This is a genomic window from Oryzihumus sp. (genome assembly GCF_054325275.1).
Genome location: NZ_JBTCWL010000006.1, coordinates 1 through 57,193, shown reverse-complemented (window position 1 = coordinate 57,193; position 57,193 = coordinate 1). Strand labels below are relative to the sequence as shown.

Genomic DNA, 57,193 nt, shown 5'->3' with positions numbered 1-57,193 from the left:
GACGGCATACCTGCAAGGAGGTGAGTCTGCCGCTGCGGGCCGCTGTGTGGGAGCGCGCCCGGGACGCGTGCCACCATAGGCGGGTCGTCCACGACCTCTTCCCACAAGGAGCCAGACCCGCGATGGATGCTGTGACCCAGACCCCCGCGCCGGTGAACGAGCCGGTCCTCGACTACGCCCCGGGCAGCCCCGAGCGCGCGACCCTCGAGGTGGCGCTCGCCAAGCTGGGCAGCGAGCGGGTCGACCTGCCCCACACCATCGGCGGCGAGCTGGTCATGGGCGCGGGCAAGAAGATCGACGTGCGCCAGCCGCACGCCCACAAGAAGGTCCTGGGCACCATGCGCAACGCGACGGTGGCCGACGCCGAGGCCGCCGTGAAGGCCGCCAAGGACGCGGCCCCCGGCTGGCGCGGCCTGTCCTTCGACGACCGCGCCGCCATCCTGCTCAAGGCCGCCGAGCTGCTCTCCGGCCCGTGGCGGGCCACCCTCAACGCCGCGACGATGCTGGGCCAGTCCAAGACGGCCTACCAGGCCGAGATCGACGCCGCCTGCGAGCTGATCGACTTCTGGCGCTACAACGTCCACTTCGCCCGGCAGATCCTGGCCGAGCAGCCCCCGGCCAACGCCAAGGGCATCTGGAACCGCACCGACCACCGCCCGCTCGAGGGCTTCGTCTACGCGATCACGCCGTTCAACTTCACCGCCATCGCCGGCAACCTGCCGACGGCCCCGGCCCTGATGGGCAACACCGTGGTGTGGAAGCCCTCGCCGACCCAGCAGCTGGCCGCGTCGCTGACGATGGAGCTGCTCGAGGAGGCCGGCATGCCCCCGGGCGTCATCAACATGGTGACCGGTGACGGGCTCAACGTCTCCAAGGTCGCCCTGGCCGACCCCGACCTGGCCGGCATCCACTTCACCGGGTCGACCCCGACGTTCCAGCACCTGTGGCAGGAGGTCGGCGCGAACCTGCCGAGCTACCGGAGCTACCCGCGCATCGTGGGCGAGACCGGCGGCAAGGACTTCATCCTGGCCCACCCCAGCGCCGACCCCGACGTGCTGCGCACCGCCATGATCCGCGGTGCCTTCGAGTTCCAGGGCCAGAAGTGCTCGGCCGCCTCGCGCGCCTACGTCCCGCGCAGCCTGTGGAAGCAGATCAAGGCCGACCTGGTCTCGATCACCGAGGGCCTGACCCAGGGTGACGTCACGGACCTGTCCAACTTCATGGGCGCCGTCATCGACGACCGGGCGTTCGCCAAGCACAAGGACGCCATCGACCGGGCGCACGCCACGTCGGGCATCAACGTCGTCGCCGGCGGCAAGTACGACGACTCCGAGGGCTACTTCGTGCGCCCGACGGTCCTGGAGATCGACGACCCGTCCGACGAGTCGTTCCGCACCGAGTACTTCGGCCCGATCCTGTCGGTGCACGTCTACCCCGACCGCACCTACGACAAGGTGCTGGACCAGATGGAGTCGTTCGCGCCCTACGGCCTGACCGGCTCGATCATCGCCCAGGACCGCGGCGTGATCGCCGACGCTACCGAGCGCCTGCGCTTCGCGGCCGGCAACTTCTACATCAACGACAAGCCGACCGGTGCCGTCGTGGGCCAGCAGCCCTTCGGTGGGGGCCGCGCGTCGGGCACCAACGACAAGGCCGGCGCCGCGCAGAACCTCCTGCGCTGGACCAGCGCGCGCTCCATCAAGGAGACCTTCGTGCCGCCGAAGACCCACGCGTACCCTCACATGGGCTGAGCCCCGGGAACGCACGACGGGAGGGTATGGCGAGTGGTCGCCATACCCTCCCGTCGCGCTGTGGCAGGCGGGTCAGTCGGCGAGCCAGGCCCGCCCGGTGGTGCGCTCGATGTCGATGGCGGCCTCGATGGCCGGCGCGGCGGCCTTCTCGACCTTGCCGCCGATGAGCGGGATGCGGGCCTTGAGCTCTCCGTCCACGGACTGGGTGGTGCCCTCGCCATGGGGGGCGAGGGCGAGCGTGCCCTGGAGCCCGACCGGCAGGTTGCCGACCGCGACGGTGATCTCGCCCCGGCGGGAGCCGTCGGGCGCGGCCGGGCCCCACGTGTGCGTCTCGGTCACCGGGAGCCGGTCGCCCACCATCCCCTTGACGAAGTCGGGGAACTCATCGGTGGGCATGGTGCGCTTGCTGACGATCTCGGTCTGCTCGCCGCGGGTCGTGATGGACACCTCGTGCTCCAGGGCGCCGGTGGCCTTGGCCTTGCGGTCCTGGAAGTCGCGGTCCGCGAGCATGGCGAAGACCTCGTCAGGGGTGGCGTCGTAGTCGATCGTGGCGCGAATCCTCATGCGGCCCACCGTAGTGGCGTAGCGCGGCTCAGGCTCGCGGCGGTGGCGCATCTCGCAGCGCCCGCGACTGGGCGCGCAGCACCTGGGTCAGCTCCTCGCACGTGCGCTGCAGCTTGGCCCGGGACCGGCCCAGCCCGGAGGACAACCGGTCGACCCGGGCCTGGTGCTCGGGCACCAGCGCGCGGCGGCGCTCGGCCTCCTCGGACGTCGCCGGCCCCCAGGCCTCCAGCACCCGGCCGTCGACGACGCGCAGCCCGTCCCGGGCGGCCCGGTCGGCGGCTCGACGCCCCTGCTCGTGGGCCTCGGCCAGCTCGGTGGCGTAGCGCTGCAGGGCCGCGCCGGCCTGGTCCAGTGCCCGTGCCGTGGCGGCCATGCCGGTCAGCGCAACCGTGACCCGGTCACGCGCGGCCGACCCGGCCGGGCCGCGCCACTGGGCCAGTCCGGCGCCGGTGCGGGCCAGCGTGGCCGCCCGGTCGGTCAGGTGGGCGGCCTCGCGCCGCATCGCGCCCCCGAGGCGGGAGCAGCCGGCCGGGTCGCCGAGGACCACCGGGTCGGTCACGGTGCGCCCTCGTCGGGCGTGGCAGAGCGCTCCGCCGCGGTGTAGCGGGCGGCGGCCTCGCGCAGGGCCCGGGTGCTCTCGCCGAAGGAGTCGGTCAACGCCCGCAGCGTGTCGGCCGCCTGCTCGACGAGCTGGTCGACCGCGTGCTGGGTCAGGGTGTCGCCGGTCTCGACGTAGTGGTCCAGCAGCTCGCCGGAGAGGGCGAAGGCCTCCTCCCGCGCGCGGGCCAGCCGCTCCGAGACCGCGAGCAGCGTGGCGGGGTCGACGCTCGGCTGGGCTGCCATGCCGCCGAGCCTACGGTGTCGGGCCCGCACCGCCCGGGTTACCCACAGGCGCCGGGGTGGCGCGGCTAGGGTGCGCGCATGGATGAAGAGTTCGTGGACTTCTCGAGGCCGCAGCCGGTCATCGCCGAGGGCGCCGAGGGCGACCGCCAGTTCGGGGAGGAGGGGGCGCGGCTCACCTACGGCAGCTACCTGCGCGTCGAGCAGCTGTTGTCCCAGCAGGTGCCCGAGACCAGCCCGCCGGCCCACGACGAGCTTCTCTTCATCGTCATCCACCAGGCCTACGAGCTGTGGTTCAAGCAGCTGCTGCACGAGCTCGAGGCCGCGCGCAACGCCATGGAGGAGGGCCGGCTCTGGTGGGCGCGGCACCTGCTGCGCCGGGTGGGCACGATCGAGGACGTCCTGGTCCACCAGATCGACATCCTGGAGACGATGACCCCGCAGGACTTCCTGGAGTTCCGGCACCGGCTGGCACCGGCCAGCGGCTTCCAGTCGGTGCAGTTCCGCGAGCTGGAGTTCCTCTCCGGCCACAAGGACCCCGGCTTCCTCCAGCGGTTCAAGGGCCTGTCCGCACAGGAGCGCGCGCGCCTCGACCGGCGCCTGGCCGAGCCGACCCTGTGGGACGCCTTCGTCGGCGTGCTCGCCCGGGCCGGCCTGCCCACCGGCGACGACACCGAGGTCAGCGCCAGCCTGGTCACCGTGGCCCGGGACCGGGGCACCTACGGCGAGATCTGGGAGCTGGCCGAGGTGCTGCTCGAGCACGACGAGCAGCAGGCGGCGTGGCGGGCGCGCCACGTGACCATGGTCGAGCGCCAGATCGGCACGAAGTCGGGCACCGGTGGCTCCTCCGGCGCGCCCTACCTGCGCAGCCGGCTGCCGATGCGCTTCTACCCGTTGCTGTGGGAGATGCGCGGCGCGCTGTGAGGTGAGCACGCGGCATACCCGGGCCGGTATGCCGTGTGGCCGCGTCCCCGAACCCGGCCACGTGCGCCTAGGTGGCAGCGCTAGGCTCGGGCCGGGCGCACAACGGCGTGCGCCAGGGCTTATCTGGGTGAGGAAATTTCAGCCATGTCGGCGTCGCTTGAGCAGTCCCGGTCGCAGTTGCTCCGCTCCGCAGCGGAGCTCGCAGAACGGGCGGGGGGTGAGGCGCTCGAGCGGTTCCTGCGCCGGTACTACCGGCACGTCGCCACCGAGGACCTGCTCGCCCGCGCGCCGGAGGACCTCCTCGGCGCGGCCCTGTCGCACAAGCAGCTCGCCCAGTCCCGTCCCGTCGGCACCGCCAACGTGCGGGTCTTCACCCCGACGGTGGAGGAGCAGGGGTGGTCCAGCGGCCACACCGTCATCGAGATCGTCACCGACGACATGCCCTTCCTGGTCGACTCGGTCACCGCCGAGCTGTCCCGCCAGGAGCGCTCGGTCTACCTCGTCGTCCACCCGCAGCTGACCGTCCGCCGTGACGCCGCCGGCGAGCTCGAGGAGATCCTCGACGTCGACAGCCTCGACGACGACGGCTTCGGTCAGGGCGTCGAGTCGTGGATGCACGTGGAGGTCGACCGCGAGAGCGACGAGGACGAGCGCGCGGCCATCGCCGCCGGCCTGTCCAAGGTGCTCTCCGACGTGCGCGAGGCCGTCGAGGACTGGCCCAAGATGCGCAGCACCTGCTCGGAGATCGCCGAGTCGCTCACGGCCCACCCGCCGGTCGGTGTGGACCCCGAGGAGGTCGCCGAGACCCGCCGGCTGCTGACCTGGCTGGCCGACAACCACTTCACCTTCCTCGGCTACCGCGAGTACGCCCTGACCAGCGAGGACGGCGACGACGTCCTGCGCGCCGTGCCGAGCACCGGGCTGGGCCTGCTGCGTTACGACCAGCCGCAGTCGGTCAGCTTCAGCCGGCTCACCCCCGAGGCCCGCGCCAAGGCCCGCGACAACCACCTGCTGATCATCACCAAGGCCAACTCCCGCGCCACGGTGCACCGCTCCACCTACCTCGACTACGTCGGGGTCAAGACCTTCGACGACCACGGCAACGTCACCGGCGAGCGCCGGTTCCTGGGCCTGTTCACCTCCAGCGCCTACACCGAGTCGGTGCTGCGGGTGCCGATCATCGACAACAAGGTCCGAAAGGTCCTGCAGGGCACCGGCTTCACCGCCGACAGCCACTCGGGCAAGGACCTGCTCGAGGTGCTCGAGACCTACCCGCGCGACGAGCTGTTCCAGACCGAGACCGAGGCGCTGACCGAGATCGCGACCGCGGTGCTGCACCTGCAGGAGCGCCGGCGGACCCGGCTGTTCCTGCGCCGTGATGAATACGGCCGGTTCATGTCGTGCCTGGTCTACATCCCGCGCGACCGCTACACCACGGCGGTGCGGCTGAAGATGGAGGCGCTGCTGCGCGCGGCGTTCCACGGCGCCAGTGTCGACTACACCACCCGGGTGTCCGAGTCGGTGCTCGCCCGGCTGCACTTCGTCGTGCGCGTGCGCTCCGGCGAGGCCATTCCCGAGGTCGACGAGGCGCTGCTGGAGCAGCAGATCGTCGACGCGACCCGCACCTGGGACGAGGACCTCGGCGAAGTCGCCCGCGCCGAGCACGGCGAGGAGGCAGCCGCCCGCCTGATCGGGTTGTATGGCAAGGCGTTCCCCGAGGCCTACAAGGAGGACTTCACCCCCCGCGTCGGCATCGTCGACCTGCGCCACATCGAGGCCCTGGAGTCCGCGGACTCGGTGCGGCTCAACCTCTACCAGGAGCCGGGCAGCCCGGCCCAGGAGCGCCGCTTCAAGCTCTACCGCCGTGGCCCGCTGTCCCTGACCGCGGTGCTGCCCCTCTTCACCCACCTCGGGGTCGAGGTCGTCGACGAACGGCCCTACGAGATCGACCGCGCCGACGGCGTGACTGTCTACGTCTATGACTTCGGCCTGGTCGCGCCGCGCTCGGACGCCTGGGCCGGCGGTGTGGGCGACGGGGGGGTGCGCGAGCTGTTCCAGGACGCGTTCTCCGCGGTCTGGGACGGGCGCGCCGAGAGCGACGGGTTCAACGCCCTCGTCCTCGAGGCCGGGCTGACCTGGCGCCAGGTGGTCATCCTGCGCGCCGTCGCCAAGTACCTGCGCCAGACCGGGTCCACCTTCAGCCAGGAGTATGTCGAGGCCGCCCTGGTCTCGAACGTCGCCATCGCCGCGCAGCTGGTCTCGCTGTTCGAGGCGCGCTTCGACCCCGCCGCCGGCACGGACCTGCAGGCCCGCGAGGACGCCCAGCAGGCCGTCGGCGAGGCGATCGAGTCGGCGCTGGAGCAGGTCGCCAGCCTCGACCACGACCGGATCATCCGGGCGTTCCTCGGGGTCATCCGGGCGACGCTGCGCACCAACTACTTCCAGCCCGACGCCGACGGGGCACCCAAGAGCTACGTCAGCTTCAAGCTGGACCCCAAGAAGGTCCCCGACCTTCCGGCGCCGCGGCCGATGTTCGAGATCTGGGTCTACAGCCCCCGCGTCGAGGGCGTGCACCTGCGCTTCGGCAAGGTCGCCCGCGGTGGCCTGCGCTGGAGCGACCGGCGTGAGGACTTCCGCACCGAGGTCCTCGGCCTGGTCAAGGCGCAGATGGTCAAGAACGCCGTCATCGTGCCCACCGGGTCCAAGGGCGGGTTCTTCGCCAAGGCCCTGCCCGACCCGACCGTTGACCGCGACGCGTGGCTCGCGGAGGGGGTCGCGTCATACAAGCTGTTCATCTCGGGGATGCTCGACGTGACCGACAACCTCGTCGGCACCGATGCCGTCCCGCCGCAGCACGTGGTCCGCCATGACGAGGACGACACCTATCTGGTCGTCGCCGCCGACAAGGGCACCGCGACCTTCTCCGACATCGCCAACGGGGTGGCGCAGTCCTACGGCTTCTGGCTCGACGACGCGTTCGCCTCCGGTGGCTCGGCCGGCTACGACCACAAGGCCATGGGCATCACGGCCCGCGGCGCGTGGGAGTCGGTCAAGCGGCACTTCCGCGAGATGGGCATCGACACGCAGAAGGAGGACTTCACCGCGGTCGGCGTCGGCGACATGAGCGGCGACGTCTTCGGCAACGGGATGCTGCTCTCCGAGCACATCCGGCTCGTGGCCGCGTTCGACCACCGGCACATCTTCCTCGACCCCGACCCGGTCTCGGCCACGTCCTACGTCGAGCGTCGCCGGCTGTTCGACCTGCCCCGTTCCTCGTGGGCCGACTACGACAGCAGCCTGATCAGCGAGGGCGGCGGGGTGTTCCCGCGCTCGGCCAAGGCGGTGCCGATCAGCGAGCAGGCCGCGGCGGCGCTCGGGCTGCCGCGCGGGGTGAGCACGATGACCCCCGCCGAGCTGATGAAGGCGATCCTGCTGGCGCCGGTCGACCTGCTGTGGAACGGCGGCATCGGCACCTACGTCAAGGCCTCCTCGGAGTCCCACGCCGACATCGGCGACCGGGCCAACGACGCCATCCGCGTCGACGGCAACGCGTTGCGCTGCAAGGTGATCGGCGAGGGTGGCAACCTCGGCCTGAGCCAGCTCGGCCGCATCGAGGCGTCGTTCGCCGGGGTGCGCGTCAACACCGACGCGATCGACAACTCCGCCGGTGTGGACACCTCCGACCACGAGGTCAACATCAAGATCCTCCTGACCGGGCTGATGCGCGACGGCGACCTGACGCTGAAGCAGCGCAACACCGTGCTGGCCTCGATGACCGACGAGGTCGCCCAGCAGGTGCTGCGGGACAACTACGAGCAGAACGTCCTGCTGGGCAACGCCCGGGCGCAGGAGCACGCGATGCTGCCGGTGCACAAGCGCCTCATCCACTGGCTGGAGGAGCGCGGCGACCTCGACCGCGAGCTGGAGTTCCTGCCCTCGGACAGCGAGATCGACCGCCGCCAGGACGCCGGCCTGGGCCTGAAGTCGCCGGAGTTCTCGGTGCTGGTGGCCTACGCCAAGCTGGCCCTCAAGGAGGACCTGCTGCCGACCGGGCTGCCGGACGACCCGTGGTTCCAGGCGACGCTGACCGACTACTTCCCCGAGCCGATCCGCGAGCACTACCAGCAGGAGCTGGCCAGCCACCCGCTGCGCCGCGAGATCGTCACCAACGCCGTGGTCAACTCCATGGTCAACCGGGGCGGCATCACCTTCGCCTTCCGGGCCTCGGAGGAGACCGGGGCCACACCGGAGCAGGTCGCCCGGGCCTACGTCGTGTGCCGCGAGGTGTTCAACCTGCGCGACTACGTCACCGCGGTGGAGGACCTTGACAACGTCGTCTCCACGGCGACCCAGACCGCGCTCTACCTGGAGTTCCGCCGACTCCTGGACCGCGGGGTGCGCTGGTTCCTGCAGAACCGCCCGGCGACGCTGGACGTGGCCGCCGAGGTCGAACGGTTCCGCGGGGTCGTCGAGCACCTCGGTCCGCAGGTGCCCCAGCTGCTGCAGGGCAACGAGCGCAAGCGGCTCGAGCGCCGGGCCCGGGAGCTGGAGCACGTCGGTGCCCCCGGCGCCATGGCGACGGACGCCGCCGGCCTGCTCGACCGGTTCTCGCTGCTGGACGTGGTGGAGATCGCCGCCGACACCGGCCGCGAGGCCGCGGAGGTCGCGCCGCTGTACTTCGCGCTCTCCGAGCGGTTCGGCATCGACGCGATGCTCGGCCAGGTCACGATGCTGCCCCGCGACGACCGGTGGGACGCCCTGGCCCGCGCCGCGCTGCGCGACGACCTGTATGCCGTGCTGGAGGCCCTCACCAAGTCGGTCCTGGAGGGCACCGAGCCGGGTGAGACCCCGCGGGAGCGGATCGACGCGTGGTCGGCGGCCAACGCCGAGCAGCTGTCCCGGGCCCGGGTGGCGCTCTCGGGCATCCAGCGCCTGGAGCACCCCGGCATCTCGGCACTGTCCGTGGCGCTGCGCACGCTGCGTGGCGTCATCCGCAGCGGAGCCGCCACCGTCTGACGTCGCGCGTGACCGCGGATCGGCAGTCGTGCCAACGGCTTCCGATCCGCGGGCACCTGCGTCGTCGGCGGGCCGCTGCCGACTAGGCTCGCTGGTGTGCCGACCCTGACCGACGTGCTGCGGGAGCAGACCGACCTGACGCCCGCGGACGTCGAGTGGCTGCACCTGCTGGTCGGGGACTGGCAGCTGCTCTCGGACCTGTCCTTCGCCGACCTGGTCCTGTGGGCGCGCTCGCGCGACCGCGGCTGGGTCGCGGTGGCGCACGTGCGCCCCACGACCGGCCCCATGGTGTTCTTCGACGACTACGTCGGGCGCCGGGTGGGCTCGGGCCGCCGGCCGCTGCTGGACCAGGCCTTCGACGGGGTCCGGATCATCCGGGAGCGCGACCCGGAGTGGCGTGACGACATGCCGATCCGCGAGGAGGCCATCCCGGTGGTGCGAGAGGGGCGGCCGATCGCGGTGCTGACCCGGCACACCAACCTCGCCACGATGCGCACGCCGAGCCGCCTGGAGCTGACCTACCTTGCGACGGCCGACGCGCTGGCCCGCATGGTGGCCTCGGGGGAGTTCCCCACCCGGGGGGCCGCCCCGACCGGGCAGCGCCGGGGCGCCCCCCGGGTGGGCGACGGGGTGATCCGGCTCGACCCCGACGGCACGGTCAACTACGCCAGCCCCAACGCGGTCTCGGCGATCCACCGTCTCGGGCACGTCGGCGACGTGGTCGGGTCGTCGCTGTCACGGATCATCTCCGAGGTGCTGCACGACGAGTCCCCGGTCGACGAGGGGCTGCCGCTCGTGACCAGCGGCCGGGCGCCGTGGCGCACCGACGTGGAGACCCGTGGGGCCAGCGTCTCGCTGCGGGCGATCCCGCTGATGGAGGCCGGGCACCGGATCGGCGCGATCGTGCTGCTGCGCGACGTCAGCGAGCTGCGCCGGCGCGAGCAGGAGCTGCTCACCAAGGACGCGACGATCCGCGAGATCCACCACCGGGTGAAGAACAACCTGCAGACCGTTGCCGCCCTGCTGCGGCTGCAGGCGCGCCGGCTGCCCGAGAGCGAGGGCAAGGCCGCGCTGGAGGAGGCGGTGCGCCGGGTGGCGGTGATCGCGCTGGTGCACGAGACGCTCAGCCAGGGCTTCGACGAGACGGTCGACTTCGACGAGATCGCCGCGCGCGGGCTCTCCAGCGTCGTCGAGGTGGCCACCCGCGAGGTGCCGGTGCGCACCGTGCGCACGGGGTCGTTCGGCCGGCTCCGGGCCGAGGACGCGACCGCGCTGGCCATGGTGGTCAGCGAGCTGGTGCAGAACGCCGTCGAGCACGGGCTCGCCGCGCAGGGCGGTCAGCTGACGGTGGACGCCCGCCGCAGCACCGAGGGGGAGGAGGAGGTGCTCAGCGTCACCATCACCGACGACGGCGCCGGCCTGCCGGAGGACTTCGACCCCGGCCGCTCAGGGCTGGGGACGCAGATCGTCACCTCGCTGGTGCAGGACATGCGCGGCCGCATCACCTGGGAACGCGCAAAGCCGCGCGGAACCACGGTGCGGTTCGTCGCGCGGCTTCGTCCTCGCGGGGACGGATGACGTCGTGGGACAGGCTCCCGGGGCTCAGCCGGCCCGGCGGGCGCGGGCGTTGCGGCGCTTGAGGGCGCGGCGCTCGTCCTCGGACAGGCCACCCCAGACACCGGCGTCCTGGCCGGTCTCGATGGCCCACTTCAGGCAGGTGTCCACGACCTCGCACCGTCGGCAGACAGCCTTCGCCTCTTCGATCTGGAGAAGTGCCGGACCGGTGTTCCCGATCGGGAAGAACAGCTCGGGGTCCTCTTCCAGGCAGGCAGCGCGGTTGCGCCAGTCCATCAGGATCGTGCTCCTTGAATCGTGGCCGTGGGTCAGCGTCGTAGGCGTCGGGTCAGGCGTTGGGTGAACGGGGGGCCGTGTCGGTCCATGATCGGCCGCAGGCACAAGTGCCCATGCTACCGAGTCGTAACTTCCGTGTCAGGCCCGAGTCCATTCTTGGGCAGGTGGTGCGTTCTGGCCAACGGATTCGGCCGCTGCCGTGTTCCGGGAGACCAGAGTCACAGATCGCGTGCGCCCGCGACAAGAGCCGTGACTGACATTTGTCGTCCGGCATCTCGCATGGTCACACACCACCCTGTCACGCCGGTCACGGGGGTGTCGTGTGGTGGGGCGCCACCGACGCCGCCATCACGGGTGGGAGGCCCCGCCGGATACCCTCGTCCGCGTGACGACCACCCCCGAGCCCACCATCCGCCGGGCCGCCCGCGTCGCCGCCGGCGTCCTCGTCGTGCAGGCCCTCGCCATCCTCGGCTTCACGGTCTTCTACCTGGTGGAGCTGGTCCGGGGCGAGACCAGCAACAGCAGCCGCGCCGTGATGTCGATGGTGCTGTTCGTCATCGCGATCGCGTTCCTCGGCCTGCTGGCCTGGGGGCTGTGGCACGGCCTGCGGTGGGCCCGGACACCGGCGGTCGTCTGGCTCGCGCTGCTGCTGCCCGTGGCGTGGGGGATGTTCCAGTCGGGGGTGGCGTTGATCGGCGCGCTGGTGCTCCTGACCGCCGTCGTCGGCATCGGCGCCACCGTGCTCTCGGGACGCGAGACCGGCTGAGCCGCAGGGCTGCCGCTCAGCCGGACGTCGCCACCTGCACGGGTGTCACGACGCCCTGCTGGACCAGCAGGCCACGCCCGGGTGGGCCCGGTTCTGCCGCCCGGACCCGCACGCCGAGCAGGTCGCCGTCGGCGAGACCGGCCGGTCGCAGCAGCACCCCGGTGCGGTGGCGGCGCGCCTCCGTGGTCAGCCCGCGGAAGGTCGCCGACAGCTCGTCGGTGGCGCCCGCACAGAGCACCACAACCCGTCCGCGACGGCTGCGCAGCACCTCGACCAGCGTCTCCTCCACGGGTGTGTCCAGCAGCAGCTCGGCGTCGTCGACGAGGACCACCAGGTCGTCGTGTCGTTTGACCAGGGAGAGCATCGCCTCCCGGTCATGCGCGTCGACCAGCTCGGCCACACCGTCGGCCGACAGGCCCGTCACCGGTGAGGGCCGCGGTGCGACCACGGCGACCGGCCGGGCGGCCGCGGCGAGGTGGCGGGCCATGGCGCACAGCGCCGTCGACCGTCCGCTGCCGGGAGGCCCGGCGACCAGGACCGCGGGGCTGTGGCGCAGGTCGACGCCGACCGCCTCCGCCGCGTCACCTCCCACGCCGAGTCGTGCCCAGTCGGCGGCGGCGAGGTCGCCGACGGGTGTGGTCGGCAGGGCGCTGTCGACCACGGCGTCGGGTAGCGCCCGGAGGCGCAGCGGCGTGGCGACACCTGTTGCGTCGCCGGCGTGACCGGACCAGCCCTCGGCCACCTCGGCGAGGGCTCGCGTCTGCGCGGCTGCGCCACCGGGGGCCAGCAGGGCCAGCTGCAGCTCGACGTGGTCGTGGGCCCGGACGGCCCGTCCCGGCGGGGGCTCGTGCGGCACGGCGGACGACGGGATCCCGGCCATGACGAGGTCGGTCGGGTCGGTCAGGGGCAGGACGAGCTTGTCCGGCACCAGCGACGACACCTGGGAGAGCAGCAGGTCCCGACCCCCGGCGAGCAGCAGCGAGATCCCTGCGGCCGGGCCGTCGCGCAGGATCCGCAGCAGCTGGTCGGTGGGCCGGCCGTGGTCGACGCCCACGAACGCCTGGGTCAGCCCCTCCCAGCCGTCGACCAGGAGCACCAGCCACGGCAGCGGCGTGCCCTGCGCCTCGCGGCAGGCGTCGCGCTGCTCCTGGACCGAGCCCACACCGAGCTCGCCGAGTAGCTGCTGACGCCGGGTGAGCTCCTGCACCAGGCGGCTGACGAGGCGGGCGGCGCGGGGCACGTCCTGCCGGCCCACGACCGTGCCTGTGTGTGGCAGCGAGGCCAGCGCCTGCAGGCCGCCGGAGCCCCCGTCGAGGGCATGCAGGTGCAGGTCGCCGGGGGAGTGGCGACCGGCCAGGGACCCGGCCATGGTTCGCAGTGCGCTGGTGCGCCCGCTGCGGGCGGCACCGACGAAGGCGAGGTGCCCGTCACGGCCCGGCTGCCAGGTGAGCACCTCCTGGCTCTGCCGGTCGGGGCGGTCCGCCACCGCGTAGGGCACCGCCGGACCGGTGGCCGGCCCGAGGTCGCCGAGCAGCACCTGGCCGGGAAGCGGCGGCAGCCACGGCCGGGTGACCGGGTCGAGCGCGGTCGCCGCCGCGGCGGTCCGGACCGACTCCACGATGCGGACGAGGTCGGTCGGGCCCTGGGCGAGGGCGCCGACCGGGCGGCGAGCGGGTGGGTCACCGAGCTGGTCGCGCACCTGGACCTCAACCTCGACCTCGGGGACCTCGGGGGCGGACTCCCGGCCACCGACGCGTGCCGTCTGGAACGCCACGAGCGGACCGCACCCGCTGCGCAGTACTGCCCGTCCCGGGGTGCGTTCGGAGATCGTGGCCGCGTCGGGGGCGTCGATCACGTCCTCGGAGTCCACCCGGTCACGCACCCGCAGGGCGATCCGCAGCGAGACGTTCGCCTTGATGTCGGCCGTCACGACGCCCGCGGGGCGCTGGGTCGCCAGGACGAGGTGCACGCCGAGGGAGCGACCCACTGCCGCCACCCGCAGCACGCCGTCGAGGAAGGCCGGCAGGTCCTCGGCGAGCACCCGGAACTCGTCCACGACGAGCACCAGCCGCGGCAGGGCCGGCCCGGGACGGATGGCCAGCGCGTGGTAGTCGTCGATGTCCTTGACGCCGGCCTCGCGCAGGATGCGCTCCCGCCGGGTCAGCTCCGCCCGGAGCGAGACCAGCGCCCGCTCGGCGAGCTGGTCGTCGAGGTCGGTGACCAGACCCAGGGTGTGTGGCAGGCGGGCGCAGTCCTTGAACGCCGCACCGCCCTTGTAGTCGACGAGGACGAAGCCGAGCTCGTCCGGCCGGTTGGCCAGCGCCAGCGAGGCGATCACCGTCTGCAGCAGCTCGGACTTGCCCGCGCCGGTCGTGCCCCCGACGAGCAGGTGAGGCCCCTCGCGGCGCAGGTCCACGGCATACGGGCCTTCGGCCGCGACCCCGAGCAGTGCCATCGTCGAGCGGGGCAGGCGCGCCCACTGTCGCGCCACCGCCTCGGCGTCGGTGGCGTCGAAGGGCAGCACGTCGAGCAGCCGGGCCTGATCGGGCACCTCGGCGGTGTCGTCCTCGGGGGTGGCGTCGCGCAGCGGGGCCAGCGCGCGGGCGAAACGCTCGGCCCAGGCGGCCGCGACCTGGTCGGGCACCACGTCGGGCACGGCCGGCGCGCCGGTGACCTGCACCCGCAGGCGGGGGCTGACCTGGCCGACCAGGTGCACCGTGGCCCGGGCCTCCAGCGGCAGCCGGGCCGCCTCGTCGTCCAGACAGAGGAAGTGGACGCCGACGCCCGGCCCCTCCTCCAGCAGCGCCGCGACCCCCGGCACCGTGCGCAGCCGGTGGGCCCCGGCGAGCACGACGACCACCCGGTGGCCCTTCCAGGGGCGCCCGTCGTGGGGCGCCGACGCGCGGCGCTCGGCGACGAGCCCGGTCAGCTCGGCGACCCGGCGGCGCACCTGGTCACCGGTGGGGGAGAGCACCCCCAGGAGCGCGCGGCAGTCCTCGCCGGGACCGGGACGGCAGTGCGGCAGGTATGCCGTCCAGGCCAGGTCCGCAGCACGGCTCGTGTCCGAGGCCAGGACCACGAGGCGCACGTCCCGAGGGGAGTGCCAGCCACAGGCCTGGGCGATGAGGGCGCGCACCAGGCCGGTCGCCGGTCCCCGGGCGCCCGCCACGCCGAGCACCCCGACGTCGGCCAGGGACACCCCGACCGGCACCCGCTGCACCTCCGGCGTGGTGCGCCGGTGGGCCTCGTCGGGCTCCACCACGGTCACCCGCGACGGCAGGTCGGCGGTGCCGACCCGGAGCAGCAGCAGGTCGTCCTCGGTGCGGCGCCGCTCCCACAAGCGGGCGTGCGGGCCCTCGACGGTGGCCAGCAGCTCGGCGAGGTCCGGCAGCTGGGTGTGCCGGCGCGCGGACTCCTCGAGCAGGGCGGCCTCGACCCGCGCCCGGGCGGCGGTGAGCTCGCGTTCGTGGTCGGCGCGGGCGCGGGCATGGGAGCGCCGCCCGGACCGCCGGTCCCCGATGACGTTGCCCAGCATCATCGCCGGCCCCATGAGGGCGAACAGCAGGTAGACCGGCGAGTGGGTCAGCACCGCCATGGGGACCGCCAGGGCCAGGGGCACCACGCTCGCCAGCAGCGGCACCCGCGGGGCCTCCCGCTGCCGCGGGCGGGCCGGCAGGCAGACCTCGACCGGCTCCGGAGGCGGCAGGATCCGCGGGCTGCGGTTGACCAGGAGGTGTCCGAGCCCGTCCTCGTGCACCGCCGCCGGTGCGCTCCCCGGGACACGCAGGACGACCGTGCTCGAGCCCAGTACGACCCGGTTGCCGGTGGTCAGGGGATGGGGCCGCCCGACCAGGGCGTCGCCGTCGACGACGGTGCCGTTGGTCGAGCCGAGGTCCTCGACAGTGACGCCGGCGTGCCGGACGGTGACCCGGGCGTGGCGGCGGGACAGGTCCGGGTCCTCGATGCGGATCGCCGCCTCGGCGCCGCGACCCACGACGTGCTCGCCCGGCGTCAACCGGTGCACCTGCCCGCAGTCAGGACCGCCGACGACGTGCAGCTCGAGCACGCCGGGCACGCCCGAACGGTCGCGCATGCCGGGGTCGTCCAGTGTCACCAGCGCCCCCTCGAGCAGCGGTGGGCTGCCGACGGGGTGGCCGCCGGGGACGGCCATGCCGTCGACGAACAGGGCCGGCGACCGGCCGGCATACCCGCTGGCCTCGGCGAGGGCGGGGCCGAGGTCCGCGGCGGTCGCACCCGGTGGGGTGCGGACCGTGACGTCGACGGGCACGCCGGCACCGGCCGGGGCGACGACGGACAGACGGATCTCCATGGCCGCACCCCCTCGCGGTGGCGCCCGCGGGTTCGGGTCGCTCGTTGGCATTGTGCTGGGAGTCGGGGCCCGGAACGGCTGTGTCCACAGGGTTCCCGGGCCGGCCGCCGCGTTGTCCACAGGCAGGTCCTTCGCCCCGGCGCGGGCTCACGCCGCCGCCCTACCCTCGGTCCGGTCAGCTGCCGGGTCACGCCCGGCGCCGGAGCGACGTTCGGGGGACGCGGCGTGGACGCGGTGAGCACGGTCGAGGGCGAGGTGCGCGAGCTGATCCGGCGCTCAGGGTTGGACCCGGCCCGGGACGCCCGCGAGGTGCGCCAGCTGGTGCGGGACGCGGTGGCCGACTACGACGAGCGGTCGCTGCACGGTGGCCTGCCGGCGCTCGCCGACCTGGACGCGGCAGCGAAGTCGGTGCTCGACGCGGTGGCGGGGCTCGGTCCGCTGCAGGGCTATCTCGAGGACCCCCGGGTCGAGGAGATCTGGATCAACGCGCCGGGCAAGGTGTTCGTGGCGCGGGACGGCGTGGCCGAGCTGACCACGACCATCCTGACCGCGGCGGACGTGCGCGACCTCGTGGAGCGCATGCTGCGCACCTCGGGCCGCCGGGTCGACCTGTCCTCGCCGTTCGTCGACGCGACCCTGGCTGACGGGTCGCGCCTGCACGTGGTCATCCCCGACATCACGCGGGAGCACTGGCTGGTCAACATCCGCAAGTTCGTCGTCAAGGCCGACCACCTCGACGACCTCGTGCGGCTCGGGACCCTGACCCGCCAGGCTGCGCGCTTCCTCGAGGCGGCGGTCGTCAGCGGGCTGAACATCCTGGTGGCCGGCGGCACCCAGGCCGGCAAGACGACGATGCTCAACTGCCTCGCCGCGGCGATCCCTCCCCGGGAGCGGGTGGTGACCTGTGAGGAGGTCTTCGAGCTCAAGATCCCGCTGCGCGACGTGGCCTCGATGCAGTGCCGGCAGCCCAGCCTCGAGGGCACGGGCGAGGTGCCGCTGCGCCGCCTGGTGACCGAGGCGCTGCGGATGCGGCCCTCCCGGATCATCGTCGGCGAGGTGCGCCAGGCCGAGAGCCTGGACCTGCTGATCGCGTTGAACAGCGGCCTGCCAGGCATGTGCAGCCTGCACGCGAACAGCGCCCGCGAGGCCGTCACGAAGATGTGCACCCTGCCGCTGCTGGCCGGTGAGAACGTCGGCAGCCGGTTCGTCGTGCCGACGGTGGCCGGCTCGGTCGACGTGGTCGTGCACCTCGGCCTCGACCGCGACGGCGTGCGCAGGGTCCGCGAGGTCGCAGCGGTCCCCGGACGGGTCGAGGCCGGGGTGGTGGAGATCGCCGACCTGTTCGTCCGCCGGGACGGGCAGCTGCGGCGGGCGGACGGCTTCCCGCCGCACGCGGACCGCTTCGAGCGCGCCGGCTACGACCTGGTCACCCTGCTGGCCCAGGACGCGTCATGACCGGCCTGCTCGTGGGGCTGCTGCTCGGAGCCGGGCTCTTCTGCATCTGGTGGTCCTGCTGGACGCGGCCGCCGGCCCGGGAGCGTGCGCACGCACGACGGCGGGCCCGCCTTGCCGACGAGCTGGTCCAGGCGGGCCTCGACGGCGTGCGCCCGGCGGCGCTGGTGCTGGGCTCGATCGTCGCGGGTGCGGTGGTGCTGGCCGGCTTCTGGGCGACGACCCGAGTGCTGCCGGTGGCCGGGTGCTTCGCGGCCATGACGGCTTGGGCGCCGGTCGGCCTGGTGCGCGCCCGGGCACGCAGCCGCCGGGCGGTGCTGCGTGAGCTGTGGCCGGACGCCGTCGACAACCTCGCCTCGGGGGTCCGCGCCGGCCTGGCCCTGCCGGAGGCGCTGGGACAGCTGCAGGCCCGAGGGCCGGAGGAGCTCCGGCCGGCCTTCGCGGCTTTCGCCGAGGACTACCGCGCCACCGGCCACTTCCAGTCCTGCCTCGACCGGCTCAAGGAGCGGCTCAGCGACCCCGTCGCCGACCGGCTCGTGGAGTCCCTGCGCATCGCGCGCGATGTCGGGGGCAGTGACCTGGGCCGGCTGCTGCGCACCCTGTCGACGTTCCTGCGCGACGACGCGCGGACCCGGGCCGAGCTGGAGACCCGCCAGGGCTGGACAGTCAACGCCGCACGGCTGGCGGTGGCCGCGCCGTGGCTGGTGCTCGCGATGATGTCCACACGCACCGGCGCGCTGGCGGCCTACGGCCGCCCGGCCGGGGTGGCGGTCCTGGTCGGCGGTGGGGTGGTCTGCCTGGTCGCCTACCGCGTCATGCTGCGGATCGGGCGCCTGCCCGAGGACCCCAGGGTGCTGCGATGAGCCTGCACGCGCTGCTGAGCGGTGGCTGGTCCTGGGCCGGCGCGGTCCTGGGCCTGTGCTGGGCTGCCGGCGCCGCGCTGGTCGTCGCCGGGCTGCCGCTGCGACGGCGCCCCGGCCTGGAGCAGCGCCTGGCCCCCTACCTGCGCGACACGCCGCGGCCCTCGCGACTGCTCGGCGCAGGCGGCCACACGCCCGGGCTTCCGGCCCTGCTCGTGCCGCTGGTGGCCCGGCTCGCCGACGGGGTCGACCGCGTCATGGGCGGTCGCACGTCGGTGCGGCGACGGCTCGAGCGGGCCGGTCGCCGCCCGGACGTCGAGGCGTTCCGGGCCGAGCAGGTGCTGTGGGGCGCCGCCGGCGGGCTCGCGGGCATGGCGCTGGCGGCGACGCTGTGGTGGCGCGGCAAGGGCAGCGCCACCGGGCTGGTGCTCCTCGTGGTCCTCGCGGTCGCCGCCGGGGTCGTCGCACGCGACCAGCGGCTGAGCCACCAGGCCAGCAGCCGTGAGGCCCGCATGCTGCGGGAGTTCCCCACCGTCGCCGAGCTGCTCGCCCTGGCCATCGGGGCTGGAGAGGGCACGGTCGGCGCCCTCGAGCGGGTGTGCCGCCTCTCCGGCGGGGAGCTGGCCGCGGAGCTGCGTCACTGCCTCGCCGACGCCCGTGCCGGCGCCACGCTCCCGCACGCGCTGCAGGGGCTGGCCGACCGCACCGGCCTGCCGAGCCTGGCCCGCTTCGTCGACGGGATCGTCATCGCGGTCGAGCGCGGCACCCCGCTGGCGGACGTCATGCGGGCCCAGGCCCAGGACGCACGCGAGGCCGGCCGGCGCGCGGTGCTGGAGCAGGGCGGGCGCAAGGAGATCGCGATGATGATCCCCGTCGTCTTCCTCGTGCTGCCGGTCACCGTGCTCTTCGCGATCTACCCGGGCGTGGCGTTCCTGGAGTTCTCGATCTGACCACCGACCGTTCCACCGAACGAGGGAGAAGACGATGACGGACACACGGTCCATGACGGCGCGGCTGCTCGGCCTGGTGCAGCAGCTGGGCCACCGGGGACGCGCCCGGCTCGGCGCGCCGGACCGGGGCGACGTGCCCGGGTGGGTCCTGATCACGCTGATGACCGCGGGTCTGGTCACGGTGCTCTGGGCCCTGGCCGGGGACCAGCTGCAGACGATGTTCACCCAGGCGATGGCCTCGGTGACCGGGCCGCGGTGAGCCGCCCAGCCCGGACGCTCGGGGACCGCGGCTCGGCCGTCGTCGACTTCGTGATGGTGTCCGTGCTGGTCAGCTCGTTGTTCCTGGCCGTGTTCCAGGTGGGGGTGGCGGTGCACGTGCGCAACACGTTGATCGCCTGCGCCGCCGAGGGGGCCCGATTCGGTGCCCGCGCCGACAGCACGCCGGACGATGGTGCGGCCCGCGCCCGAGCCCTGATCAGCGCCAGCCTCTCCAGCCGCTGGGCGCAGGGCGTCAGCGCCTCGGAGCGCCCGGTCGGCGGGGTTCGGGTGGTGCAGGTGGACGTGTCCGCACCGCTGCCGGTGCTGGGGTGGTTCGGCCCGTCCGGCGCCCTGGCCGTGCGCGGCCGGGCCTTCGCCGAGAGGCAGTGAGGGCGGTGGGCGCGGTGCGGGCCTGGTGCCGACGGCGACTGGTCGCCGACCGCGGCAGCGCGGTGGTCGAGTTCGTCTTCCTGGTCGTGCTGCTCATGGTGCCCATCGCCTACCTGGTCATGGTCATGGCCAGGTTGCAGGCCGGTGCGTATGCCGTGTCCGCCGCGGCGCGCGAGGCCGGCCGTGCCTACGTGACCGCACCGACGGCCCGGCAGGCACCCGCCCGGGCCACCGCGGCGGCCGGGCTGGCCTTCGGGGACCAGGGCTTCACCCACGACACTCGGCTCTCGCTGCGCTGTGACGGTGACCCGTGCCTGCGCCCCGAGGGGCGGGTCGCGGTCACCGCCGGGGTGAGTGTGCCCCTGCCGCTGGTGCCCTCGTTCCTGTCCGGGGTGGTGCCCACGTCCGTGCCGGTCACCGCCACCCACACCGAGACCGTCGAGCGCTTCGGCGGCCGGCGATGATCCGGTGGTGCCGTGCCCGGTTCGCCCGGCTCCGGCGGGACGGCGAGAAGGGGCAGGTGCTCCTGCTGGTGCTGGGGTTCACGGTCGTGGCGCTGCTGTTGGTCGTCGGGGCGGTGGACGTGACGGCGCTGCAGCTGGCCCGGATCCGGCTGACCGACGCGGCCGACGGTGCCGCCCTCGCCTCCGCCGACGAGCTCGACCGCGCCGGCACCTACCGCCACGGGGTGGACCGGTCGCTGCGGGTCGGCGACGGGGACGTGCAGGCCGCGGCCACGGCATACCTGCAGGTGCAGGGCCGACCGCAGGGGGTCACCGACTGGCGGCTGCTGCCCGGCACGGGCAGCCCGGACGGGCAGTCCGCGGTGGTGCGGCTGCAGGGGACTGCGCAGGTCCCGCTGCTGTCCTCGGTGGTGTCCGCGCTCGGTGACAGCATCACCATCACCGTCCAGTCGCGCGCCCGCGCAGAGGTGCGCTGAGCGGGCGCGCGCGGGCGCTGCGAGCGTTGCCAGCACGGCACATCCGGGGTCGTCCCGAACCCCGAGGGCGGGTCCCGCCCCGCGAGGGCGGCCAACTAAGGTTGGCCCACTGAGACCAAGAGAGAGGACCCCATGGAAGGGCAGCGGATCGCCGGCCGCTACCACGTGGTGCGAGCCATTGGTCGTGGCGGCATGGGCACGGTCTGGTTGTGCCGGGACGAGGTCCTCGGCCGCGAGGTCGCGGTCAAGCAGATCGGCGCGCTGCCAGGGGAGTCCGTCGTCGAGAAGAAGCGGGCCATGCGCGAGGCCCGCGCGGCCGCGGCCCTCAACCACCACAACGCCGTCGCCGTCTACGACGTCGTCGACCACGACGACCGCCCCTGGCTGGTCATGGAGTTCGTCGACGGGCACACCCTCGCCGAGGAGATCAGCCGCGAGGGACGTCTCTCGCCCCAGCGCGCCGCCGACATCGGCTCCCAGCTCGCCAGCGCGCTCTCGCGCGCCCACGAGCGGCGCATCGTCCACCGCGACATCAAGCCGGCCAACGTCCTCATCGACCGCTGGGGCCGGCCCAAGATCAGCGACTTCGGTATCGCGCGTGGCCATGGCGACGACCAGCTCACCCAGACCGGGTTCGTCACCGGCACCCCCGGCTACCTCTCGCCCGAGCTAGCCCGCGGCGGCGACCCGGACGCGGCCTCGGACGTGTGGGCGCTCGCGGCCACCATCTACGCCGCCGTGGAGGGCCGCGGTCCCTACGAGTCGCGGCCCAACCCGATCGCCGTGCTGCAGACCATCGCCACGCAGCGCCCGCGTGAGACCGAGCACGCCGGCCCGCTCGAGCCCGCCCTCGCCGCGATGATGCACGAGGACCCGGCCCAGCGCTGGGACATGGCGACCGCAGCCAAGCAGCTCGCCCGGATCGCCCGCGACGGCCAGGCCGCGGTGACCCCGGCGCCCACCCGGGTGCAGCCCGCGGTGCCCTCCGCTCACGTCGACGAGCCGACCCGGCCGTGGAAGGCCCCGGCTGCCGGTGCCGCTGCCGGTGCTGCGGCCGGCGCCGCTGGTGCTGGTCCTGCGAACGCCGCCCCGGCGAAGGCCCAGGGCGCGGCGCCTGCCGCCTCCTCCGGCGCTGCGACGGCTTCCTCCGGCGCTGCGCCGGCCGGCCCGGACACGGCCCGTGCCGGCTCGACGGCCACGCCAGCCGCGCCGACTGCCCGGCAGGACTCGGCACCGACCGCCCGGCAGGCAGCGACGCCGGCAGCCTCCGCCGCCGACGGCTCCGGGGTGTCCGACGACAGCGACGTGATCGACACCCGCCGCCGGGGCAAGGCTCTGCCGGTCGTCGCGCTCGCGCTCGTGCTCCTGCTGCTCCTGGGCGGCTACGCCCTGAGCCACCGCAGCGGCACGTCGTCCGGGACCGGGACGGCGACCCCGCCCAAGCCGTCCTCGACCCCGAAGGTGTCCACGCCCTCGGCCAGTGCCACCACCTCGGACTCGCCCTCGCCGAGCCCGTCCTCGACCACCCCCACCTCGTCGCCGACCACCTCGGCGCCGGCGCCGGCCACCGACGCCAGCCTGTCGCAGTTCGTCCGGTCCTACTTCGCCAACGTCACGGGCAACCGCGACGCCACCTGGCCGGAGCTGACCCCCGGCATGCAGGCGGCCGCCGGTGGGCGTTCGGGCTACGACCAGTTCTGGCGGACCATCTCCGCCGTTCGGGTGGGTGGCGTGCAGGCCGACGCCTCCGGCCGCACGGCCATGGCGCGGCTGACCTATGTGCGCCAGGACGGGTCGACCTCGACCGAGCGGCACGTCTTCACGTTCGTCCGGCAGGGCGACCAGTGGCTGATCAGCAGCGAGCACATGGGCTGAGCGCCCTCACGGCTCCAGGCAGGCCGGGACCGAGTCCCGGTTGCCGGTGGGGGAGAGGGTGTGACCGCTCGGGTCGTAGACCTTCACCCAGTCGACGGTGGAGAGCTGACGCAGCGTCGGCAGGATCTCGCCGGCGATCGTGACCGTGGAGCCGCCGCTGCTGCAGCCACCGGTGAGCTGCACCCGCGCGACCCCGCCGGAGACGCTCAGGGCCCGGAAGCCCGTGGCGCCGGAGGAGAGCTGCCGCAGGCCCGCGGCGCGCTCGGCGGTGGTCGGGCCGGCGAAGATGCGGTCCATCAGCCCGGTCGCCGGCGTCAGCGGTAGCACCGGCCGCAGCCCCGGGGTGAAGAACGGCTCGGTGTTCGCGACGAACCGCGGCTGGTTGAAGAACCACACCTGGCGCAGCACGGTCGGGAACGCCGCGCCGACGTCCACCACGACCCGGCTGGGGCTGGTCAGCGTGGTCACGTGCACGGCCTGCCGGCTGGCCACGCCGATGCCGTAGGTCGTCACCGCCTCGAAGTCCCCGGACTGGACCACCGTCACCACGTTGGGCAGGGCGAACGCGACCCGGGAGGGCGCCGTGGCCCGGCCCGCCGCGTCGTGCGCGTTCGCGGCGGCGAAGCGCACCTGCAGGACCGCGCGGCCGGCCACCGGCACCGGCAGCCCCGAGGCGTCGCCGACCAGCTGGGTGACCCACGTGACCTGTCGGCTGGCGGGCAGGCCGCCGGCGAAGTCGAAGACCACCCGGTCAAAGGTGGGGTGGTGCGCCGCCCGGATGCCGACGAGTGTGGGCACGACCGGGGTGGCTGCCCCGGCGGTGGGGGCCGAGAGCGGCAGGGCCGCCCCGAGGGCGAGGAGGAGGACGAGAAGCCTGCGGACGACCCTCATGGGACACCCCCGAAGACCGGCTGGTTGACGTGGCAACATCGTCGGCCTGCCGCGATCTCCCCGGCAGAGGCTATGGTCCCCTCCACGGCCGTGTCGGAGGCGACGTGGCGCTCGACTACCCTTCAACTCGTGGCGACCACCGACTTTGCATCTGAGCTGAAGGACCTGCGCACGACCATGGAGTCGGTGCGTCAGGTCACCGACCTCGACCGGCTGAAGTCGCAGATCGCCGACCTGTCGGAGAAGTCGGCGGCCCCGGACCTGTGGGACGACCCGGAGAAGGCCCAGGAGGTCACCTCCAGCCTGTCGCGGCTCAACTCCGAGCTCGAGCGCATCACCGGCATGGACCAGCGCATCGACGACCTCGAGGTGCTCGTCGAGATGGCCACCGAGGACGGCGGCGACGCCGAGACCCTGGCCGAGGCCGAGAAGGAGCTCGTCTCGCTGCGCAAGGCCGTCGGCGAGCTCGAGGTCCGCACCCTGCTCGCCGGTGAGTACGACCAGCGCGAGGCGGTCGTGACGATCCGCGCCGGCGCCGGTGGCGTCGACGCCGCCGACTTCGCCGAGATGCTCATGCGGATGTACCTGCGCTGGGCCGAGCGCCACGGCTACCCGACGTCGGTGCTGGACACCTCCTACGCCGAGGAGGCCGGCCTGAAGTCAGCCACCTTCGAGGTCAAGGTGCCCTACGCCTTCGGTCATCTCTCGGTCGAGGCCGGCACCCACCGCCTGGTGCGGATCAGCCCGTTCGACAACCAGGGCCGGCGCCAGACGAGCTTCGCCGCCGTCGAGGTGATCCCGCTGATCGAGTCGACCGACCACATCGAGATCCCCGAGAACGAGATCAAGGTCGACGTCTTCCGCTCCTCGGGCCCGGGCGGCCAGTCGGTCAACACCACCGACTCCGCGGTGCGCATGACGCACATCCCCACCGGCATCGTCGTCTCGATGCAGAACGAGAAGTCCCAGATCCAGAACCGCGCCGCCGCCCTGCGCGTGCTCCAGTCCCGCCTGCTGCTGCAGCGCCAGGCCGAGGAGCAGGCCGCCAAGAAGGCGCTCGCCGGCGACGTCAAGGCGAGCTGGGGCGACCAGATGCGCTCCTACGTGCTGCACCCGTACCAAATGGTCAAGGACCTGCGCACCGAGTACGAGGTCGGCAACACCAGTGGCGTCTTCGACGGTGACATCGACGGCTTCATCGAGGCCGGGATCCGCTGGAAGCGCGCCGCCGAGCGCGACGAGGCGTAGTCCGGGGGAGCGGCCCGGCCGGGTGCGGCCGGCGCCGCACACGCCGAGAACGCGCGAGTCCCCGCAAAACGGGGGGCGGGGCCCTACGCTCGGGAACGCATGTCCGGCCCCGTTGCCGGGGTGGGTATGCCGCTTCCGTCCCCGAGCAGGCAAGGGCACCTCCCGCGCATGATCCGCTTCGAGAACGTCAGCAAGACCTACCCGCGGTCCTCGCGCCCGGCGCTGACGGACATCAGCCTGGAGGTGGAGCGGGGCGAGTTCGTCTTCGTCGTCGGCCAGTCCGGCTCGGGCAAGTCGACGCTGCTGCGCCTGGTGCTCAAGGAAGAAGCCGCCACGACGGGCAACGTGCTCGTCGCCGGACGCGAGCTGGCCTCGCTGCCCTCCCGCAAGGTCCCGGCGCTGCGCCGCGAGATCGGCACCGTCTTCCAGGACTTCCGGCTGCTGCCCAACAAGACCGTCTTCCAGAACGTCGCCTTCGCCCTGCAGGTGCTCGGCCGCAGCCGCCACGACATCAAGGCCCTGGTGCCCGAGACGCTCGAGCTGGTCGGCCTGGAGGGCAAGGAGAAGCGCCTGCCGCACGAGCTCTCCGGCGGTGAGCAGCAGCGCGTGGCCATCGCCCGGGCCTTCGTCAACAAGCCGGCGATCCTCATCGCCGACGAGCCCACCGGCAACCTCGACCCGACCACCAGCCTGGGCATCGTGCGCCTGCTGGACCGGATCAACCGCACCGGCACGACCATCGTCATGGCCACCCACGACGACGAGATCGTCGACCAGCTGCGCAAGCGGGTCGTCGAGCTCGACCACGGCACGCTCGTGCGCGACCAGACCCGCGGCGTCTACGGCGCCCAGCGCTAGCCGCGCACCCGGCATACCTCCCCGCACCCGACCGAACCGGAAGCGACGAACACCCTGATGCGACTGCAGTTCATCCTCAGCGAGATCTGGATCGGCTTGCGCCGCAACATGTCCATGGCCGTGTCGGTCGTGCTGGTGACGATGGTGTCGCTGTTCTTCCTCGGCTTCGGCCTGCTCGCGCGCAGCCAGGTCGACACCATGAAGGACTACTGGTACGACCGCGTCCAGGTCTCGATCTTCTTGTGCACCAACAACTCCGACACGTCCTCATGCGCCGCCGGGCCGGTCACCGACGAGCAGCGCCAGCAGATCAAGAGCCAGCTCGACGAGATGAGGCCGCTGGTCAAGGAGGTCTTCCACGAGTCGCCGCAGGAGGCCTACCAGCGGTTCAAGGTGCAGTTCAAGAACAGCCCGATCGTCGACAACGTCAAGCCGGACCAGATGCCCGAGAGCTACCGGGTGCGGCTCTCCGACCCGAGCAAGTACGCCGTCATCTCCAGCTCCTTCCAGGGCGCCCCCGGGGTGGAGCAGGTGCAGGACCAGCGCGCGCTGCTCGACAAGTTCTTCACCGCGCTCAACATCATGAGCCTGTGCGCGGTCGGCCTGTCCGGGGCGATGGTGCTGTGCGCCATCCTGCTCATGGTCACCACGATCCGGCAGACGGCGTTCAGCCGCCGCCGCGAGACCGGCATCATGCGCCTCGTCGGCGCCTCGGCCTTTGTCATCCAGCTGCCGTTCATCATGGAGACGGTCATCGCCACCCTGGTCGGCTGCGCCCTCGCCGTCGGGCTGCTGTGGGCGACCGTGCACTACGGCGTGACCGGCTTCCTGGCCACGATCCTGCCGATCGGGTTCGTCGGGGTCGGTGACGTGTGGGCCATGACGCCGTGGCTGGTCGGCAGCGGTGCGGCCCTCGCGATGGTCACCTCCTGGTTCACCCTGCGCCGTTACCTGCGGGTCTGAGCGACCGTCCCGTTCGGGCGGCGGGCCGTTATGCCGCGTGCCCGGCCGGGCGGGCCGGGTCAAGAGATCGTCAACTCGCCGGGCGAATGCCCGTGTGACTGGTGTGACCTGTGGTAGCAATGTTGCCGATGAGCGCGCTACCCCCCGAGACGACGCCCACCCGCCGGTTCCGCCGTGGCCGGTGGGTCGTGCTGCTGACCGTCCTCGCGGTGGGTGCCGGGCTCGCCCTCGCCCCCGCCGGCAACGCCGACACCCGCGGCGACAAGGCTCGCATCGACAAGCAGATCGCCGCCCTGCGCAGCCAGCTCGACGACACCACCAAGGACCTCGCCGACGCGTTCCTGGCGCTCAAGCGGACCCAGGCCGAGCTGCCGGTCGCCCAGCGTGAGCTGACCGCCGCACAGGCCAAGGTCGTGGCGGCCGAGAAGCACAACCAGCAGGTCGCCGAGCAGCTGGCCATCGCCAAGGCCAACGAGGCCAAGGCGGCCGACGTGCTCGCGACCAACGCCAAGGACACCCAGCAGACCAGCGACCTCATCGGTGACCTGGCCCGCCGCAGCTACCAGCAGGGCGGGATGGGCGAGCTCGCCGTCGCGCTCAACGCCACCAGCCCCGACGACTTCGCCACCCGGGTGGTGCTCGTCGACACGGTCATGCGCCTGCAGAACGGCGCCCTGCGCCGGCTGTCCACGCAGGAGGCCGAGGGCAAGGCGGTCCAGTCCCACCTGTCCGCCGTGCGCCGCCAGGTGGCCATCCTCAAGATCCAGGCCGAGAACGCCGTGGCCGCGGCCCAGTCCGCCCGCGACGTGGCGGCCAAGGCCAAGCAGCGGCTCGACCTGCTGCAGGCGGCCCAGAAGAAGTACGCCGCCGCCGTAGCGGTCAAGAAGGCCCGCGAGACCGAGAACCTGCGCAAGATGCAGGCCCAGTCCAACAGGCTGGCCGCGATCCTGGCCGCCCGGGCCCGGGCGGCCAAGCTCGCCGCCGCGCGCGCCGCGGCCGCCCGCCGCCGCGCCCACCAGGCGCCCGCGCCGAGCATCCCGTCCAGCGGCGGGTTCCTCAGCTACCCGGTCAACGGGCCGACCTCCTCGGAGTTCGGCATGCGCTTCGACCCCGTCGCCCAGCGCTACCAGCTGCACGCCGGCCTCGACTTCGCGGTCAACTGCGGCACACCGGTGCACGCGGCGGCGTCCGGCGACGTGATCATGGCGGTGCCCGAGTCGGCTTCCGGCGGCTACGGCAACCAGCTCGTCGTCGACCACGGCATCGTCCGCGGCGTCGACCTCACGACCACCTACAACCACCTGTCGAGCTGGGTCGTCACCGGCGGGCACGTCAGCCGCGGGCAGGTCATCGCCTACTCCGGCACCACCGGCATGTCGACCGGCTGCCACCTGCACTTCGAGACCCGGCAGGACGGCACCCCGGTCAACCCGCGCATCTGGCTCTGAGGCCGGGAGCCGGCCACCGGCATACCGGCGAAAGGCCGTCGCTGCCTCCCATCCCGGGCAGGTAGCGTTACCCCGCGGTTCAGGCACGCGAGGAAGGGACGGCGACGGTGGCCAAGGAGCAGGGACGCAAGCTGGTTGCGAGCAACCGCAAGGCGCGTCACGACTACCTCATCGAGGACACCTTCGAGGCCGGTCTCGTCCTGACCGGCACCGAGGTGAAGTCGCTGCGTGCCGGCCGGGCGTCCCTCATCGACGGGTTCGCCAGCGAGTACGACGGCGAGATCTGGCTGGAGAACGTCTACATCCCCGAGTACTCCCAGGGCACGTGGACCAACCACGCCGCCCGGCGCCGGCGCAAGCTGCTGCTCAACAGGGACGAGATCCACAAGCTCATCATCAAGACCCGTGAGGCCGGGCACACGATCGTGCCGCTGTCGCTGTACTTCAAGGACGGCCGGGCCAAGGTCGAGATTGCGCTCGCCAAGGGCAAGAAGCAGTACGACAAGCGTCACGCGCTGCGCGAGCGCCAGGACAACCGCGAGGCACAGCGCGCGATGTCGCACCGAACGGAGAGGTGACGCGCGTGGGCGCACGGGGGAGGCTGCGGGCGCTGCTCGGGGTGCTGGTGGCGCTGGGGGTCCTGCTCGGGCTGCCCACGGCCGCGCTGGCCGCGGACGGCGAGCACATCGTCTCGTTCACCGCGGCCTACGACGTGCAGGCCGACGGCGGCATGGACGTCACCGAGACCCTCGTCTGGGACTTCGGCGGCGGTGAGCACCACGGCATCAAGCGCTACGTCATCACGCAGCAGGGCTACCAGAACAGCACGACCCAGCACCGCGTCTACGAGATGAGCGACGTCAGCGCGTCGAGCCCGTCGGGGGCTCCGGCCGACGTCGACGTCTCGCAGCTCGGCGCCAACACGGTCATCCGCGTCGGCGACCCGAACCAGACCGTCGAGGGCACCCAGACCTACGTCATCCGCTACCACCTGGCCCACGTCGTCAACGGCTTCCCCGACCACGTCGAGCTCTTCTGGAACGTCACCGGGGACCAGACCAGCATTCCGACCGACAAGGTGTCGGTGACGGTGCACGGGCCGGCGGCGGTCACCAAGGCGGCCTGCTACTACGGCGCGCAGGGCTCGAAGACCCAGTGCGCGGCCCAGCCCGGTGCGACGGCGACGTTCAGCGCCGGCCCGATCCCGGCATACCAGCAGGTGAGCGTCGTCTCGTCGTTCCCCACCACGGCCTTCACCAACACCAGCCCGGACCTGCGCTCGGGCGGCACGGACACCAGCGGCAGCTTCGCCGAGGGCGGCTCGACGCTGTCGCCGGCGGCGGCCAGGGCGGTCAGCCTGCTCGGGGTCGGCGCCGGGGTCACCGTCCCGGTCCTGGCCGCGGCGCTGATGGGCTTCCTCGTGTGGACCCGCGGGCGAGACGAGCAGTACGCCGGTCTGACGCCGGGCCTCACGCCCGCCGACGGGGCCGAGGGCCAGGTCGTGCGCGGGTCGCGACCGGGGGCGGTCGCGGTGCAGTTCCAGCCGCCGCAGGGCGTGCAGCCGGGGATGGTCGGCACGATCATCGACGAGACCGCCAACACGATCGACGTCAGCGCGACCGTCGTCGACCTCGCGGTGCGCGGGTTCCTCACGGTGCGCGAGGTGCCCGGGGAGGGGATGTTCTCGCGCACCGACTGGGAGCTGACCGCCCTGCCCCCGCCCGCCGGTGAGGAGCTGCTGACCTACGAGCAGGTGCTGCTCAACGGGATCTTCCGCGAGTCCAACCCGGTCATGCTCTCGGCACTGAAGAACCAGTTCGCGCCGACGCTGTCGTCGGTGCAGTCCGACATGTACGCCGAGGTGGTCCGGCGCGGGTGGTTCCGCAAGTCCCCGCAGAGCCAGCGCCGGGTGTGGACCGGTCTGGGCATGGCGCTCGTCATCGTCGGGGTGGGGTCGGGCTGGTTCTTCGGGCTCAACAGCTCGGCGGTGGACGCACGCGCCGGGCTGGGGCTGCCCATCCCGTCGGGGATCATCCTCGCCGCCGGGCTGGTCATCGCCGGGCTCATCGTCAACCTGCTCGGCCGGCGGATGGCCGCCCGCACCGCCAGCGGGAGCGCGGTCCTGGCGCAGTCGCTGGGGTTCAAGCAGTACCTCCTGACCGCCGAGGCCAACCAGATCGCCTTCGACGAGGCCGCCAACATCTTCAGCCGCTACCTGCCCTTCGCGATCGTGTTCGGGGTGGCCGACCGCTGGGCCAAGGTCTTCGCCGACGTCGCCCAGGCGGCGGCTGCCGCCGGGCAGACCATGGTGATGCCGAGCTGGTACGTCTTCGGGCCGGGCGGCTTCGGCGGGTTCCAGGACATCGCCCACGGCGTGGACAGCTTCTCCACCACGGCGAGCGGCACGTTCACCTCGACGCCGGGGTCCTCGGGCTCGAGTGGCTTCGGCGGTGGCGGGTTCTCCGGCGGCGGTGGCGGCGGGGGCGGCTCCGGCTCCTGGTGAGCCGCGCGCGATACCGGCGATGCCCTGCCTTTGTCCCGCCGGGAGGGAGGTCTTCCCGGGCGTGGGCGAACCTCCCTCCCGGCGACGAGGGAAGAGGAAGGCTGGGGTCAGCTGACCACGAGGAGGAGGTCGCCGCCCTCGACCTGCTGCTGGCCGCCGATGGCGAGGCGTTGCACGGTGCCGGCCACCGGCGTGGTGATCGCGGCCTCCATCTTCATCGCCTCGATCGTCGCGACCTGCGCGCCGGCCTCGACCTGCTGGCCCGACTCCACCGACAGGGACACCACGCCGGCGAACGGCGCTGCCACCTGGCCGGGCTGGCTCGGGTCGGCCTTCTCGGCGACCCGCACGTCGACGGCGATGGACTCGTCGCGCACCTGCACCGGTCGCAGCTGCCCGTTGACCGTGCACATGACGATGCGGAAGCCGCGCTCGTCCGGCTCGCTGACCGACTGCACGCCGAGCAGCAGCCGCTTGCCCGGCTCGAGGTCGACCTCGTGCTCGGTGCCGACCGCGAGCCCGTGCAGGAACTCCCCGGTGCCGAGCACCGACAGGTTGGAGTAGGCGTCGCGGGAGGCCTCGAACTCCTTGGTCGGCCCGGGGAAGAGCAGCCGGTTGAGGGTATGCCGCGGGTCGGCCGCCAGCGCGGCCTCCTCCTCCTCGGTCAGCTCGGTGACCCGGGGCCGGGCCGTGCGCCCCTCCAGCGCCCTGGTGCGGAACGGCTCGGGCCAGCCGCCGGGCGGGTCGCCGAGCTCGCCGTTGAGGAAGCCGATGACCGAGTCGGGGATGTCGTACTTCGTGGGGTTGGCCTCGAAGTCGGCCGGGTCGGCGTTGGCGCCGACGAGGGCCAGGGCGAGGTCGCCGACCACCTTGGAGCTCGGTGTCACCTTGACGACGTTGCCCAGGATCCGGTTGGCCGCGGCGTACATGTCCTCGATCGACTCGAACCGGTCGCCCAGACCGAGCGCGATCGCCTGCTGGCGCAGGTTGGACAGCTGGCCGCCGGGGATCTCGTGGGTGTAGACCCGGCCGGTGGGGGAGGGCAGCCCGGACTCGAACGGCGCATAGAGCTGGCGCACGCCTTCCCAGTACGGCTCGAGGTCGCAGACGGTCTGCAGGTCCAGCCCGGTGGCCCGCGGCGTGCCGTCGGTCGCGGCGACCAGGGCCGACATGGACGGCTGGCTGGTGGTGCCGGACATCGAGGCGCTGGCCACGTCGACCGCGTCGACACCGGCGTCGATCGCCGCGAGCAGCGTCGCGAGCTGGCCGCCGGCGGTGTCGTGGGTGTGCAGGTGGACGGGCAGGTCGAACCGCTCGCGCAGCGCCGTGACCAGGGTCCGCGCGGCCGGGGCCCGGAGCAGCCCGGCCATGTCCTTGATCGCCAGCACGTGCGCGCCGGCGTCGACGATGCGCTCGGCCAGCTTCAGGTAGTAGTCCAGGGTGTAGAGCGTCTCCGACGGGCTGTGCAGGTCGCCGGTGTAGCACAGGGCCACCTCGGCCACGGCCGTCCCGGTGGCCCGCACCGCGTCGATGGCCGGACGCATCTGGTCGACGTCGTTGAGCGCGTCGAAGATCCGGAAGATGTCGATGCCGGTGCGCGCCGCCTCGGTGACGAAGGCGTCGGTCACCTTGGTCGGGTAGGGCGTGTAGCCGACGGTGTTGCGCCCGCGCAGCAGCATCTGCAGCGGCAGGTTCGGCATCGCCGCGCGCAGCTGGGCCAGACGCTCCCAGGGGTCCTCGGACAGGAACCGCAGCGCCACGTCGTAGGTCGCACCGCCCCACGCCTCGACGCTGAGCAGCTGCGGCGTCAGCCGGGCTACGTGCGGGGCGACGTGCATGAGGTCGCGGGTGCGCACCCGGGTGGCGAGCAGCGACTGGTGGGCGTCGCGGAAGGTGGTCTCGGTGACCCCCACCGGCACCTGCGCGCGCAGGGCCCGGGCGAACTCCTCCGGGCCGACCCGCATCAGCAGGTCACGGGCCCCGGGCGGCGGGGGAGCGTCGCGGTCGATGGCCGGCAGCTTGCTGCGCGGGGACACCTTCGTGCGCGAGGGCCCGTACGGCTGGTTGACCGTGACCTCGGCCAGGTAGGTCAGCAGCTTGGTGCCGCGGTCGGCCGGCGTGCGGGCGGTGAGCAGGCCGGGACGCTCGTCGATGAACGAGGTCGACAGCCGCCCCGCGACGAAGTCGGGCTCGTCCAGCAGCGCCTGCAGGAACGGGATGTTGGTGGACACGCCACGGATCCGGAACTCCGCCAGCGCCCGGCGGGCCCGGCGCACCGCGGTGCCGAAGTCACGCCCGCGACAGGTGAGCTTGACCAGCATCGAGTCGAAGTGGGCGCCGATCTCCGCGCCGACGAACACCGTGCCGCCGTCGAGGCGCACGCCCGCGCCACCGGCGGAGCGGTAGACGGTGATGTGGCCGGTGTCCGGGCGGAACCCGTTGGCCGGGTCCTCGGTCGTGATCCGGCACTGCAGCGCCGCGCCGCGCAGCCGCACGGTGTCCTGCGACAGGCCGAGGTCATCCAGGGTCTCCCCGGAGGCGATGCGCAGCTGGGCGCTGACGAGGTCGACGTCGGTGACCTCCTCGGTGACCGTGTGCTCGACCTGGATGCGCGGGTTCATCTCGATGAACACGTAGCGACCGTCCGGCGCCAGCAGGAACTCGACCGTGCCCGCGTTGACGTAGCCGATCTCCCTGGCGAACGCCACGGCGTCGGCGCAGATCCGTTGGCGCAGCTCGGGATCGAGGTTCGGCGCCGGCGCGATCTCGACGACCTTCTGGTGTCGGCGCTGCACCGAGCAGTCGCGCTCGAACAGGTGGATGACGTTGCCCGAGCCGTCGGCGAGGATCTGCACCTCGATGTGCCGCGGGCTGACCACGGCCTCCTCGAGGAACACCGTGGCGTCGCAGAAGGCCGACTCCGCCTCGCGCATCGCGGCCTCGAGCGACTCGCGCAGGTCCTCGCGTCGCTCGACCCGGCGCATGCCTCGACCACCGCCGCCGGCGACCGCCTTGACGAAGATCGGGAAGCCGACCTCGTCCGCAGCGGCGAGCAGGGTCTCGACGTCGTCGCTCGGCTCGGCGCTGCGCAGCGTCGGCAGGCCCGCCTCCTTGGCCGCCGCGATGGCCCGCGCCTTGTTGCCGGTGAGGTAGAGCACCGACGCCGGCGGGCCGACGAACGTGATGCCCGCCTCGGCGCACGCCTCGGCCAGCGCGGGGTTCTCCGAGAGGAAGCCGTAGCCGGGGTAGATCGCGTCGGCGCCGGCCTCGGCCGCGACCCGGGTGACCTCCTGCGGGTCGAGGTAGGCCCGGACCGGGTGACCCGGCTCCCCGATCTCGTAGGCCTCGTCGGCCTTGAGCCGGTGCTCGCTCTTGCGGTCCTCGTGCGGGAACACCGCGACCGTCGTCGCGCCCAGCTCGGTGGCGGCGCGGAACGCGCGGACCGCGATCTCTCCTCGGTTGGCTACGAGCACCTTGCGAAACACGAACGCCTCCCACCGGGGGTTGGGCCGTCAGGTCGGGGACAGCCTAGTGAGGCGACCGTACTGCGAGACTCGTGTCCCGGCATACGGGATGTTCGCCACAGCGCCGGCCCGGGAGCGCCGAGCGTAGACCCGCGAGCGGATGCCGCGGAAGCGATGCCGCCCTAATCTGGCCCCGAGCCGGGGAGGCACATGGCACAGGCACAGGTCCAGGCGGTGGGAGGCGCGGCACACGAGGCTGCGCGCGATGCGCTGCGGGCGCAGCTGGCCGGTATGCCGCCTGGTCACCCCGTGCGCCTGGCCAAACGCACCTCCAACCTGTTCCGGCCCCGCGAGGCGACCGGGGCCCCCGGTCTGGACGTCAGCGACTTCACCCACGTGCTGTCGGTCGATCCGGACGCCCTGGTCGCCGACGTGCAGGGGATGACCACCTACGAGCACCTCGTCGACGCGACGCTGGCGCACGGTTGCATGCCTCTCGTCGTGCCGCAGCTGAAGACCATCACCATCGGCGGGGCGGTGACCGGGCTCGGCATCGAGGCGTCGTCGTTCCGCAGCGGGCTGCCGCACGAGTCGGTGCTCGAGATGGAGGTCCTCACCGGCGACGGCGACATCGTCACGGCGACACCCGAGGGCGAGCACGCCGACCTGTTCCGCGCGTTCCCCAACTCCTACGGCTCGCTCGGCTACGCGCTGCGGCTGCGGATCGAGCTCGAGCGCGTGCACCCCTACGTCCGGCTCCGGCACGTCCGGTTCACCGACCTCGACGCGCTGCAGGACGCGATCGGGCAGGTGACCAGCACTCGGGTGCACGAGGGCGCACCCGTCGACTTCGTTGACGGCGTGGTGTTCTCGGCGGACGAGAGCTACCTGGTCCTGGGCGACTGGCAGGACCACGCGCCGTTCACCAGCGACTACACCGGGCAGCGCGTGTTCTACCGCTCGATCCCGCAGCAGTCGGTGGACTTCCTCACCGTCCGGGACTACCTGTGGCGCTGGGACACCGACTGGTTCTGGTGCTCACGGGCGTTCGGGGCGCAGCACCCCCTCGTTCGCCGCCTGTGGCCGAAACGGCTGCTGCGCAGCGACGTCTACTGGAAGCTCGTGGCGTTCGAGAACCGACACCACGTCTTCGCCCGGCTCGACGAGCGCCGCGGGCGGCCGCCGACCGAGCGGGTCGTGCAGGACGTGGAGGTCCCGCTGGAGCGCACAGCGGAGTTCCTGCGCTGGTTCCTGCGCGAGGTGCCCATCGAGCCGATCTGGCTGTGCCCGCTGGCGCTTCGCGACACCGCGGTCAGCCGCGCGGGCTGGCCGCTGTACCCCCTGGAGCCGGGCCGGACCTACGTCAATGTGGGGTTCTGGTCGACGGTCCCGATCGCCGACGGTCGGCGTGACGGCGACGTCAACCTGGCCATCGAGCGGGAGGTTCACGACGTGGGCGGGCACAAGTCCCTCTACTCGGACGCCTACTACGACGAGGCTGACTTCTGGGCGCACTACGGCGGCGAGACCTACCACGCGGTCAAGGCGCACTACGACCCCGAGGGCCGGCTGCCCTCGCTCTACGACAAGGCGGTGAGACGCAGATGACGTTGACCATCGGGCAGATGCTGGACCGGGTTTTCGACCCCGGCACACCGGTGCGGTTCACGGCATACGACGGGTCCTCGGCGGGCGACCCGGACTCGAGGTTCACGATCCACCTGGCCAACGAGCGCGCGGTGCGCTACATCGCCACCGCCCCGGGCGAGCTCGGCCTGGCCCGCGCCTACGTCGCCGGCGACCTCAGCATCGAGGGGGCCGACCCGGGCGACCCTTACGACCTGCTGCGCACGTTCCGCGACGAGGTGGAGCCGCACCTGCCCAAGGTCAACGAGCTGCCCGAGATCCTGAAGTCGTTGGGGCTCAAGGGACTTCGCCCGCCGGAGCTGCCCCCGCAGGAGACGCCGGCACCCTGGCGCCGCATGGTCCACGGGCTGCGGCACTCCAAGGCGCGCGACGCCGACGCGATCCACCACCACTACGACGTGTCCAACCGGTTCTACGAGATGCTGCTCGGTCCGTCGATGACCTACACCTGCGCGTGCTACCCCAGCGTGGACGCGACCCTGGAGGAGGCGCAGGCCAACAAGTACGACCTGGTCTGCCGCAAGCTCGGCCTCCAGCCCGGCATGCGGCTGCTCGACGTCGGCTGCGGCTGGGGCGGCATGGTCCGCCACGCGGTGAAGCACTACGGCGTCACCGCGCTCGGCGTCACGCTGTCGGACCAGCAGGCGCGCTGGGCGGCCAAGGCCATCGCCGAGGACGGGACCTCCGAGCGGGCCGAGGTGCGCCACCTCGACTACCGGGACGTCACCGAGACCGGGTTCGACGCGGTCAGCTCGATCGGCCTGACCGAGCACATCGGCGTGCGCAACTACCCGGGTTACTTCCGTTTCCTCAAGGCGAGGCTGCGCGAGGGTGGCCGGCTGCTCAACCACTGCATCACGAGGACGGACAACAAGCACCCCGGGATCACGCGCGGCGGGTTCATCGACCGCTACGTGTTCCCCGATGGCGAGCTGACCGGCTCGGGCTCGATCATCACCGTGATGCAGGACGTCGGGTTCGAGGTGCGTCACGCCGAGAACCTGCGCGAGCACTACGCCATGACCACCCGCGACTGGTGCCGCAACCTCAGCGCCAGCTGGGACGAGGCCGTCGCCGAGGTGGGTCCGGGCACGGCCAAGGTGTGGGGCCTCTACCTCGCGGGGTCGCGGTTGTCCTTCGAGGAGAACAGCATCCAGCTGCACCAGGTGCTCGGGGTCAAGGTCGGCGCCGACGGTGACGCGCACATGCCGATCCGCCCGACCTGGGCCAGCTGAGGGCGGGACACGCCAGCTGCGAACCGCACCGGACACGCGTTGGCCCGCGTCTCCCCCGTCGACAGGGCGGGATACGCGGGCCACGCGGTGTCCGGTGGTGCAGCCAGTCAGAGACGGATCAGCATCTTGCCCGTGTTGCCACCGCTGAGCAGGCCCCGGAAGCCCTCGACGGCGTTCTCGATGCCGTCGACGACGGTCTCGCGCCAGGCGATCTTGCCCTCGGCGAGCCACTGGCCGACCTCGGCCTCGAACTGCGGGCGCAGGTCGCGGTGGTCGGAGACGATGAAGCCGCGCAGGGTGAGGCGCTTGCCGATGATCATCGCCATGTTGCGGGGGCCGGGAGCCGCCTCGGTGTTGTTGTAGACCGAGATCGCCCCGCACAGGGCCACGCGACCGTTCGGCCGCAGTGCGCCGATGGCGGCCTCGAGGTGGTCGCCGCCCACGTTGTCGAAGTAGACGTCGATGCCGTCGGGGGCGGCCTCGGCCAGGCCCTGGCGGATCGGGGCGGCCTTGTAGTCGACCGCCGCGTTGAAGCCGGCGTCGTCCTGCAGCCACTGCACCTTCTCGGGTCCGCCGGCGCTGCCGATGACGCGCGAGGCGCCCTTGAGCCGGGCGATCTGGCCGACGAGCGAACCGACGGCGCCGGCCGCGGCGGAGACGAACACGGCGTCGCCCTCGGTGAACTCGGCGACCCGCAGGAGACCGGCGTAGGCGGTCAGCCCCGGCATGCCGAGGACCCCGAGGTAGGCCTGCGCGGGCGCGAGGTCGGTGTCGAGGACGCGGGCGTGCTTGGCCGGCACGAGCGAGCGGGTGCGCCAGCCGAGTGGATGGATCACGGTGTCGCCCACCGAGATCGGCGCGCCGCTGGCGTCCACGGCGTCCTCGCCGACGGCCTCGACCACGCCGACGGCCTCGCCGTCCATGGGCTTGTCGAGCTCGAACGGCGGGACGTAGGACTTCGCGTCGTTCATCCGGCCGCGCATGTAGGGGTCGACCGACAGGAACGTGTTGCGCACGACGACCTGCCCGGCCTCGGGCTCGGGCAGCTCCACGTCGACGAGAGCGAAGTCCTCGTCGACGGGCTCCCCGTGGGGTCGCCGGGTCAGGTGCCACTCGCGGCTGGTCGTCATGGGGGAGGACGCCCTTTCAGGTTGGGGGGGTGGTTCGGGGCCCGGGTCGGGCCTCCCTAGGCAACCATGGGGGGCCGGGCACCCTTCCGCCAGCGGGCGTGAGGGTGCTCACCCCGGTGCGGTATGCCGTGCGCCCGCCGCCGGCGGTCAGGTCGCCAGTGAGCGCCGCAGGCGCAGCGACGCCAGGACGAGCAGCCCTGCGGCGAACGCGAGCAGCACCGCCAGCTGGCGCAGGATGTCCAGCAGCCCTCCGCCGCGGGACAGCAGCACCACCCACGCGTCGACCGCCCAGGCGTGCGGGGTCAGGTGGCCCAGAGCCCGCACAGCCGGTGGCACGATCTCCAGCGGCCACATGCAGCCGCCGAGCATGCCGAAGGCGATGCCGACCGCCGGCCCGATGGCGCTCGCCTGCTCGGGGGTGCGAAAGAGCGTGCCGGAGAGCATCCCGGCGCCGGTGCCCACCAGCGCCCAGGTCCCCACCAGTGCGACCGCGGCGATCGGGTTGCCCCAGCTCACCCCGAACAGGAGCGCCCCGACGAGCACGATGAGGGCCGCCTGGCCCAGCGCCAGCAGCAGGTAGCACAACCCTTCGCCCAGCACGATGTCCCGCGGGCGGACGGGCGCGGCCAGGGCCCGCGCGAACACCCCCGTGCGCCGGGTCTGGATCATGGCCGCCCCGCCGGCCAGGGCGTTGACGAAGACGAACAGCACGAGCATGGTCGGCGCGCTGTAGCTGAAGCCGCGCGGCAGCGTGTTCGCCGTGCTGTTCACGACCGTGGTGCTGACCTGGGTCGGCGGCGAAGTCGCCTCGACGGTCCGGGCCAGCGTCAGGGCGTCGTCCAGGCCCACGGCGCTGTGCTGGGTGACGAAGCGGGCCGCCTGCACCGTGGCGGCGTGCCGGGCCACGACGGCGCGCACCGTCGACAGGGCCCCCTGCGCCGACTGCGCCACGGCGGAGGTGGTCACCACCGCGATGGTCGCGGACCCGCCGCTGGCCAGGCTGCGGTCCAGGTCCGACGGGAGGTCGACGACGGCTGCGACCTCGCCGCGGCGCAGGGCCGCGACGCTGTCGGCGCGGGAGGAGAACGCGTGGGTCTCGAGCTGGGGGGACTGGCCCAGGTCCTGGGCGAGCCGGCCGGCCAGGGGGCCGGAGCCGGCGCCGACGATGCCCACCCGGGTGGCGGTGTTGCCCGATACGGTCGCGCCGATGAGCAGGATGACCAGCACCGGCAGCAGCACCATGAAGAACAGGGCGGTCCGGTCGCGCACCACCCGCCGCAGCTCGGCGCCGGCCAGCGCCAGGGCGACGGTCATGACCGCGTCCAGCCCGGGGCCGCTCTCATGCCAGCACCCGTCGGCGCAGCAGGACCGCGGCGCCCATCGCCGCGGCACCGAAGGCCAGGATCGCCAGCAGCGGCGGCAGCGCCGCGGTCCAGCCGGCGCCACCGGCGAGGTCCGTGAAGGCGCGCAGGGCCCAGCCGTTGGGGGTGAACAGGGACAGCGTGCGCAGGGTGGGCGGGGCGGCGCTGATGAAGATGAAGTTGCCGCCGAGCAGGACCAGGCCGAACGTCAGCATCGCCGCGACCCCGTCGGCCTGCCGTTCGGTCCGGGCGACCGTGATGACCAGAGCGGTCAGCCCGACGAGCGTGAAGGACAGGGCCAGCACCAGCGCCACGACCATCGGTGGCGGACCCCAGTCGGCGTGGAAGACCAGCGACGTGGCCACGGCGACGGTGCCCAGGCTGATGGCCCCGTAGGCGAACGTGGCCAGCGACTTGCCCAGCAGGATGGCTCCGGGCCCCACCGGCGCCGCGGCGATCCGGTCGAGGGTGCCGGCGCTGCGCTCCTGGAAGAAGCTGCGCGCACCGAAGCCGATGGAGAACAGGAGGAAGAAGATGCCCATCGCCGGGGCGTAGTAGCTGCGTGCCGAGAGCACCTTGGTGCCGGCCGGCCGTTCGACCACGGACTCCGGTAGCCGGCCCTGTGCCGCAGCGGCGGTCAGCTCGGCCGTGCGGGTCGGTGCGGTGCCGGCGGCCAGGGCAGCGGCGACCGAGAGCCGGTCGGCGTCGAGCTGGGCCGAGAACGCCTCGGCGAGTGAGGTGGCCACCTGACCGGCCACGGGGGAGTCGGCGCTGGCGAGGACCGTCACGTCCGGGGCCGGGCCGCTGCCGTGCATCGCCCCCGACCACCCGGCGGGCACCACGAAGGCCGCCCCGACGGTGCCGTCCCGCACCATCCGGGCGGCCGCGGCGTCGGAGTCGACCCGCCGCACGGTCACCACGTCGGCGAGCGCCGGGCTGGTCAGGAAGGCGGTGAACCCGGCCGACACCGGCCCCGTGTCGTGGTCCACGACCGCCACGTCGGCGTGGAAGGTGTCCACCCCGCCGAACGCCAGGCTGATCAGGCCCGCCACCGCGAGCGGGGCCACGAAGCCGAGGATGAGCGCGGACCGGTCCCGCAGCCGCTGCCGCAGGTCCTTCAGCGCGATGACGAGCGCGACCGGCACCCTCACTCCCGCAGCGCGGTGCCGGTCAGGTGCAGGAAGACCGCCTCGAGATCGGGCTCGGCCACGTCGACCGAGCTCACCGCCGCCCCGGCCCGGTCGGCGGCCTCGAGCACGGCGGGCAGCAGATGGCGCCCCTCACGCACGACGAGGTGTACCTCGGGCCCGGAGACGTCCGCGCCGTCGACCCCGGCCAGCCCGCGGCAGGCGGTTGCCAACGCGGTCAGGTCACCGGTGGCCGTGAGCGTGATCCGGTCGCGCTCCCCAAGACGGGAGACCAGCTCGCGCCGGGTGCCCTCGGCGACCAGCCGGCCGTGGTCGATGATCCCGACCCGGTCGCAGATCCGCTCGGCCTCCTCCATGTAGTGCGTGGTGTAGAGCACGGCCATCCCGCTGGCACCGAAGCGGCGCACGCTCTCCAGGATCGCGTGCCGGCTCTGGGGGTCTACCCCGACGGTGGGCTCGTCGAGCACCAGCAGCGTCGGCCGGTGCAGCAGCCCGGCCCCGATGTTGAGCCGGCGCCGCATCCCGCCGGAGAAGGAGTCGACCCGGTCCTCGGCGCGGTCATGCAGGTCGACCAGGTCCAGCACCTCCTCGACGCGCTGCTGCAGCACCCGGCGGGGCAGGGCGTAGAGCCGGCCGAAGAAGCGCAGGTTCTCCCGCGCGGTCAGGTCCGGGTAGAGCGCGACGTCCTGGGGCACGTAGCCGACCAGGGCCTTGGCGGCCGTGCCGCCGCCGTCCATCGGGTGGCCGCCGATGGTCACCCGTCCCGAGTCCGGGGTCAGCAGCCCGCAGACCAGCCGGATCGTCGTGGTCTTCCCGGCGCCGTTGGGCCCGAGCAGGCCGTAGGTCTCCCCGGGGGCGACCGCGAAGCCGACGTCAGCGACCGCGACCCGGTCCCCGAACCGGCGCACGAGGTGCTCGGCGCGCAGCACCGGCTCGGCTCCCAGCGGCGTCGCCGCCCGCTGCGGTGCAACGCCGACCGCCCCACCTGCCGGTACGCCGCGTGGCTGGCCGTCCATGCCGGAAAGCCAAGCCTCGCCGTGCCCTGGCGACCAGAGACCCATGTCCCGGCTCCCCCCGGGGGGAGGGGCGGCGCACGGCGGCCACCCGGCATACCGGGAATGGCTTGGCGGTCCCGTCCGTTGGACGGATAGGCTTGGTGCACCGGCACCGGCCCGGCAGCAGGTTGAGAAGTGAACAGTGCGACGTAGCCACCCCATGGGGGTGATCGGTTTCGACGTTGGTCGTCATTCCAGGGGAAGCGGGTCGAGGATGCAGGGTTATCTCGTTAACGCTCCCTGTAAACCAATAGGTGCCAATTCCAAGCGCACCGACTTCGCCCTCGCCGCCTGAGCGAGCCCCGAAGTCCGTCAGCCTCGGTTCGCTACTGACCGAGATCCTGGCGTCAGCTAGGTAGCTTGCTGCGCAGTCATGTCGGGGGACTGCGCGGGACTCTTACTCGACTGGGCCTGTCAGAGGACGTGTGCGTGCGAGCTCTGGGGCCGAGAAAGTCCACAGCGCACTGCACCCGGAGAAGCCCTGGATTCACGTCAGCGGACGCGGGTTCGATTCCCGCCACCTCCACCACTCATGGGTACGTCGCACTGCTTCACGCTCAGGACGAAGGGCCCGACCACCTGGTCGGGCCCTTCGTCATGCCCCGCCGGGCCGGCCCGCCACAGACAGCGTGCCCGGCGCCGCCTGCGCCTCATCCCTTTGCGGGAGATGGGGTTCCACCCCGCTCAGTAGCCTCGAAAGCGGCGTCACAACGCCCCGTGAGGTGAGGGGAGGGCTCGCCCGCGGCAGGTCGATCGGACGAGGGTCATGACTGCTGAGAACCCGGCAACACCCCTCCCGCAACCATCGGGGCGCCCCGACCGCTGGGGTGTGGGGGCCCCAGCGGTCGGAGCGGAGGGCGGCACCGAGGAGCCGCGCAAGCTGGCCCTGTCGCCACGCGTCATCGTCATCGGCCGGGCCGGGCTGCTGGGCGCGGCCTGCGCCTTCGTCGTCGGCGCGTTCGTCGTTGCGGCACAGCAGAGCGAGCCTGCCGCCCAGGGGGCGCTCGTCAGCACCGGGCCGAGCCCGAGCCTGCTCGGCGGGACCGGGCAGGAGGGCCCCTCGCTCAGCCTGTTCGACCCCTGGGGCCTGACCGTGCCGCGCCTGACCCAGCCCACGCCGGCACCGGGGACTGGTGTCCTGGCGACCGGAGCCGGCGCGACCGCGGCCTACGTCGCCCCGCCGTTCCTGCGGACCTCCGCGAGCGGCCAGATCAGCTCGGCGACGCCGCGCGGTGGCGGTCACCTGGTCGTCGTCCCGCCGACGTTTGGCGGGCGGCCCCCGAGATCCGTCGGCGGCGGACCCACCGGTACGCCGACCACCCCGGTGACCACCACCACGGGTCCGACCACGTCGCCGACGACGACCCCCACGACGCCGACCTCGACGACGACGTCCACGACGACCACGTCGTCCACGACGACCACGTCTTCGTCCACGTCTTCGACCTCGTCGTCGAGCACGTCGTCCACCTCGTCGTCGACCTCCAGCTCGTCGTCCTCGAGCTCGTCGTCGTCGGACACCTCGTCCTCGAGCTCGTCGTCGTCGGACACCTCGACGTCCAGCTCGTCGTCGGACACCTCGACGTCCAGCTCGTCGTCGGACACCTCGACCGCCAGCTCGTCGACCTCGGGGACCTCCACCACCTTGACGACCTCGGACACCTCCACGACGGTGCCAAGCACAGCCCCCACGTCCTGACCCGTCCGGGAGTGCCGGTGGACATGGGCCTGGGGGAGCGGCTCAGGGCTCCCGCGTCACCTCGGGGGTGGGGGTGTCGCCGACCGGCGACTGCAGCCGCACGCTCACCACGATCGCCCCGAGGGTCGCCGCCAGGCTGTAGGCCGGGGCGGTCGAGGCCACCCCGATGACCACGCTGGACAGCAGTCCGAGCGCACCGCCATTCAGGCCCCTGTCCTCACCCGTTGTCCCAGTCGGGGGTGCCGCTGCCGTCATCGCGTCTCCCCGGTTGGCGCCGTCCCTCCACGGTGGCGCTCGCGAGGCTCCGGTGCAACCGCCGAGCCGGCGTCGACCTGAACGCCACGGCCCTGCGGGTCGTGACTGCAGTGAGTCCATCTGGAGGTCACCATGCGCGTCATCGCTGCACTCGGATCCCTTGCCGTCCTGGGCCTCGCGGCCTGCGGCAGCACCACCACCGCCGGCAGCCCGCCGTCCTCGAACCCGGGCGGGGCTTCAGCGTCCAGCCCCGCCGCTGCGGCCGGCACCCTCGCCGTGCGCACCACGTCCCTCGGTCCGGTCCTCGTCGACGCCCGCGGCCGCACCGTCTACCTGCTCACGGCGGACAGCCCCGGGCACTCCAGCTGTGCGTCGAGCTGCCTGCGCTACTGGCCCGCGGTGCCGCCCGGCGCGTCCACCCCGACGTCACTGCCTGGGATCACCGCCACGATCGGCACGACCGCGACCATGGCTGGTGGCAAGACGCTCACGGCGGGTGGGTGGCCGCTGTACACGTTCGTCCAGGACAGCAAGCCCGGGGACGTCACCGGCCAGGGCGTCAAGAGCTTCGGTGGCACCTGGTATGCCGTCTCGCCCGCCGGCAAGGCGGTCACCACCGCCCCGTCGAGCTCGGGCGCCCGCGGCGGTTACTGACCGGCCCGTCCCCGGCTCCTGCCCCCCGCCCACTGAACACGGCTTGACCCGCGAATCGGCCTCCCAGACGACTCGATTCGAGGGTCAAGCCGTGTTCGGTCGAGAGAAGGGGGCGGCCGTCAGGGCCAGGAGGCCGGGGCCAGGCCCGGTCAGGACGCGGTCAGGACGCCAGGGTCAGGACCGGGGTGCCTGCGGCCGTGCGGACCTCGACCCGGGCGATGTCGGCCGACCGGGTGGCGCTGGCCGCGGTGACCTGCGAGACCTTGCCGGGCACCGCCGCCCAGGTGGCCACCTGCTCCGCGTGCCCTGAGCGGTCGACGACGAACAGCGCGTAGGAGACGTCGGCGCTGCCGTAGTACCGGTTGTCGTAGGTGCAGGTCAGCTCGATCCGGGTGCCCCAGGCGACCCCGACCAGGCGGGCGCTCGCGTGCAGCGGGGTCACCGCGACCTGGCTCATCGCGGTGCCGACCGGCGCCGGCGGGGTGGAGGGGGTCCCGACCTGCGCCACCCCGCCGGCGACGGCTACGGCCAGCAGTGCGGCAGCCGCGGCGCCGGCACCGCCCAGCGCCCACCGCCGCCGGACCCGGTCCCGGTGCACCTCCCGGGCCAGCCGGGGCAGCAGCGTCGGCGGGACCTCGGGCGCCGGGCCCTCGACCTCTTCGCGGGGCACCCGGGCGAGCAGACCCGGCATACCGGCGAGCTCGCGCACCGCGCGGGCACAGTCCTCGCACGTGGCCAGGTGGGACTCGTAGTCGCGGCGGTCCTCCGGGGACAGGGCCCCGAGGACGTAGGCGGCGTCGTACTCGGCGTAGGCGTCGGTGCTCACGAGGTCACCCCCATCTCCTGCAGGGCCAGGCGCAGGGCGCGCAGGGCGTAGTGCGTGCGGGACTTCACGGTGCCCTCCGGCACCTCGAGGATCCGGGCGGCCTCGGCCACCGACCGGCCACGGTAGTAGCACTCCAGCAGCACCGCGCGGTGCTCGGGCGAGAGCTGCGCCAGGGCATCGGCCACCAGCCACGACTGCAGCAGCTGGTCGGTGCGGTCGGCGGTGGGCAGCTCGGGTGGCTCGTCGACGGCGAGCTCGTGGCGGTTGCGGGCCGAGCGCCACTCGTCCACGACGATGTGCCGCGCAACGGTGAAGAGCCAGGCGCGGGCCGAGCCACCGGACTGGTCGAGCACCTTCGGCGAGCGCCACGCCCGCAGGAGGGTCTCCTGCACGACGTCCTCGGCTCGGGCGCGGTCGCCGCCGGTCAGGCGCAGACAGAAGCCCCACAGGGCGCCCGCGTGCTCCGCGTGCAGGGCCTGCATCAGCTGGTCCGGGGTCTCGCTCACCACACCTCCCACCGCCACCACGAGGGGGATGCCTCCATGGTTCACCCGCGCGGTCAGGGGTGCAGCACCGCCGCGCCGTCGAACGCCCCGGAGGCCAGGTCGCGCAGCGCCCCGTCGGCCCACGCGAGCGGGTAGGAGTGGGTCGTGGCGCGCACGCCGAGGCGGTCGGCGAGGGTCAGCAGCTCCTCGCCGTCCGCCCGGGTATTGGCGGTGACGCTGCGCAGCCGCCGCTCCTCGAACAGCTCCCGGTCGTAGTTGAGCGAGGGGATGTCCGACATCCAGATGCCGGCGACCGCCGCGGTGCCGCCACGGTCGAGGGCCCGCAGCGCCACCGGCACCAGCTCGCCGCTGGGGGCGAACAGGATCGCCCCGTTCAGCTTCTCCGGCGGCTCGTCGGTCGGCCCGCCCACGGAGTCCGCGCCGAGCGCCAGCGCCAGGCGGCGGTTGCGGTCGCCCCGAGTCAGCACGTGCACCCGGATGCCCTGCTTGAGGGCGATCTGCGAGGTCAGGTGGGCGCTGCCGCCGAAGCCGTAGATCCCGAGTGCGCCCCCGGGCCGGACCGCGGTGGCCTTCAGCGCCCGGAAGCCGATGATCCCGGCGCACAGCAACGGCGCAGCCTGGTCGTCGCTGATGCTGTCCGGCAGCGCATAGGCGAACCGCTCGTCGACAAGGCACTGCTCGGCGTAACCCCCGTCGACGTCCCAGCCGGTGAACGTCGGCGACAGGCACAGGTTCTCCTCGCCGCGCCGGCAGAAGCGGCAGGTCCCGTCGGTGCCCCCGAGCCAGGCGACCCCGATGCGGTCGCCCCTGGCGAAGCGGGTGCTCCCGGGCCCGAGCTCGTCGACGACCCCCACCACCTCGTGCCCCGGGATGACACCGTGCCGCCGCGGGGCGAGGTCGCCCTCGGCCAGGTGCAGGTCGGTGCGGCACACCCCACAGCACAGGACCCGCACCCGGACCTGCCCCGGCGCGGGCACCGGCGCCTCGCGCTCGACCTCGCGCAGCGGCCCCGTGGCGATGGGGCCCGGCTGGTCCACGATCCACGCCTTCACCCCACGAAGCGTCCCGGGCAGTGCCGGGTCAGGTCGGGCCGAAAGTCCCCTTGGGCGCGGACCAAGGGCCCCAAGGGCGCGAACCGGTTGCGGCGGGCAGACGGGTCGGCGAGCGTGGTCAGCACGTATGCCGCGCAGCACCGATGAGGGGAACCACCCGTGGCGCTCGACCCGGACCTGCAAGCCGTCGACCTGTGGTGGCGCGCCGCGAACTACTGCGCCGTCGGCCAGATCTACCTGCTGGACAACCCGCTGCTGCGCGAGCCGCTGCGCCCCGAGCACGTCAAGCCCCGGCTGCTGGGGCACTGGGGCACCAGCCCCGGCCTGAACCTGGTCTACGCCCACCTCAACCGGCTCATCCGGGAGCGCGACCTCGACGCGATCTTCATCGCCGGCCCCGGGCACGGCGGGCCCGCGGTGGTGGCCAACACGTGGCTGGAGGGCACCTACACCGAGGTCTACCCGCAGGTCGGCCAGGACGAGGAGGGGATGCGCCGGCTGTTCCGCCAGTTCAGCTTCCCCGGTGGCATCCCCAGCCACGTGGCGCCGGAGACGCCGGGGTCGATCCACGAGGGTGGTGAGCTCGGCTACTCCCTGGCCCACGCGTTCGGCGCCGCGTTCGACAACCCCGGCCTGCTGGTCGCCTGCGTCGTCGGCGACGGGGAGGCCGAGACCGGCGCGCTGGCGGCGAGCTGGCACTCCACCGCGTTCCTCAACCCGCTGACCGACGGCGCGGTGCTGCCGGTGCTGCACCTCAACGGCTACAAGATCGCCGGCCCCACGGTGCTGGCCCGCATCCCGGAGGACCAGTTGCGCCGCCTGCTCGAGGGCGCCGGCTGGGAGCCGCGGTTCGTCACCGGCGACGACCCCGAGCAGGTCCATGTGGCGCTCGCCGAGGCGCTGGAGGAGTGCGTCGACATCATCGCCGCGATCGGCGAGCGGGCCCGTTCGGCCGGTCCCGACGAGATGGCTGAGCGCCCCACCTGGCCGATGGTGGTGCTGCGCACCCCCAAGGGGTGGACCGGGCCACGCGAGGTGGACGGTGTGCCGGTCGAGGGCACCTTCCGTGCGCACCAGGTGCCCCTCTCCGCAGTGCGCACGAACCCCGAGCACCTCGGGATGCTCGAGCAGTGGCTGCGCTCCTACCGGCCCGAGGAGCTCTTCGACGAGGACGGCGCCCCGGTCGACGCGCTCTGGCGGGCGGCTCCGCGCGGGCTGCGCCGGATGAGCGACAACCCGCACGCCAACGGTGGCCTGCTGATGCGGCCGCTGGACCTGCCGGACGCCGCCGGTCATGCCGTCGATGTGCCACACCCCGGCCGAGGCGCCAGCGCCGCCACACAGGTGCTGGGCGGGTGGTTGCGGGATGTCATGGCGGCCAACGCCGACCGCTTCCGGGTCATGGGCCCGGACGAGACCGCCTCCAACCGCCTACAGGCCCTGTTCGAGGTCACCGACCGCACGTGGATGGCCCAGCGGTATGCCGGGGACGACCACCTCGCGCCGGACGGTCGGGTCATGGAGGTGCTCTCCGAGCACCTGTGCCAGGGCTGGCTGGAGGGGTACCTGCTCACCGGACGGCACGGTCTGTTCAACTGCTACGAGGCGTTCGTGCACATCGTGGACTCGATGTTCAACCAGCACGCCAAGTGGCTCAAGGTCACCCGTGACCTGCCCTGGCGCATGCCGATCCCGTCGCTGAACTACCTGCTCTCCTCGCACGTGTGGCGCCAGGACCACAACGGCTTCTCCCACCAGGACCCCGGGTTCATCGACCACGTGGTCAACAAGAAGGCCGAGATCGTCCGCGTCTACCTGCCCCCGGACGCCAACAGCCTGCTGGCCGTGGCCGAGCACTGCCTGGCCGGCACCGACAAGGTCAACGTCATCGTCGCCGGCAAGAACCCGGCGCTGGACTACCTCACCCTGGAGCGGGCCCGGGCCCACTGCGCCCGGGGGCTGGGCGTGTGGGAGTGGGCCGGCACCTCGGCGGGCGAGGAGCCCGACGTCGTCATGGCCTGTGCCGGGGACGTGCCCACCCTGGAGACCCTGGCCGCGGTGGCGCTGCTGCGAGAGCACCTGCCCGAGCTGCGTGTCCGGGTGGTCAACGTGGTCGACCTCATGCGTCTGCAACCGACCGCGGAGCACCCCCACGGCCTGCCCGACCGCGACTTCGACGAGCTCTTCACCCCCGACCGGCCGGTCGTCTTCGCGTTCCACGGCTACCCCTGGCTGATCCACCGGCTGACCTACCGGCGCACCAACCACGCCAACCTGCATGTGCGCGGCTACAAGGAGAACGGCACGACCACCACGCCGTTCGACATGGTCATGCTCAACGACCTCGACCGGTTCCACCTGGTCATGGACGTGATCGACCGGGTGCCCGGGCTCGGGGTGCGCGCGGCGGGGCTGCGCCAGGAGATGGTCGACCGGCGGTTCGCGGCCCGGCAGTGGACGCGTGACCACGGCGAGGACGACCCGGCGATCAGCAGCTGGGAGTGGCCGTGGCCGGCAGAGGATGAGGCCGGCCGGTGAGGGTGCTGACCGTCAACGCGGGGTCCAGCAGCCTCAAGCTCGCCGTGCTCGCCGGGGACGAGGCCCTCGCCGCCGAGGAGCTCGAGGTCAGTGGTGACGGTCTGGACGAGGACCGCCTCGCCGAGGCGCTGCGCGGGATGGACGGCATCGACGCTGTCGGTCATCGGGTCGTGCACGGCGGCCACCACCTGACCGGTCCGGTCTGGGTCGACGCGCGGATCCGCGAGGAGCTCGGCGCCCTGGTCGACCTCGCCCCCCTGCACCAGCCGAAGTCGCTGCGGGCCCTGGACGCCGTCGGCCGGGCGCTGCCCGGGGTGCCGGCGGTGGCCTGCTTCGACACGGCGTTCTTCGCCGGCCTGCCCGCGGGGGCGGCCACCTACGCCCTGCCCCGGGAGTGGCGGGAGCGCTACGGGCTGCGGCGGTTCGGCTTCCACGGCCTCTCCCACGCCTGGGCCAGCTCCCGGGCCGCGCAGCTGGCCGGCGGCCGTGCCGGGTCGCGGGTGGTGGTGGCCCACCTGGGATCGGGCTGCTCCCTGTCGGCAGTGGTCGACGGCCGGGCGGTGGACACGACCATGGGCTTCACACCGCTGGAGGGGCTGGTGATGGGCACCCGCTCCGGCACGGTCGACCCGGGCCTGCTGCTGTGGCTGGAGGAGCACGAGGGCATCCCCCCGCGGGAGGTGGCCGACTCCCTGGAGCACCGGTCCGGCCTGCTCGGCCTGTGCGGCACCGCGGACATGCGTGAGGTGCTGCGCCGCGCGGCCGGGCGCGACGCCGACGCCGCGCTGGCGCTGGACACGTGGGTGCACCGTGTCGTCACCGGGGTCGGGGCGATGGCTGCGGCGGCCGGGGGCCTGGACGTGCTGGTGTTCACCGGCGGGGTGGGGGAGCGGGCGGCGCCCGTACGCCGGCTGGTCGCCGCCCGGCTGGAGTTCCTCGGCGTGCGGGTCGACGACGACGCCAACGACCTCGCGGACGGCGGGACCGATGCGGACATCGGCGCGGGGGACGCCCGGGTCCTCGTGGTCCGGGCGCGGGAGGACGTGGAGATCGCCCGGCAGGTGCGCCAGGTCCTGGGCGGCTGACCCGGCGGGTCAGCCCGGCCGGCGCAGCCGGACCAGGGCGTCCAGGGCGACGCGCGGGCCGTCCGCGGTCTCGACGTGCCGCTCGACGCGGTCGGCGCGCACGACCTCCAGTCCCAGGCCGGCGACGTCGTCGACGACGTCGGCCGTCGAGAACAGCACCGCTGGTTCCTGCGGGACGCCCCAGCCGGCGGCCAGGTTGCTGGTGTCGTGGCCGACGACCAGCAAAGTCCCGCCGGGCGCGAGCCCGGCGGCCGCCCGGCGGGTGGCCTGGCGGCGCAGGTCGGCCGCCAGCTGCAGGTAGCTGATCACGACGAGGTCGAAGGCGTCCGGCGGCCAGGTCACGGTGGTCGCGTCGGCGCAGACCCACTCGACCGCCAACGGCCGACCGGTCGCCTCGAGGCGTGCCTGGGCGGCGCGGCCCTTGGCCAGGCCCTGCTCGGCGAAGTCGGAGGCGGTGACCTGCCAGCCGAGGCCGGCCAGCCACAACGCGTTGCGCCCCTCACCGCAGGCCAGGTCCAGCGCGCGGCCGGGCGACATCCCCGCCAGCTCCGACTCGACCCACTGGTTGGGGCCGGCGGACCAGACGAGCTCCGACCCGGCATACCGGGTGTTCCAGGCCTCGGCGTCCATGCGCCTCAGCCTGTCACTTCGTGGCGTGCGCAGCCTCCTCCTGGGCGACCTGGGCGCGCACGTCCTCCATGTCGAGCCCGCGGACCGCGGTGATGACCTGCTCGAGGGCCTGCGCCGGCAGCGCACCGGGCTGGGCGAAGACGAGGATGCCGTCGCGGAAGGCCATCAGCGTGGGGATCGAGCTGATGCCGGCGGCTGCGGACAGCGCCTGCTCGGCCTCGGTGTCGACCTTGCCGAAGGTGATGTCCGGGTGGGTCTCGGAGGCTTTCTCGAACACGGGCGCGAACATGCGGCACGGGCCGCACCACTCGGCCCAGAAGTCGACGAGCACGATGCCGTCCTGGAGCACGGTCGGCTCGAACGTCTGCGCGGTGAGGGCGGTGGTCGCCATGGGATCGGTCCTTCGTCGGGAGCGGGTGTTCGTGGGGTACAACGGCGGCGGGCCCGGCCTGCTTCCCGCGAAGGTGCAGGTGGGGCGGCAGGGGCGTGCGAGAGTGTGCGCATGAGCGAGGAGTCGGTGGTCGACCAGGCGGCCGAGGTCGCCCAGGACGTGGCCCGTGCGGTCGACCGGGCCGTGCCGGCCGAGGAGGGCGTGAGCGACCGGGAGCTCGGCCGCGCCGGGCGTCGCGCCGCGTGGGCCGGGCCGGTGTTCACCGTGCTGGCTGCCGCGATGGTGCCGTGGACGGTCTTCCTGGCGGTCACCCTGCCCAGCAAGCAGACCGCCGCGCACTACGACCTGGCCTGGGTCGGCTTCGACCTCGCGCTCCTGGCCATGCTCGCGTGGACCGCGTGGTCGGCCTTCCGCCGTTCACCCGTGCTCACCGTGTCGGCGTCGATGACCGCGATGATGCTCCTCGTCGACGCCTGGTTCGACGTGGTGACCGCCCCCAGCGTCAAGGAGCTGGCCCTGTCGCTGCCGATGGCCCTCCTCGTCGAGGTGCCGCTGGCGGTCGTGTGCCTCTGGCTCGCCCGCAACGGGCAGCGGATCGCCGAGCGCCTGGTGGTCATCCGCCTGCGCCGGCGCCGGCGGGCACGCGCCCGCTGACACCGGGCACGGGTTCCCAGGCCGCGCCGGACACGGTCCCGGGGGGCTGTCGTGCCCGTGACCAGCACGTTCTCGGCGCGCTGTGACCGGCACCCTTGACACGGAGTCGATTTGCCACCCTTTGGGTGGACCCGTCATCTTGCTGGGCTATGACCTCCACAGCCCAGAGAACCAGTGAGGCCTCGTCGGGCACCCTCGACGCAGGTCTCAAGCCCCGCCACATCACGATGATCTCCATCGCGGGCGTCATCGGAGCAGGACTGTTCGTCGGGTCCTCGACCGCCATCGCGGCCGCCGGGCCAGCGGTCCTGGTCGCCTACGCCCTCGCCGGGACGCTGGTCGTCCTCGTCATGAGGATGCTCGGTGAGATGGCCACCGCCCAGCCCGACACCGGGTCCTTCTCGACCTACGCCGACCGCGCCCTCGGGCGCTGGGCCGGGTTCTCCATCGGCTGGCTCTACTGGTGGTTCTGGGTGCTGGTCATCCCGATCGAGGCCACCGCGGGCGCCAAGATCCTCAACGGGTGGATCCCGAGCGTTTCCACGTGGGTCTTCGCCCTGCTCATCACCGGCCTGCTCATGGTCACCAACCTGTTCTCGGTGAAGAACTACGGCGAGTTCGAGTTCTGGTTCGCCCTGGTCAAGGTCGTCGCCATCGTTGCGTTCATCGTGCTCGGCGTGCTGGCCATCGCCGGCGTGCTGCCCGGCTCCCACGCCTCCGGCGTCAGCCACCTGTTCAGCAACGGGGGCTTCATGCCCAACGGCTTCGGTGCCGTGCTCGCCGCGATGCTCACGACGATGTTCACCTTCATGGGCACCGAGATCGTCACCATCGCCGCCGCCGAGTCGCCCAACCCCGAGGCCGGCATCCGCAAGGCCGTCAACTCGGTGATCTCGCGGATAAGCCTCTTCTACCTCGGCTCCATCCTCGTGGTCGTCTCCCTGGTCGCCTGGAACGCCAAGGGCCTGGCGGACAAGGGTTCCTACCAGTTCGCCCTCGAGCAGATGGGCATCACCTGGGCCGCCCCGGTCATGGACGTGGTCATCCTGACCGCGGTCGCGTCCTGCCTGAACTCCGCGCTCTACACCGCCTCCCGCATGGCGTTCTCGCTCTCGCAGCGCGGTGACGCACCGAGCGGCTGGGCCACCACCACCAGCCGCGGCGTGCCGGCCAAGGCCATCATCGCCAGCTCGGTCGTCGGCTTCCTCGGGGTCGCCGGCAACTACCTGCTCCCGGAGAAGATCTTCGGCTACCTGCTGGCCAGCTCCGGTGCGATCGCCCTGTTCGTCTACCTCGTCATCGCCTGCTCGCAGCTGGTGATGCGCCGCCGCCTCGACGCCGAGGGGCACCGGCCGGCCGTGCGGATGTGGCTGTTCCCGACGCTGACCTGGGCCACGATCGTGTTCATCGTCGGCGTGCTCGTGCTCATGGTGATCCGCCCCGAGCACCGGCTCGAGCTCGAGCTGAGCGTCGTGCTGGCGGCGGTGATTGTCGCCATCGGTGTGGTCCGGCGCAAGGGCCTGGTTCGGCATACCAGCGAGTAGTTGGAAAGATGAGGCGCATGCCAGCTGCGCCTTCGGTCTCCAACTCCATCACTGTCCGCCTCGAGCTGCCGGCGCGTGCCACCGCCGTCAGCGAGCTCACCACTGCGATCGAGCGCAGCGGCGGCCTGGTCACGGGACTCGACGTCACCGCGTCCGGGCCGTCGCGGCTGCGCGTGGACGTGACCGCGGCTGCCCGCGACAGCTCCCACGCCGACGAGATCGTCGAGGCGATGCGCGCCGTCGAGGGCGTGCAGATCGGCAAGGTCAGCGACCGCACGTTCCTGGTCCACCTCGGCGGCAAGCTCAAGATCGAGTCCAAGGTCCCGATCCGCAACCGTGACGACCTGTCGCTGATCTACACCCCCGGCGTCGCTCGGATCTGCACCGCCATCGCCGAGAACCCCGACGACGCGCGGCGCCTGACGATCAAGCGCAACACCGTCGCCGTGGTCACCGACGGCTCGGCCGTGCTCGGGCTGGGCAACCTCGGTCCGCTGGCCGCGCTGCCGGTCATGGAGGGCAAGGCGGCGCTGTTCAAGCGGTTCGCCGACATCGACGCCTTCCCGATCTGCCTCGACACCCAGGACACCGACGAGATCGTCGCCGCGGTCAAGGCGATCGCCCCGGTGTTCGCCGGGATCAACCTGGAGGACATCTCCGCGCCGCGCTGCTTCGAGGTCGAGGCGCGGCTGCGCGAGGAGCTGGACATCCCGGTCTTCCACGACGACCAGCACGGCACCGCGATCGTGGCGCTGGCCGCCCTGCGCAACGCCCTGCGCTGCGTCCACAAGGCCCTGCCCGACGTGCGCATCGTCATGAGCGGCGCCGGGGCGGCGGGCACCGCCATCCTCAAGCTGCTGCTCAAGGCCGGCGCGCGCGACGTCGTCGTCGCCGACTTCCACGGGGTCGTCCACGCCGGCCGCGAGGACATCGTCAACAACGGCCACGACAACCTGCGCTGGATCGCCGCGCACACCAACGAGCGCGGGCTGACCGGCACGCTGCGTGAGGCCCTGGCCGGCGCGGACGTGTTCATCGGCGTCTCGGCGCCGCACATCCTCACCGGCGAGGACATCGAGACGATGGCCCCGGGCGCCATCGTCTTCGCCATGGCCAACCCCGAGCCCGAGGTCGACCCCGCCGAGGCGGCCCGTCACGCCGCGGTCGTGGCCACCGGACGCTCGGACTTCGCCAACCAGATCAACAACGTGCTGGCCTTCCCCGGGGTGTTCCGCGGCCTGCTGGACGCGGCGTCCACATCGGTCACCGACGACGTGCTGCTCGCGGCCGCGGACGCCCTCGCCGGCGTGGTCACCGATGACCAGCTCAACCCCGCCTACATCGTGCCCAGCGTCTTCCACCCCGACGTCACCAAGGTGGTCGCCGCCGCCGTCGAGGCCGCCGCCCTCCGGGCCAAGGAGGCGTCCGCCGCCGACGCAGCGGGAGCGGAGGCCAGCCCGGAGGTCGTCCCCCTCGAGGCCTGAGCCGCCGCGGCCGGTCGGAGGGCACCCGTCCCGCCGGCCGGCCGGCGGCGCGTCGTCGTCCTTGGTGACGACGTCCCCCTGCGGGGTCTGGGTGAGCGGATCTACGCCGTGGGCCGTAGGGTTCTGATCACGCTTCGTGGTTGCGTAGTTGTTGGCCCGCAACGGGTTTGCCCGGTCTGACTCGACCACTCGCACCACACCGAACCTCCCGACCGCGACCAGGACGACACCGCCGAGACGCCATGACCGCACCGACTGTGATCCGCATCCGCATCCGCCTCCCACGCCGTGCCGGCCTGACCCTCCTGAGCGCTGCCGTGGTCGCGTCGTGCGTGGTCGGCGCCCTCACCGGGCCGCCGGCCGGGGCGTTTGACCGGGTGCCGGGCACCGCCCAGAAGCCGGCCACCGGCCCGGACGACCTGGCCCGGTTCGAGGCGTGGTTCGGTCCTGACGGCACCCTCGGGGACGGGTCGGGCGCGGTGGACGGGGCCAGCTCCCGCAAGACCGCCAAGGTGGCCCTGGTCGCGGCCCGGATCCAGGACGCACCGGTCGAGGACTTCGCCGTGCCGCGCACGGTGCTCGACTCCTACCGCCGCGCGGCGTCCTCGCTCGCGGTGTCCGACCCCGCGTGCCACCTGCAGTGGTGGGTCCTCGCCGGGATCGGCCGGATCGAGTCGGGTCACGCGGCGGGTGGCCGGGTCGATGCCGACGGCACGACGCGTGGCCCGATCCTGGGGCCCGTGCTCGACGGCTCGATGCCCGGGACCGCGGTGATCCGCGACACCGACCGCGGCCGGCTCGACGGTGACCCCCGCTTCGACCGCGCGGTGGGGCCGATGCAGTTCGTGCCCGCCACCTGGGCCGGCTACGCCTCGGACGGGAACCACGACGGCGTCGCCAGCCCCGACAACGTGTATGACGCGTCCCTCGCCGCCGGGCGCTACCTGTGCTCCGGGTCGCTGGACCTGGCCACCGATGCCGGCCTCGCCCGCGCGATCCTGCGCTACAACAACTCGGTCGACTACCTGCGGTCCGTGCTGTCCTGGGGCCTGGCCTACCGCGACGGCACGCAGTCGGTCCTGGACAGCACCTCCACGGTCACTCCGGGGTCGCCGCACCAGCCGTGGAGCACGGTGGAGACGCCCGGGATGCCGGCCGCGCTGACCAGCCACCCGACGACCAGCACCACCACGACCCGGCCGACGACGTCCACGAACCCTCGCCCGGGCACGAGCACGACCTCGACGTCGACGAGCTCGACCAGCACGACCGGCACGCCGACGTCCTCGACGAGCTCCACCAGCACGAGCGGGTCGCCGACGTCCTCGCCGACCTCGTCCACCAGCACCACGAGCGAGCCGTCCACGTCCACGTCCACGACGTCGAGCCCGACCAGCACGACGTGCGCCAGCGACCCTTCGACGACCTCCAGCACCTCGACGACGAGCACGACAAGCGCGACGTCCACCTCGTCGACGACCAGCGGCACGGAGGGCCCAATGCCCTCGTGCACGTCGACGTCTGCGCCGTCCGGCAGCACGAGCGGGACGACCTCACCCACGAGCCAGCCGACCAGCCGGACGGCCACGCGGGACCGCCGGTAGGAGCCCACCGGGAGCCGCGTGGTCAGGGGCACCCCCGTGCCGCTGGTAGACTTGGGACATCCCCTGCAAGGACCGGCGCAGATCGCGCCGACCGGCACGTGCATCTGGCACGCGCGGTTGAGGCAGGGATACGCCGGATAGCAACCGTTACCTCCGGCCCGCCGGGCGCCTGGTGCGCCTGAGGCTCGTTCTCATCGTTACCGCAGCAGGTAGCTCGAGGCGTGCCTACCTCGAGTACCGAAGTGGATTCGTCGATGACCAATCACTCCGGGCGCTCTTCTGCGCCCAAGAAGGCCCGCTGGACCACCGCCAAGAAGGCGGAGGTCAAGAAGGGCCCCAAGAAGCCGCACCGCGGCCAGACCGCCCGCCCGTATGACGACCGCGCGCCCCAGTCGCGCCAGGACCGTCCCGCGCGTCGCGAGTTCGACCGCGACGACCGGCCGCAGCGTCGTTTCGACCGTGACGAGCGTCCTGCACGTCGTGAGTTCAACCGCGACGACCGTCCGCAGCGCTCCGACCGGGACGACCGGCCGCAGCGTCGTTTCGACCGTGA

General features: G+C 72.9%; 46 protein-coding genes, 1 other RNA gene and 1 pseudogene. 30 read left to right on the top strand and 18 right to left on the bottom strand.

The window, feature by feature from the left end:
* The first annotated feature begins 122 nt into the window (after positions 1–122).
* Entirely contained in the window at positions 123–1,751 is a 1,629-nt protein-coding gene (gene pruA / locus ACXVGS_RS02585; RefSeq protein ID WP_458529355.1) for an L-glutamate gamma-semialdehyde dehydrogenase, read from the top strand.
* 72 nt (positions 1,752–1,823) lie between these two features.
* Here pruA and ACXVGS_RS02580 read toward each other — a convergent pair whose 3' ends face one another.
* Genes ACXVGS_RS02580 through ACXVGS_RS02570 form a run of 3 tightly spaced genes read right to left on the bottom strand, consistent with a single transcriptional unit; the run spans position 1,824 to position 3,158 of the window.
* The gene (locus ACXVGS_RS02580) at positions 1,824–2,315 is read right to left on the bottom strand and encodes a DUF2505 domain-containing protein (RefSeq protein ID WP_458529356.1); all 492 of its coding nucleotides are present in this window, start codon (positions 2,313–2,315) and stop codon (positions 1,824–1,826) included.
* A gap of 28 nt (positions 2,316–2,343) precedes the next feature.
* The gene (locus ACXVGS_RS02575) at positions 2,344–2,874 is read right to left on the bottom strand and encodes a WXG100 family type VII secretion target (protein WP_458529357.1); all 531 of its coding nucleotides are present in this window, start codon (positions 2,872–2,874) and stop codon (positions 2,344–2,346) included.
* Positions 2,871–3,158, bottom strand: a complete 288-nt coding sequence (locus tag ACXVGS_RS02570) for a hypothetical protein (protein ID WP_458529358.1) — start codon at positions 3,156–3,158, stop codon at positions 2,871–2,873. Before ACXVGS_RS02570 ends, ACXVGS_RS02575 begins: the two co-directional genes overlap by 4 nt.
* A 78-nt stretch (positions 3,159–3,236) precedes the next feature.
* Between ACXVGS_RS02570 and ACXVGS_RS02565 the strand changes: the two genes are divergently transcribed.
* The 3 genes from ACXVGS_RS02565 to ACXVGS_RS02555 all read left to right on the top strand — a co-directional run bounded on the left by ACXVGS_RS02565 (position 3,237) and on the right by ACXVGS_RS02555 (position 10,673).
* Positions 3,237–4,079, top strand: a complete 843-nt coding sequence (locus ACXVGS_RS02565; protein WP_458529359.1) for a tryptophan 2,3-dioxygenase — start codon at positions 3,237–3,239, stop codon at positions 4,077–4,079.
* A gap of 144 nt (positions 4,080–4,223) precedes the next feature.
* Positions 4,224–9,095 (top strand): NAD-glutamate dehydrogenase, encoded by a 4,872-nt coding sequence (locus tag ACXVGS_RS02560; RefSeq protein ID WP_458533218.1) that lies wholly within the window; start codon positions 4,224–4,226, stop codon positions 9,093–9,095.
* A 96-nt stretch (positions 9,096–9,191) separates the two neighbouring features.
* A complete protein-coding gene (locus tag ACXVGS_RS02555) occupies positions 9,192–10,673 on the top strand; it encodes a sensor histidine kinase (protein WP_458531622.1) in 1,482 nt (493 codons plus the stop codon).
* 24 nt (positions 10,674–10,697) lie between these two features.
* Here ACXVGS_RS02555 and ACXVGS_RS02550 read toward each other — a convergent pair whose 3' ends face one another.
* Complete coding sequence (locus ACXVGS_RS02550) at positions 10,698–10,946, bottom strand: WhiB family transcriptional regulator (RefSeq protein ID WP_141787485.1); 249 nt, start codon at positions 10,944–10,946, stop codon at positions 10,698–10,700.
* Positions 10,947–11,331: 385 nt separating this feature from the next.
* Here ACXVGS_RS02550 and ACXVGS_RS02545 point away from each other — a divergent pair, with 385 nt between their 5' ends.
* Positions 11,332–11,712, top strand: coding sequence for a hypothetical protein (locus ACXVGS_RS02545; RefSeq protein WP_458530259.1), 381 nt, complete (start codon positions 11,332–11,334; stop codon positions 11,710–11,712).
* A gap of 16 nt (positions 11,713–11,728) precedes the next feature.
* Here the strand turns inward: ACXVGS_RS02545 and ACXVGS_RS02540 are convergent, their stop codons facing one another.
* Positions 11,729–16,042, bottom strand: a complete 4,314-nt coding sequence (locus ACXVGS_RS02540; RefSeq protein WP_458536595.1) for an FtsK/SpoIIIE domain-containing protein — start codon at positions 16,040–16,042, stop codon at positions 11,729–11,731.
* A 225-nt stretch (positions 16,043–16,267) separates the two neighbouring features.
* On the opposite strand from ACXVGS_RS02540, the gene ACXVGS_RS02535 reads away from it, so the two are divergent.
* The 8 genes from ACXVGS_RS02535 to ACXVGS_RS02500 all read left to right on the top strand — a co-directional run bounded on the left by ACXVGS_RS02535 (position 16,268) and on the right by ACXVGS_RS02500 (position 22,767).
* The gene (locus tag ACXVGS_RS02535) at positions 16,268–17,497 is read left to right on the top strand and encodes a CpaF family protein (RefSeq protein WP_458533216.1); all 1,230 of its coding nucleotides are present in this window, start codon (positions 16,268–16,270) and stop codon (positions 17,495–17,497) included.
* Complete coding sequence (locus ACXVGS_RS02530) at positions 17,494–18,357, top strand: type II secretion system F family protein (protein ID WP_458532559.1); 864 nt, start codon at positions 17,494–17,496, stop codon at positions 18,355–18,357. Before ACXVGS_RS02535 ends, ACXVGS_RS02530 begins: the two co-directional genes overlap by 4 nt.
* Entirely contained in the window at positions 18,354–19,304 is a 951-nt protein-coding gene (locus tag ACXVGS_RS02525; RefSeq protein ID WP_458536018.1) for a type II secretion system F family protein, read from the top strand. Before ACXVGS_RS02530 ends, ACXVGS_RS02525 begins: the two co-directional genes overlap by 4 nt.
* Before the next feature lie 34 nt (positions 19,305–19,338).
* Positions 19,339–19,563: a hypothetical protein gene (locus ACXVGS_RS02520; protein WP_458530264.1), complete on the top strand. Its 225-nt coding sequence runs from the start codon at positions 19,339–19,341 to the stop codon at positions 19,561–19,563.
* Positions 19,560–19,952, top strand: a complete 393-nt coding sequence (locus tag ACXVGS_RS02515; RefSeq protein ID WP_458530265.1) for a TadE/TadG family type IV pilus assembly protein — start codon at positions 19,560–19,562, stop codon at positions 19,950–19,952. The genes ACXVGS_RS02520 and ACXVGS_RS02515 overlap by 4 nt, the downstream gene beginning before the upstream one ends.
* Before the next feature lie 5 nt (positions 19,953–19,957).
* Positions 19,958–20,416, top strand: a complete 459-nt coding sequence (locus tag ACXVGS_RS02510) for a pilus assembly protein (RefSeq protein WP_458533214.1) — start codon at positions 19,958–19,960, stop codon at positions 20,414–20,416.
* Positions 20,417–20,472: 56 nt separating this feature from the next.
* Positions 20,473–20,892: a pilus assembly protein TadG-related protein gene (locus ACXVGS_RS02505; protein WP_458530267.1), complete on the top strand. Its 420-nt coding sequence runs from the start codon at positions 20,473–20,475 to the stop codon at positions 20,890–20,892.
* A gap of 132 nt (positions 20,893–21,024) precedes the next feature.
* Entirely contained in the window at positions 21,025–22,767 is a 1,743-nt protein-coding gene (locus tag ACXVGS_RS02500; protein ID WP_458530268.1) for a protein kinase domain-containing protein, read from the top strand.
* Positions 22,768–22,773: 6 nt separating this feature from the next.
* Here ACXVGS_RS02500 and ACXVGS_RS02495 read toward each other — a convergent pair whose 3' ends face one another.
* Positions 22,774–23,658: an AMIN-like domain-containing (lipo)protein gene (locus ACXVGS_RS02495; protein ID WP_458536594.1), complete on the bottom strand. Its 885-nt coding sequence runs from the start codon at positions 23,656–23,658 to the stop codon at positions 22,774–22,776.
* A gap of 129 nt (positions 23,659–23,787) precedes the next feature.
* Between ACXVGS_RS02495 and prfB the strand changes: the two genes are divergently transcribed.
* The 6 genes from prfB to ACXVGS_RS02465 all read left to right on the top strand — a co-directional run bounded on the left by prfB (position 23,788) and on the right by ACXVGS_RS02465 (position 30,678).
* The gene (prfB, locus tag ACXVGS_RS02490; RefSeq protein WP_281286291.1) at positions 23,788–24,906 is read left to right on the top strand and encodes a peptide chain release factor 2; all 1,119 of its coding nucleotides are present in this window, start codon (positions 23,788–23,790) and stop codon (positions 24,904–24,906) included.
* A 168-nt stretch (positions 24,907–25,074) separates the two neighbouring features.
* Positions 25,075–25,764 carry a cell division ATP-binding protein FtsE gene (gene ftsE, locus ACXVGS_RS02485; RefSeq protein WP_458536593.1) on the top strand — a complete coding sequence of 230 codons (690 nt, stop codon included), beginning with the start codon at positions 25,075–25,077 and terminating at the stop codon, positions 25,762–25,764.
* A gap of 57 nt (positions 25,765–25,821) precedes the next feature.
* Positions 25,822–26,727 carry a permease-like cell division protein FtsX gene (ftsX, locus tag ACXVGS_RS02480; protein ID WP_458530270.1) on the top strand — a complete coding sequence of 302 codons (906 nt, stop codon included), beginning with the start codon at positions 25,822–25,824 and terminating at the stop codon, positions 26,725–26,727.
* Positions 26,728–26,855: 128 nt separating this feature from the next.
* Positions 26,856–28,175, top strand: a complete 1,320-nt coding sequence (locus ACXVGS_RS02475; RefSeq protein ID WP_458532565.1) for a peptidoglycan DD-metalloendopeptidase family protein — start codon at positions 26,856–26,858, stop codon at positions 28,173–28,175.
* A gap of 107 nt (positions 28,176–28,282) precedes the next feature.
* Complete coding sequence (gene smpB, locus ACXVGS_RS02470) at positions 28,283–28,753, top strand: SsrA-binding protein SmpB (protein ID WP_458530272.1); 471 nt, start codon at positions 28,283–28,285, stop codon at positions 28,751–28,753.
* Positions 28,754–28,758: 5 nt separating this feature from the next.
* Complete coding sequence (locus tag ACXVGS_RS02465) at positions 28,759–30,678, top strand: DUF2207 domain-containing protein (protein WP_458530273.1); 1,920 nt, start codon at positions 28,759–28,761, stop codon at positions 30,676–30,678.
* Positions 30,679–30,785: 107 nt separating this feature from the next.
* Here ACXVGS_RS02465 and ACXVGS_RS02460 read toward each other — a convergent pair whose 3' ends face one another.
* On the bottom strand, positions 30,786–34,163 hold the full coding sequence (locus ACXVGS_RS02460; RefSeq protein ID WP_458536592.1) for a pyruvate carboxylase: 3,378 nt from the start codon (positions 34,161–34,163) through the stop codon (positions 30,786–30,788).
* 189 nt (positions 34,164–34,352) lie between these two features.
* Here ACXVGS_RS02460 and ACXVGS_RS02455 point away from each other — a divergent pair, with 189 nt between their 5' ends.
* Together ACXVGS_RS02455 and ACXVGS_RS02450 are read left to right on the top strand one after the other, a co-directional pair.
* Positions 34,353–35,750, top strand: a complete 1,398-nt coding sequence (locus ACXVGS_RS02455; RefSeq protein ID WP_458530748.1) for an FAD-binding oxidoreductase — start codon at positions 34,353–34,355, stop codon at positions 35,748–35,750.
* A complete protein-coding gene (locus ACXVGS_RS02450; RefSeq protein WP_458530747.1) occupies positions 35,747–37,024 on the top strand; it encodes a class I SAM-dependent methyltransferase in 1,278 nt (425 codons plus the stop codon). The genes ACXVGS_RS02455 and ACXVGS_RS02450 overlap by 4 nt, the downstream gene beginning before the upstream one ends.
* A gap of 107 nt (positions 37,025–37,131) precedes the next feature.
* Here ACXVGS_RS02450 and ACXVGS_RS02445 read toward each other — a convergent pair whose 3' ends face one another.
* The 4 genes from ACXVGS_RS02445 to ACXVGS_RS02430 form a co-directional block, all read right to left on the bottom strand.
* Positions 37,132–38,154, bottom strand: a complete 1,023-nt coding sequence (locus ACXVGS_RS02445) for an NADP-dependent oxidoreductase (RefSeq protein ID WP_458530746.1) — start codon at positions 38,152–38,154, stop codon at positions 37,132–37,134.
* A gap of 147 nt (positions 38,155–38,301) precedes the next feature.
* Positions 38,302–39,468: an ABC transporter permease gene (locus tag ACXVGS_RS02440; RefSeq protein ID WP_458530745.1), complete on the bottom strand. Its 1,167-nt coding sequence runs from the start codon at positions 39,466–39,468 to the stop codon at positions 38,302–38,304.
* 25 nt (positions 39,469–39,493) lie between these two features.
* On the bottom strand, positions 39,494–40,660 hold the full coding sequence (locus ACXVGS_RS02435) for an ABC transporter permease (protein ID WP_458536591.1): 1,167 nt from the start codon (positions 40,658–40,660) through the stop codon (positions 39,494–39,496).
* A 2-nt stretch (positions 40,661–40,662) separates the two neighbouring features.
* Entirely contained in the window at positions 40,663–41,679 is a 1,017-nt protein-coding gene (locus tag ACXVGS_RS02430; protein WP_458530743.1) for an ABC transporter ATP-binding protein, read from the bottom strand.
* Positions 41,680–41,880: 201 nt separating this feature from the next.
* Here ACXVGS_RS02430 and ssrA point away from each other — a divergent pair.
* Positions 41,881–42,247: a transfer-messenger RNA gene (ssrA, locus tag ACXVGS_RS02425) on the top strand.
* Positions 42,248–42,957: 710 nt separating this feature from the next.
* On the opposite strand, the gene ACXVGS_RS02420 is transcribed toward ssrA, so the two are convergent.
* Positions 42,958–43,410, bottom strand: coding sequence for a hypothetical protein (locus ACXVGS_RS02420; protein WP_458533550.1), 453 nt, complete (start codon positions 43,408–43,410; stop codon positions 42,958–42,960).
* A 49-nt stretch (positions 43,411–43,459) separates the two neighbouring features.
* Positions 43,460–43,672 (bottom strand): hypothetical protein, encoded by a 213-nt coding sequence (locus ACXVGS_RS02415; protein ID WP_458530741.1) that lies wholly within the window; start codon positions 43,670–43,672, stop codon positions 43,460–43,462.
* Between the two features lie 132 nt (positions 43,673–43,804).
* Here ACXVGS_RS02415 and ACXVGS_RS02410 point away from each other — a divergent pair, with 132 nt between their 5' ends.
* Positions 43,805–44,326, top strand: a complete 522-nt coding sequence (locus tag ACXVGS_RS02410; protein ID WP_458536590.1) for a COG4315 family predicted lipoprotein — start codon at positions 43,805–43,807, stop codon at positions 44,324–44,326.
* 160 nt (positions 44,327–44,486) lie between these two features.
* Here the strand turns inward: ACXVGS_RS02410 and ACXVGS_RS02405 are convergent, their stop codons facing one another.
* Genes ACXVGS_RS02405 through ACXVGS_RS02395 form a run of 3 tightly spaced genes read right to left on the bottom strand, consistent with a single transcriptional unit; the run spans position 44,487 to position 46,710 of the window.
* Entirely contained in the window at positions 44,487–45,152 is a 666-nt protein-coding gene (locus ACXVGS_RS02405; protein ID WP_458530739.1) for an anti-sigma factor family protein, read from the bottom strand.
* Positions 45,149–45,658, bottom strand: coding sequence for a sigma-70 family RNA polymerase sigma factor (locus ACXVGS_RS02400; protein ID WP_458531910.1), 510 nt, complete (start codon positions 45,656–45,658; stop codon positions 45,149–45,151). Before ACXVGS_RS02400 ends, ACXVGS_RS02405 begins: the two co-directional genes overlap by 4 nt.
* 53 nt (positions 45,659–45,711) lie before the next feature.
* Entirely contained in the window at positions 45,712–46,710 is a 999-nt protein-coding gene (locus tag ACXVGS_RS02395; RefSeq protein ID WP_458531909.1) for a zinc-dependent alcohol dehydrogenase family protein, read from the bottom strand.
* Positions 46,711–46,869: 159 nt separating this feature from the next.
* On the opposite strand from ACXVGS_RS02395, the gene ACXVGS_RS02390 reads away from it, so the two are divergent.
* Both ACXVGS_RS02390 and ACXVGS_RS02385 read left to right on the top strand, forming a co-directional pair.
* A complete protein-coding gene (locus ACXVGS_RS02390; protein ID WP_458536589.1) occupies positions 46,870–49,248 on the top strand; it encodes a phosphoketolase family protein in 2,379 nt (792 codons plus the stop codon).
* Positions 49,245–50,333, top strand: coding sequence for an acetate/propionate family kinase (locus ACXVGS_RS02385; protein ID WP_458536588.1), 1,089 nt, complete (start codon positions 49,245–49,247; stop codon positions 50,331–50,333). The genes ACXVGS_RS02390 and ACXVGS_RS02385 overlap by 4 nt, the downstream gene beginning before the upstream one ends.
* Before the next feature lie 9 nt (positions 50,334–50,342).
* Here the strand turns inward: ACXVGS_RS02385 and ACXVGS_RS02380 are convergent, their stop codons facing one another.
* Both ACXVGS_RS02380 and trxA read right to left on the bottom strand, forming a co-directional pair.
* A complete protein-coding gene (locus tag ACXVGS_RS02380; protein ID WP_458536587.1) occupies positions 50,343–50,963 on the bottom strand; it encodes a class I SAM-dependent methyltransferase in 621 nt (206 codons plus the stop codon).
* A 13-nt stretch (positions 50,964–50,976) separates the two neighbouring features.
* Positions 50,977–51,354 carry a thioredoxin gene (trxA, locus tag ACXVGS_RS02375; RefSeq protein ID WP_458530807.1) on the bottom strand — a complete coding sequence of 126 codons (378 nt, stop codon included), beginning with the start codon at positions 51,352–51,354 and terminating at the stop codon, positions 50,977–50,979.
* Between the two features lie 111 nt (positions 51,355–51,465).
* On the opposite strand from trxA, the gene ACXVGS_RS02370 reads away from it, so the two are divergent.
* The 5 genes and pseudogenes from ACXVGS_RS02370 to ACXVGS_RS02350 form a co-directional block, all read left to right on the top strand.
* The gene (locus ACXVGS_RS02370) at positions 51,466–52,008 is read left to right on the top strand and encodes a hypothetical protein (RefSeq protein WP_458530806.1); all 543 of its coding nucleotides are present in this window, start codon (positions 51,466–51,468) and stop codon (positions 52,006–52,008) included.
* A gap of 149 nt (positions 52,009–52,157) precedes the next feature.
* Positions 52,158–53,552 (top strand): amino acid permease, encoded by a 1,395-nt coding sequence (locus ACXVGS_RS02365; protein ID WP_458530805.1) that lies wholly within the window; start codon positions 52,158–52,160, stop codon positions 53,550–53,552.
* A 17-nt stretch (positions 53,553–53,569) separates the two neighbouring features.
* Complete coding sequence (locus ACXVGS_RS02360) at positions 53,570–55,036, top strand: malic enzyme-like NAD(P)-binding protein (protein ID WP_458530804.1); 1,467 nt, start codon at positions 53,570–53,572, stop codon at positions 55,034–55,036.
* 242 nt (positions 55,037–55,278) lie between these two features.
* Positions 55,279–56,640, top strand: a complete 1,362-nt coding sequence (locus ACXVGS_RS02355) for a lytic transglycosylase domain-containing protein (RefSeq protein WP_458531907.1) — start codon at positions 55,279–55,281, stop codon at positions 56,638–56,640.
* Between the two features lie 254 nt (positions 56,641–56,894).
* A pseudogene (locus tag ACXVGS_RS02350) lies at positions 56,895–57,193 on the top strand (DEAD/DEAH box helicase); the annotation flags it as partial.

Excerpts from the sequence above, each read along its gene's own strand:
- pruA (WP_458529355.1), top strand. The coding sequence starts at position 123 with ATGGATGCTGTGACCCAGACCCCCGCGCCGGTGAACGAGCCGGTCCTC.
- ACXVGS_RS02580 (WP_458529356.1), bottom strand. The coding sequence starts at position 2,315 with ATGAGGATTCGCGCCACGATCGACTACGACGCCACCCCTGACGAGGTC.
- ACXVGS_RS02570 (WP_458529358.1), bottom strand. The coding sequence starts at position 3,158 with ATGGCAGCCCAGCCGAGCGTCGACCCCGCCACGCTGCTCGCGGTCTCG.
- ACXVGS_RS02565 (WP_458529359.1), top strand. The coding sequence starts at position 3,237 with ATGGATGAAGAGTTCGTGGACTTCTCGAGGCCGCAGCCGGTCATCGCC.
- ACXVGS_RS02560 (WP_458533218.1), top strand. The coding sequence starts at position 4,224 with ATGTCGGCGTCGCTTGAGCAGTCCCGGTCGCAGTTGCTCCGCTCCGCA.
- ACXVGS_RS02550 (WP_141787485.1), bottom strand. The coding sequence starts at position 10,946 with ATGGACTGGCGCAACCGCGCTGCCTGCCTGGAAGAGGACCCCGAGCTG.
- ACXVGS_RS02540 (WP_458536595.1), bottom strand. The coding sequence starts at position 16,042 with ATGGAGATCCGTCTGTCCGTCGTCGCCCCGGCCGGTGCCGGCGTGCCC.
- ACXVGS_RS02530 (WP_458532559.1), top strand. The coding sequence starts at position 17,494 with ATGACCGGCCTGCTCGTGGGGCTGCTGCTCGGAGCCGGGCTCTTCTGC.
- ACXVGS_RS02525 (WP_458536018.1), top strand. The coding sequence starts at position 18,354 with ATGAGCCTGCACGCGCTGCTGAGCGGTGGCTGGTCCTGGGCCGGCGCG.
- ACXVGS_RS02520 (WP_458530264.1), top strand. The coding sequence starts at position 19,339 with ATGACGGACACACGGTCCATGACGGCGCGGCTGCTCGGCCTGGTGCAG.
- ACXVGS_RS02500 (WP_458530268.1), top strand. The coding sequence starts at position 21,025 with ATGGAAGGGCAGCGGATCGCCGGCCGCTACCACGTGGTGCGAGCCATT.
- ACXVGS_RS02495 (WP_458536594.1), bottom strand. The coding sequence starts at position 23,658 with ATGAGGGTCGTCCGCAGGCTTCTCGTCCTCCTCCTCGCCCTCGGGGCG.
- ftsE (WP_458536593.1), top strand. The coding sequence starts at position 25,075 with ATGATCCGCTTCGAGAACGTCAGCAAGACCTACCCGCGGTCCTCGCGC.
- ftsX (WP_458530270.1), top strand. The coding sequence starts at position 25,822 with ATGCGACTGCAGTTCATCCTCAGCGAGATCTGGATCGGCTTGCGCCGC.
- ACXVGS_RS02475 (WP_458532565.1), top strand. The coding sequence starts at position 26,856 with ATGAGCGCGCTACCCCCCGAGACGACGCCCACCCGCCGGTTCCGCCGT.
- ACXVGS_RS02455 (WP_458530748.1), top strand. The coding sequence starts at position 34,353 with ATGGCACAGGCACAGGTCCAGGCGGTGGGAGGCGCGGCACACGAGGCT.
- ACXVGS_RS02450 (WP_458530747.1), top strand. The coding sequence starts at position 35,747 with ATGACGTTGACCATCGGGCAGATGCTGGACCGGGTTTTCGACCCCGGC.
- ACXVGS_RS02445 (WP_458530746.1), bottom strand. The coding sequence starts at position 38,154 with ATGACGACCAGCCGCGAGTGGCACCTGACCCGGCGACCCCACGGGGAG.
- ACXVGS_RS02440 (WP_458530745.1), bottom strand. The coding sequence starts at position 39,468 with ATGACCGTCGCCCTGGCGCTGGCCGGCGCCGAGCTGCGGCGGGTGGTG.
- ACXVGS_RS02430 (WP_458530743.1), bottom strand. The coding sequence starts at position 41,679 with ATGGACGGCCAGCCACGCGGCGTACCGGCAGGTGGGGCGGTCGGCGTT.
- ACXVGS_RS02415 (WP_458530741.1), bottom strand. The coding sequence starts at position 43,672 with ATGACGGCAGCGGCACCCCCGACTGGGACAACGGGTGAGGACAGGGGC.
- ACXVGS_RS02410 (WP_458536590.1), top strand. The coding sequence starts at position 43,805 with ATGCGCGTCATCGCTGCACTCGGATCCCTTGCCGTCCTGGGCCTCGCG.
- ACXVGS_RS02380 (WP_458536587.1), bottom strand. The coding sequence starts at position 50,963 with ATGGACGCCGAGGCCTGGAACACCCGGTATGCCGGGTCGGAGCTCGTC.
- trxA (WP_458530807.1), bottom strand. The coding sequence starts at position 51,354 with ATGGCGACCACCGCCCTCACCGCGCAGACGTTCGAGCCGACCGTGCTC.
- ACXVGS_RS02370 (WP_458530806.1), top strand. The coding sequence starts at position 51,466 with ATGAGCGAGGAGTCGGTGGTCGACCAGGCGGCCGAGGTCGCCCAGGAC.
- ACXVGS_RS02365 (WP_458530805.1), top strand. The coding sequence starts at position 52,158 with ATGACCTCCACAGCCCAGAGAACCAGTGAGGCCTCGTCGGGCACCCTC.
- ACXVGS_RS02360 (WP_458530804.1), top strand. The coding sequence starts at position 53,570 with ATGCCAGCTGCGCCTTCGGTCTCCAACTCCATCACTGTCCGCCTCGAG.
- ACXVGS_RS02355 (WP_458531907.1), top strand. The coding sequence starts at position 55,279 with ATGACCGCACCGACTGTGATCCGCATCCGCATCCGCCTCCCACGCCGT.